This is a genomic window from Niastella sp. sgz303648, from assembly GCF_059587045.1.
This window is the reverse complement of record NZ_JCAPSW010000015.1, coordinates 1-57,671: the sequence shown is the minus strand read 5'-3', so window position 1 is coordinate 57,671 and position 57,671 is coordinate 1. Positions and strand designations below refer to the sequence as shown.

The 57,671-nt window shown below is 41.7% G+C and carries 55 protein-coding genes (1 of these 55 running past the window's edge); 33 read left to right on the top strand and 22 right to left on the bottom strand.

Going from position 1 to position 57,671, the window contains the following annotated elements; all coding sequences use genetic code 11:
* The 14 genes from AC59IL_RS30830 to AC59IL_RS30765 all read left to right on the top strand — a co-directional run.
* Nucleotides 1-106: the 3' portion of a T9SS type B sorting domain-containing protein gene (locus tag AC59IL_RS30830; RefSeq protein ID WP_496556098.1), read on the top strand. 1,850 nt of this gene lie to the left of the window's left edge; 106 of the gene's 1,956 nt are visible here — the last part of the coding sequence; its start codon lies off the left edge, out of view; the stop codon is at nucleotides 104-106.
* A 118-nt stretch (nucleotides 107-224) separates the two neighbouring features.
* A complete protein-coding gene (locus AC59IL_RS30825) occupies nucleotides 225-788 on the top strand; it encodes a collagen-like triple helix repeat-containing protein (RefSeq protein WP_496556097.1) in 564 nt (187 codons plus the stop codon).
* Between the two features lie 350 nt (nucleotides 789-1,138).
* Nucleotides 1,139-2,485 carry a TolC family protein gene (locus AC59IL_RS30820; RefSeq protein WP_496556096.1) on the top strand — a complete coding sequence of 449 codons (1,347 nt, stop codon included), beginning with the start codon at nucleotides 1,139-1,141 and terminating at the stop codon, nucleotides 2,483-2,485.
* 73 nt (nucleotides 2,486-2,558) lie between these two features.
* Nucleotides 2,559-3,800, top strand: coding sequence for an efflux RND transporter periplasmic adaptor subunit (locus tag AC59IL_RS30815; protein WP_496556095.1), 1,242 nt, complete (start codon nucleotides 2,559-2,561; stop codon nucleotides 3,798-3,800).
* A 147-nt stretch (nucleotides 3,801-3,947) separates the two neighbouring features.
* Nucleotides 3,948-4,688, top strand: a complete 741-nt coding sequence (locus AC59IL_RS30810) for an ABC transporter ATP-binding protein (RefSeq protein WP_496556094.1) — start codon at nucleotides 3,948-3,950, stop codon at nucleotides 4,686-4,688.
* A 178-nt stretch (nucleotides 4,689-4,866) separates the two neighbouring features.
* Nucleotides 4,867-6,093 carry an ABC transporter permease gene (locus tag AC59IL_RS30805; RefSeq protein WP_496556093.1) on the top strand — a complete coding sequence of 409 codons (1,227 nt, stop codon included), beginning with the start codon at nucleotides 4,867-4,869 and terminating at the stop codon, nucleotides 6,091-6,093.
* A 93-nt stretch (nucleotides 6,094-6,186) separates the two neighbouring features.
* Nucleotides 6,187-7,221 (top strand): sensor histidine kinase, encoded by a 1,035-nt coding sequence (locus AC59IL_RS30800; RefSeq protein ID WP_496556092.1) that lies wholly within the window; start codon nucleotides 6,187-6,189, stop codon nucleotides 7,219-7,221.
* Nucleotides 7,218-7,925 carry a LytR/AlgR family response regulator transcription factor gene (locus AC59IL_RS30795; RefSeq protein WP_496556091.1) on the top strand — a complete coding sequence of 236 codons (708 nt, stop codon included), beginning with the start codon at nucleotides 7,218-7,220 and terminating at the stop codon, nucleotides 7,923-7,925. The genes AC59IL_RS30800 and AC59IL_RS30795 overlap by 4 nt, the downstream gene beginning before the upstream one ends.
* Before the next feature lie 359 nt (nucleotides 7,926-8,284).
* Nucleotides 8,285-15,457: a T9SS outer membrane translocon Sov/SprA gene (sov, locus tag AC59IL_RS30790; RefSeq protein WP_496556090.1), complete on the top strand. Its 7,173-nt coding sequence runs from the start codon at nucleotides 8,285-8,287 to the stop codon at nucleotides 15,455-15,457.
* A gap of 525 nt (nucleotides 15,458-15,982) precedes the next feature.
* A complete protein-coding gene (locus AC59IL_RS30785; RefSeq protein ID WP_496556089.1) occupies nucleotides 15,983-16,219 on the top strand; it encodes a hypothetical protein in 237 nt (78 codons plus the stop codon).
* Between the two features lie 37 nt (nucleotides 16,220-16,256).
* On the top strand, nucleotides 16,257-17,282 hold the full coding sequence (locus AC59IL_RS30780) for a sensor histidine kinase (RefSeq protein WP_496556088.1): 1,026 nt from the start codon (nucleotides 16,257-16,259) through the stop codon (nucleotides 17,280-17,282).
* A gap of 91 nt (nucleotides 17,283-17,373) precedes the next feature.
* A complete protein-coding gene (locus tag AC59IL_RS30775; RefSeq protein WP_496556087.1) occupies nucleotides 17,374-18,138 on the top strand; it encodes a LytR/AlgR family response regulator transcription factor in 765 nt (254 codons plus the stop codon).
* A 427-nt stretch (nucleotides 18,139-18,565) separates the two neighbouring features.
* The gene (locus AC59IL_RS30770) at nucleotides 18,566-19,141 is read left to right on the top strand and encodes a hypothetical protein (protein WP_496556086.1); all 576 of its coding nucleotides are present in this window, start codon (nucleotides 18,566-18,568) and stop codon (nucleotides 19,139-19,141) included.
* Nucleotides 19,138-19,791, top strand: coding sequence for a hypothetical protein (locus AC59IL_RS30765; protein WP_496556085.1), 654 nt, complete (start codon nucleotides 19,138-19,140; stop codon nucleotides 19,789-19,791). Before AC59IL_RS30770 ends, AC59IL_RS30765 begins: the two co-directional genes overlap by 4 nt.
* A gap of 323 nt (nucleotides 19,792-20,114) precedes the next feature.
* Here AC59IL_RS30765 and AC59IL_RS30760 read toward each other — a convergent pair whose 3' ends face one another.
* The 3 genes from AC59IL_RS30760 to AC59IL_RS30750 all read right to left on the bottom strand — a co-directional run bounded on the left by AC59IL_RS30760 (nucleotide 20,115) and on the right by AC59IL_RS30750 (nucleotide 21,792).
* On the bottom strand, nucleotides 20,115-20,558 hold the full coding sequence (locus AC59IL_RS30760) for a response regulator (protein ID WP_496556084.1): 444 nt from the start codon (nucleotides 20,556-20,558) through the stop codon (nucleotides 20,115-20,117).
* Nucleotides 20,559-20,819: 261 nt separating this feature from the next.
* On the bottom strand, nucleotides 20,820-21,113 hold the full coding sequence (locus AC59IL_RS30755; protein WP_496556083.1) for a hypothetical protein: 294 nt from the start codon (nucleotides 21,111-21,113) through the stop codon (nucleotides 20,820-20,822).
* 250 nt (nucleotides 21,114-21,363) lie between these two features.
* The gene (locus AC59IL_RS30750; protein ID WP_496556082.1) at nucleotides 21,364-21,792 is read right to left on the bottom strand and encodes a hypothetical protein; all 429 of its coding nucleotides are present in this window, start codon (nucleotides 21,790-21,792) and stop codon (nucleotides 21,364-21,366) included.
* A 107-nt stretch (nucleotides 21,793-21,899) separates the two neighbouring features.
* Between AC59IL_RS30750 and AC59IL_RS30745 the strand changes: the two genes are divergently transcribed.
* From AC59IL_RS30745 to AC59IL_RS30730, 4 genes are all read left to right on the top strand, one after another.
* A complete protein-coding gene (locus AC59IL_RS30745) occupies nucleotides 21,900-22,895 on the top strand; it encodes a helix-turn-helix transcriptional regulator (RefSeq protein WP_496556081.1) in 996 nt (331 codons plus the stop codon).
* A 375-nt stretch (nucleotides 22,896-23,270) separates the two neighbouring features.
* Nucleotides 23,271-26,030, top strand: a complete 2,760-nt coding sequence (locus tag AC59IL_RS30740) for an RICIN domain-containing protein (RefSeq protein ID WP_496556080.1) — start codon at nucleotides 23,271-23,273, stop codon at nucleotides 26,028-26,030.
* 119 nt (nucleotides 26,031-26,149) lie between these two features.
* Nucleotides 26,150-26,491: a DUF488 domain-containing protein gene (locus AC59IL_RS30735; RefSeq protein ID WP_496556079.1), complete on the top strand. Its 342-nt coding sequence runs from the start codon at nucleotides 26,150-26,152 to the stop codon at nucleotides 26,489-26,491.
* A gap of 212 nt (nucleotides 26,492-26,703) precedes the next feature.
* A complete protein-coding gene (locus AC59IL_RS30730) occupies nucleotides 26,704-27,186 on the top strand; it encodes a hypothetical protein (RefSeq protein WP_496556078.1) in 483 nt (160 codons plus the stop codon).
* A 72-nt stretch (nucleotides 27,187-27,258) separates the two neighbouring features.
* Here the strand turns inward: AC59IL_RS30730 and AC59IL_RS30725 are convergent, their stop codons facing one another.
* The 10 genes from AC59IL_RS30725 to AC59IL_RS30680 form a co-directional block, all read right to left on the bottom strand.
* Nucleotides 27,259-28,173, bottom strand: a complete 915-nt coding sequence (locus AC59IL_RS30725) for a hypothetical protein (protein ID WP_496556077.1) — start codon at nucleotides 28,171-28,173, stop codon at nucleotides 27,259-27,261.
* Nucleotides 28,174-28,288: 115 nt separating this feature from the next.
* Nucleotides 28,289-28,861 carry a pentapeptide repeat-containing protein gene (locus tag AC59IL_RS30720; protein WP_496556076.1) on the bottom strand — a complete coding sequence of 191 codons (573 nt, stop codon included), beginning with the start codon at nucleotides 28,859-28,861 and terminating at the stop codon, nucleotides 28,289-28,291.
* A 9-nt stretch (nucleotides 28,862-28,870) separates the two neighbouring features.
* Nucleotides 28,871-30,106, bottom strand: a complete 1,236-nt coding sequence (locus AC59IL_RS30715) for an RNA polymerase sigma factor (RefSeq protein ID WP_496556075.1) — start codon at nucleotides 30,104-30,106, stop codon at nucleotides 28,871-28,873.
* Between the two features lie 58 nt (nucleotides 30,107-30,164).
* Complete coding sequence (locus AC59IL_RS30710; protein ID WP_496556074.1) at nucleotides 30,165-30,503, bottom strand: YciI family protein; 339 nt, start codon at nucleotides 30,501-30,503, stop codon at nucleotides 30,165-30,167.
* Between the two features lie 92 nt (nucleotides 30,504-30,595).
* A complete protein-coding gene (locus AC59IL_RS30705) occupies nucleotides 30,596-31,069 on the bottom strand; it encodes a carboxymuconolactone decarboxylase family protein (protein WP_496556073.1) in 474 nt (157 codons plus the stop codon).
* A 355-nt stretch (nucleotides 31,070-31,424) separates the two neighbouring features.
* Complete coding sequence (locus tag AC59IL_RS30700) at nucleotides 31,425-32,069, bottom strand: SanA/YdcF family protein (protein WP_496556072.1); 645 nt, start codon at nucleotides 32,067-32,069, stop codon at nucleotides 31,425-31,427.
* A 30-nt stretch (nucleotides 32,070-32,099) separates the two neighbouring features.
* Complete coding sequence (locus AC59IL_RS30695; protein WP_496556071.1) at nucleotides 32,100-32,708, bottom strand: hypothetical protein; 609 nt, start codon at nucleotides 32,706-32,708, stop codon at nucleotides 32,100-32,102.
* Nucleotides 32,709-32,906: 198 nt separating this feature from the next.
* On the bottom strand, nucleotides 32,907-33,944 hold the full coding sequence (dusB, locus tag AC59IL_RS30690) for a tRNA dihydrouridine synthase DusB (RefSeq protein WP_496556070.1): 1,038 nt from the start codon (nucleotides 33,942-33,944) through the stop codon (nucleotides 32,907-32,909).
* A 43-nt stretch (nucleotides 33,945-33,987) separates the two neighbouring features.
* A complete protein-coding gene (locus tag AC59IL_RS30685) occupies nucleotides 33,988-34,116 on the bottom strand; it encodes a hypothetical protein (protein ID WP_496556069.1) in 129 nt (42 codons plus the stop codon).
* Nucleotides 34,117-34,143: 27 nt separating this feature from the next.
* Complete coding sequence (locus AC59IL_RS30680; RefSeq protein ID WP_496556068.1) at nucleotides 34,144-35,064, bottom strand: TolB-like translocation protein; 921 nt, start codon at nucleotides 35,062-35,064, stop codon at nucleotides 34,144-34,146.
* A 110-nt stretch (nucleotides 35,065-35,174) separates the two neighbouring features.
* Between AC59IL_RS30680 and AC59IL_RS30675 the strand changes: the two genes are divergently transcribed.
* Complete coding sequence (locus AC59IL_RS30675) at nucleotides 35,175-36,410, top strand: hypothetical protein (RefSeq protein WP_496556067.1); 1,236 nt, start codon at nucleotides 35,175-35,177, stop codon at nucleotides 36,408-36,410.
* 15 nt (nucleotides 36,411-36,425) lie between these two features.
* Here the strand turns inward: AC59IL_RS30675 and AC59IL_RS30670 are convergent, their stop codons facing one another.
* Both AC59IL_RS30670 and AC59IL_RS30665 read right to left on the bottom strand, forming a co-directional pair.
* Nucleotides 36,426-37,037 (bottom strand): SMI1/KNR4 family protein, encoded by a 612-nt coding sequence (locus AC59IL_RS30670; protein ID WP_496556066.1) that lies wholly within the window; start codon nucleotides 37,035-37,037, stop codon nucleotides 36,426-36,428.
* Between the two features lie 208 nt (nucleotides 37,038-37,245).
* Nucleotides 37,246-37,743 carry a hypothetical protein gene (locus AC59IL_RS30665; protein WP_496556065.1) on the bottom strand — a complete coding sequence of 166 codons (498 nt, stop codon included), beginning with the start codon at nucleotides 37,741-37,743 and terminating at the stop codon, nucleotides 37,246-37,248.
* Between the two features lie 404 nt (nucleotides 37,744-38,147).
* Here AC59IL_RS30665 and AC59IL_RS30660 point away from each other — a divergent pair, with 404 nt between their 5' ends.
* Both AC59IL_RS30660 and AC59IL_RS30655 read left to right on the top strand, forming a co-directional pair.
* Nucleotides 38,148-39,293 (top strand): tetratricopeptide repeat protein, encoded by a 1,146-nt coding sequence (locus AC59IL_RS30660; RefSeq protein ID WP_496556064.1) that lies wholly within the window; start codon nucleotides 38,148-38,150, stop codon nucleotides 39,291-39,293.
* A gap of 259 nt (nucleotides 39,294-39,552) precedes the next feature.
* Nucleotides 39,553-41,097, top strand: a complete 1,545-nt coding sequence (locus AC59IL_RS30655; protein ID WP_496556063.1) for a BACON domain-containing protein — start codon at nucleotides 39,553-39,555, stop codon at nucleotides 41,095-41,097.
* 66 nt (nucleotides 41,098-41,163) lie between these two features.
* On the opposite strand, the gene AC59IL_RS30650 is transcribed toward AC59IL_RS30655, so the two are convergent.
* Entirely contained in the window at nucleotides 41,164-41,748 is a 585-nt protein-coding gene (locus tag AC59IL_RS30650) for a hypothetical protein (protein WP_496556062.1), read from the bottom strand.
* A gap of 256 nt (nucleotides 41,749-42,004) precedes the next feature.
* Here AC59IL_RS30650 and AC59IL_RS30645 point away from each other — a divergent pair, with 256 nt between their 5' ends.
* The gene (locus AC59IL_RS30645) at nucleotides 42,005-42,811 is read left to right on the top strand and encodes an FRG domain-containing protein (protein WP_496556061.1); all 807 of its coding nucleotides are present in this window, start codon (nucleotides 42,005-42,007) and stop codon (nucleotides 42,809-42,811) included.
* Nucleotides 42,812-42,857: 46 nt separating this feature from the next.
* On the top strand, nucleotides 42,858-43,970 hold the full coding sequence (locus AC59IL_RS30640; RefSeq protein WP_496556060.1) for a hypothetical protein: 1,113 nt from the start codon (nucleotides 42,858-42,860) through the stop codon (nucleotides 43,968-43,970).
* Between the two features lie 132 nt (nucleotides 43,971-44,102).
* On the opposite strand, the gene AC59IL_RS30635 is transcribed toward AC59IL_RS30640, so the two are convergent.
* Together AC59IL_RS30635 and AC59IL_RS30630 are read right to left on the bottom strand one after the other, a co-directional pair.
* Nucleotides 44,103-44,282 carry a DUF3606 domain-containing protein gene (locus tag AC59IL_RS30635; protein ID WP_496556059.1) on the bottom strand — a complete coding sequence of 60 codons (180 nt, stop codon included), beginning with the start codon at nucleotides 44,280-44,282 and terminating at the stop codon, nucleotides 44,103-44,105.
* A 560-nt stretch (nucleotides 44,283-44,842) separates the two neighbouring features.
* Nucleotides 44,843-45,499, bottom strand: coding sequence for a dihydrofolate reductase family protein (locus AC59IL_RS30630; protein ID WP_496556058.1), 657 nt, complete (start codon nucleotides 45,497-45,499; stop codon nucleotides 44,843-44,845).
* Nucleotides 45,500-45,763: 264 nt separating this feature from the next.
* Here AC59IL_RS30630 and AC59IL_RS30625 point away from each other — a divergent pair, with 264 nt between their 5' ends.
* Nucleotides 45,764-48,229, top strand: a complete 2,466-nt coding sequence (locus tag AC59IL_RS30625) for a TonB-dependent receptor domain-containing protein (protein WP_496556057.1) — start codon at nucleotides 45,764-45,766, stop codon at nucleotides 48,227-48,229.
* A 150-nt stretch (nucleotides 48,230-48,379) separates the two neighbouring features.
* On the opposite strand, the gene AC59IL_RS30620 is transcribed toward AC59IL_RS30625, so the two are convergent.
* A complete protein-coding gene (locus AC59IL_RS30620; protein WP_496556056.1) occupies nucleotides 48,380-49,372 on the bottom strand; it encodes a quinone oxidoreductase family protein in 993 nt (330 codons plus the stop codon).
* Nucleotides 49,373-49,497: 125 nt separating this feature from the next.
* Here AC59IL_RS30620 and AC59IL_RS30615 point away from each other — a divergent pair, with 125 nt between their 5' ends.
* From AC59IL_RS30615 to AC59IL_RS30600, 4 genes are all read left to right on the top strand, one after another.
* A complete protein-coding gene (locus AC59IL_RS30615) occupies nucleotides 49,498-49,869 on the top strand; it encodes a winged helix-turn-helix transcriptional regulator (RefSeq protein ID WP_496556055.1) in 372 nt (123 codons plus the stop codon).
* 519 nt (nucleotides 49,870-50,388) lie between these two features.
* The gene (locus AC59IL_RS30610) at nucleotides 50,389-50,580 is read left to right on the top strand and encodes a hypothetical protein (RefSeq protein WP_496556054.1); all 192 of its coding nucleotides are present in this window, start codon (nucleotides 50,389-50,391) and stop codon (nucleotides 50,578-50,580) included.
* Between the two features lie 824 nt (nucleotides 50,581-51,404).
* Nucleotides 51,405-52,202, top strand: coding sequence for an arginase family protein (locus tag AC59IL_RS30605; protein ID WP_496556053.1), 798 nt, complete (start codon nucleotides 51,405-51,407; stop codon nucleotides 52,200-52,202).
* A gap of 138 nt (nucleotides 52,203-52,340) precedes the next feature.
* Entirely contained in the window at nucleotides 52,341-52,727 is a 387-nt protein-coding gene (locus AC59IL_RS30600; protein WP_496556052.1) for a VOC family protein, read from the top strand.
* 176 nt (nucleotides 52,728-52,903) lie between these two features.
* Here the strand turns inward: AC59IL_RS30600 and AC59IL_RS30595 are convergent, their stop codons facing one another.
* Nucleotides 52,904-53,233 carry a winged helix-turn-helix transcriptional regulator gene (locus AC59IL_RS30595; protein ID WP_496556051.1) on the bottom strand — a complete coding sequence of 110 codons (330 nt, stop codon included), beginning with the start codon at nucleotides 53,231-53,233 and terminating at the stop codon, nucleotides 52,904-52,906.
* On the opposite strand from AC59IL_RS30595, the gene AC59IL_RS30590 reads away from it, so the two are divergent.
* From AC59IL_RS30590 to AC59IL_RS30570, 5 genes are all read left to right on the top strand, one after another.
* Entirely contained in the window at nucleotides 53,211-53,423 is a 213-nt protein-coding gene (locus AC59IL_RS30590; protein ID WP_496556050.1) for an aldo/keto reductase, read from the top strand. The genes AC59IL_RS30595 and AC59IL_RS30590 overlap by 23 nt on opposite strands.
* A gap of 212 nt (nucleotides 53,424-53,635) precedes the next feature.
* Nucleotides 53,636-54,013, top strand: coding sequence for an ArsR/SmtB family transcription factor (locus tag AC59IL_RS30585; protein WP_496556049.1), 378 nt, complete (start codon nucleotides 53,636-53,638; stop codon nucleotides 54,011-54,013).
* Nucleotides 54,014-54,017: 4 nt separating this feature from the next.
* Nucleotides 54,018-54,491, top strand: a complete 474-nt coding sequence (locus tag AC59IL_RS30580) for an SRPBCC domain-containing protein (RefSeq protein WP_496556048.1) — start codon at nucleotides 54,018-54,020, stop codon at nucleotides 54,489-54,491.
* A 4-nt stretch (nucleotides 54,492-54,495) separates the two neighbouring features.
* Nucleotides 54,496-55,038, top strand: coding sequence for a hypothetical protein (locus tag AC59IL_RS30575; RefSeq protein WP_496556047.1), 543 nt, complete (start codon nucleotides 54,496-54,498; stop codon nucleotides 55,036-55,038).
* A 34-nt stretch (nucleotides 55,039-55,072) separates the two neighbouring features.
* Nucleotides 55,073-55,693 carry a dihydrofolate reductase family protein gene (locus AC59IL_RS30570; protein WP_496556046.1) on the top strand — a complete coding sequence of 207 codons (621 nt, stop codon included), beginning with the start codon at nucleotides 55,073-55,075 and terminating at the stop codon, nucleotides 55,691-55,693.
* 668 nt (nucleotides 55,694-56,361) lie between these two features.
* Here AC59IL_RS30570 and AC59IL_RS30565 read toward each other — a convergent pair.
* Nucleotides 56,362-56,919, bottom strand: coding sequence for a hypothetical protein (locus AC59IL_RS30565; protein WP_496556045.1), 558 nt, complete (start codon nucleotides 56,917-56,919; stop codon nucleotides 56,362-56,364).
* Nucleotides 56,912-57,301 carry a hypothetical protein gene (locus AC59IL_RS30560; protein WP_496556044.1) on the bottom strand — a complete coding sequence of 130 codons (390 nt, stop codon included), beginning with the start codon at nucleotides 57,299-57,301 and terminating at the stop codon, nucleotides 56,912-56,914. Before AC59IL_RS30560 ends, AC59IL_RS30565 begins: the two co-directional genes overlap by 8 nt.
* Nucleotides 57,302-57,671 lie beyond the last annotated feature (370 nt).

The following is a 57,671-nucleotide window of genomic DNA, read 5'->3' as shown; positions in this document are numbered from 1 at the left end:
CAGGGGAAAACAGCAGCCAATGGGTGTATACTCCTACGTAATTCGATTAGTGCTTACAGATGGAACAGAGGTGCTGCGAAAAGGGGCTGTGAACTTAATACGATAGCTAAGAGAAAACGAGTCTGTGGATTAATCACCAAAATTAAAACGAGTAAAAAAAGAAAAAAGATAGCTCTTAGCGCAACTGCATATTTTTTAATTCAAAACAAATAAAAACCAAGAACATGAAACGCACACATCAATTTAGCCTGCACCATTTATTTTATTTTATGCTGGCTATTGCTTTATCGGTTACTGCCTGTAAAAAAGGCGATCCCGGCCCAAAGGGAGATACCGGCGCTACAGGCGCTACCGGTAATGCCGGCGCCAAAGGCGACAAAGGCGATCCCGGAACTGCAGATGTAAAGTATTCGCCCTGGCTCGATTTAACCTTTACAGCGGATACTACCAACGGCATCTTTTTCAATCTGATTAATGACACAAAGATCACTGAAGATATTTTGTCTAAGGGCGAAATAAAAGTGTATTGGAACTTTGGCACAACCGCTAATAAGCTTATTGTTCCGCTTCCTTTTTCAGGGGCATTCAGTATTCAATCCTTTTATTCTGCCGGGCAAATAGAACTGGATGCTTCGCAGAATGTTTCTACGTTTACTGATGCATCGAACAATAAACGGTTTCAATACCGCTACATAATTATTCCCGGTGGCACAGCCCTGCGTACCAGCACAAAAATTAACTGGAATAATTATGAAGAAGTGAAGGCATATCTGGGATTGAAAGATTAATAATTTGATGGTTCGTTTAAGAATTGCGTAACCGCACGGGCTTGTTTAAATAAGGCACAAAATACAAGGTACAAGGCACAAGGTCATGCGGTTTACACAGGCTATTTAAATATGAACGACTTGTGCCTTGTACCTTGAGCTTTATTGCTCCTGGTATGGGCAGTGCTTTTTCTCGTGCGTTACGTTTGGCCCCGCCGTATGGCGGGGTTTTTTGTTTTTAAAGCTTCGTCGCAAACTTTTGCCGGTTCGTCTCATCATGCCATTCCACGGCGCCCGCCATAGCTACTTTTGAGTACACATTCCCTTTAGGAAGATAGGAACATACAATCGGATAATTTGAATTTGAGTTTATGAAGAAGATACTATTAATATTAGCTATAGTAACAGGCGGGCTCATACCGGTGATTCAGGCACAGGACAGCACAAAGCAATTACCGCAAACCTGGACTTTGCAGGACTGCCTCGATTATGCAAAAAAGAACAATATACAAATCAACTCGCTGCAACTTTCGGTGGCGTCATCTGAACAGGACCTGTTGCAGGCAAAAGCAGCCGTGTTACCGAATGTATCAGGCTCCATTTCACAAAGCCTCGTGAACAGTAAAAACGCCAACCCGGTGGTGGGTGGTTTTCAAACGCAGGCCAGTGTTTCGGGTAGTTACGGACTTAATTCTTCCCTTACGCTTTATAATGGCGGCTACCTGAAAAATAACATCAAATCAAAAGACCTGAGCGTGCAAATAGCCGGTTTGAATGTGCAGGAAACGCAGAACGATATTAGTTTAAGTATTGCACAGGCCTGGTTAAATATTCTGCTGGCGAAGGAAAATATCGTGTCGTATGAAAACGTGCTGGCAACTTCAAAAGAACAGTTAAAACAAACGCAAACCCGTTTTAATGCCGGCAGCATATCGCGTAAAGAGCTGGTGCAGGTACAATCACAGGTGGCCGGTGATGAATATAACCTGGTTAATGCCGGCAATACGCTTCGCGGTAATACGCTTTCATTAAAACAATTGCTTCAGTTGCCTGTCGATTACGAATTGAACGTGGTTGCGCCTGACACCGTCGATGTACAGCAAACAACCCCTTCTTTATTGAACGGCCTCAATGATGCGCTCAATACAAGGCCCGAAGTAAAAAATAAAGAAGTGTCGGTACAACTGACGCAGGTTGAGCTGAATAAAGTAAAGGCCGGGGTAAAGCCCACCATTTCGTTGAGCGCCGGTTTATCATCGGGTTACTCAAACAACCAGGACTACAAATATTTTACGCAGATCAACAATAACTTTTATCAGTCGCTCGGGGTAACGGTAAGCATTCCTATTTACAGTCGCCGTACCAATAAAACAAGTATCGAAAAGTCGAAGATATCTATTGAGCAGGCAAACCTGTCGTTGATGCAAACAAAAACTACGCTGAGTCAACAGGTTGAGCAGGCATATATAAACTGGCAGAACGCCAAAGCTCAATATGCTGCTGCTGAAACGCAGCTCAATGCCAGCAGGGAAAGTTACGATATAACCAATGAGCAGTTGCGTTTGGGAGCAGTAAACATAGTGGAATGGCAACAGCAAAAAAGTACGTACGTACAGGCAATGCAGTCATTTATGCAGGCGAAGTATACCGCTATCCTGTATAACAAGGTATATGAGTTTTATACGGGAAAACCTTTGACAATTGGCAATAGGCAATAGGCAATTGACAATCATCGGGCCGTAACACGGCTTAAAAACACCTAAACCAGAAAAACGAACTAAACATACGCAGATGAAAAAGTACAGATGGATATTATGGATAGTTTCCGCTGCATTGGTAACAGCGGGCATATGGGCATGGAAATTCAGATCAGCCGCTACCGTGCTGGTGCTTCAAACAGAACATGCTGCTGTTGGCTCCATTGCCAGTACCGTAACCGCTACCGGTACCATACAACCGGTAGATACTGTTGCGGTAGGTACCCAGGTATCGGGCACAATTAAAACGGTATTTGCTGATTTTAATTCACCGGTGAAAAAAGGGCAATTGCTGGCGCAATTAGATAAATCGGTGCTGCAGGCACAGGTTGAGCAATACAACGCCAACCTATCGCAGGCCCAGGCAAATTATGTTTTTCAGAATAGCAATTATAATCGCCAGCAGGAGTTGTACAAGGCTGGTGCGGTGAGTAAGGCCGATCTCGAAAATGCCTTATATCTGTACAATAGCGCCCGTGGAAATGTGGCGAGCATAAAAGCGCAGCTGGCATCGGCAGAAAAGAATTTGTCGTATGCTGATATTTATTCGCCCATCAACGGAACCGTATTATCACGCAGTGTAAGTGAAGGGCAAACAGTGGCCGCCAGCTTAAACACGCCTACTTTATTCAGCATTGCAAAAGACCTGACGAAAATGCAGGTGCAGGCATCGGTCGACGAAGCCGATATTGGCAACGTTAAAAAAGGGCAGCGGGTGGTGTTTACGGTAGATGCATTTCCGGCCGATACATTCAGTGGAACGGTAAAAGAAATAAGATTGCGGCCCGGGGTATCATCTAACGTAGTTACATATACCACCATTATCGATGCGCCCAATGATGCGCTGAAATTAAAACCCGGCATGACAGCCAGCATTACTGTTTATACCAGGGAGGTAAATAATATTCTACTGGTATCTGCAAAAGCGGTTTCGTTTCAGCCCGATTCAACAGTGATGAAAAAATATGCTGTTGCCGGCGCTAATATGCCTGCACCGCCCGGCGCCGGTAATGTGCAACCTTCCAATGAAGGTAAACATGCAATGGTTTGGTTGAAAAAAGACAGTAGCCTGGTACCGGTGCCTGTGGCAACCGGTATAACAGACGAAACAAAAGTGCAGATACTATCCGGAATTGATGCGCGCGATGAAATTGTAACCGGTTATGAAATAGCCAATAAACAAAAAACAGAAAAGGCACAGGCATCATCCAGTCCGTTTATGCCGAAGCCGCCGGGAAATAACAAAAACAAAAACCAGGGCCCGCCGCCACAGTAATAGTTCGCGCGACGGCGCAAAAGTTAAGGTGCCGCTATTGTATAGATAACAATAATACGTTTTCGAATCACAGCGAGTTGAATAAACAAGGCATTCTGTGAAACGAATCAACAACCATCAAACAATCGAACCATAAAGCCATCAATAATGACAATTCTCAATATACAAAACCTCAAACGCGAATTTGTGATGGGCAGTGAAACAGTACGTGCTTTAAAAGGAATATCGTTTCAGGTGCAGGAGGGTGAGTTTGTAACCATCATGGGTAGCAGCGGTTCGGGTAAAACAACTTTATTGAACATATTGGGTTGCCTCGATAAGCCCGGTAACGGAACCTATTTGCTGGATGGAGTAGAAGTAAAAGCGCTTTCTCGTAATGATCTGGCCGGATTGCGCAATGAGAAGATCGGTTTTGTATTTCAATCCTATAACCTGCTCGCACGTACATCGGCGCTTGAAAATGTTGAGCTGCCGCTTTTGTATAACAATAAAATAAGTGCAGCTAAACGGCGCGAAAGGGCTATGCAGGCATTGCAGGCAGTAAAGCTGGGCGACAGGGCCGGTCATTTGCCCAACCAGCTCTCGGGCGGTCAGCAACAGCGTGTGGCTATTGCAAGGGCCCTGGTGAATGAACCGGTAATGATCCTGGCTGATGAAGCAACCGGTAACCTCGATACAAGAACATCCTACGAGATCATGTCGTTGCTGCAGGAACTGAACCGGCAGGGAAAAACAATTGTATTCGTTACTCACGAACCCGATATAGCGGCATTCAGCAGCAGAACCATCACCCTGAAAGACGGAAAGATCATAAAAGACACGAAGAATGATTATGTAAGATCAGCGAAGGAAGCGCTGGAAGCACTACCGGTGAAGGATGACTATTAGATGGTTGGATTGTTAGATTGATTGATGGTTGGAGTCGTTGAATTTCATTTCAGGCAAATGAATTTCATTGCCTGCGGAGTGTTAATAATAAATAAACGACCTCTGTTACTCAACGAAAACCATCAAACTATTAAACCATCAAGCCATCAACAGATGTAGGTAATTAAATGAAAAGATTATGAAAATATACAATCTCTTTCGCATTGCTCTAAGGGCTTTACAGCGTAATAAGCTGCGCGCTTTTTTGACAATGCTGGGAATTATTATAGGCGTTGCGTCGGTGATTACCATGGTGGCTATTGGCCAGGGATCAAAACAAAGCATACGCACCCAGTTGTCGGGTATGGGATCGAATATGATCAATATTCGCCCTTCGAGTAATGTAACAGTAGGAGGGGGCGCCCGCCTTGGCGCATCTGATCTGCAAACGCTCAGGATCGAAGATGTAAAGGCTATTAAAAGTAAAACACATTTTGTAACGGCCGTTTCACCGGCTGTTTCCTCAAGCGGACAGGTGATCAATGGTTCATTAAACTGGCCTACCACTATACAGGGCGTAAGTCCGGATTATTTAACCATTCGCGAATGGAAGCTGAAAGACGGCGTAACGTTTACCGAAACAGATGTGAATACCGCCGCCAAAGTTTGTTTGATTGGTCAAACCATTGTTGACGATGTATTTGCTTCCGGCGAAAACCCCATCGGCAAAGTGATACGGTTTAATAAAATTCCGTTTAAGGTGATTGGGGTGCTGGCCGAAAAGGGCGAAAATACTTTTGGACAGGATCAGGATGATATTATACTGGCCCCGTATACATCGGTACAAAAACGAATACTGGCTATTACGCATATTCAAACCATTTATGCTTCAGCCGTTAATGAGCAGAGTTCCGACACGGCTACCAGTGAAATATCTTCCATATTGCGTGCTGATCATAAGCTGAAAGCCGGTGAAGAAGATGATTTCAGTGTGCGTACACAGGCCGAACTGATCAATACCATCAGTTCAACCAGTGAATTGCTTACCGTATTGCTGGCGGCTATTGCAGGTATATCGTTGTTTGTAGGCGGTATTGGCATTATGAACATCATGTATGTATCGGTAACAGAACGTACACGCGAAATAGGATTACGTATGTCGATCGGTGCTCGTGGAAGAGATATCTTATTACAGTTTCTGGTAGAAGCTGTTTTAATAAGCGTAACCGGCGGACTTATTGGGGTAATGCTGGGTATTACTGCCGCCAAACTGGTTACGGTGTTTTTAGGATGGCCAACACTGATTTCAGAGTCGTCGGTTATGCTGGCATTTATGGTGTGCGCCGTTACCGGCGTATTCTTTGGTTATTATCCGGCACAAAAAGCATCGCGCCTCGACCCCATTGAAGCATTGCGATATGAGTAAACGTGAAACGGAAAACGTGAAACGGCAAACATGAAAAGTGAACCGGTAAAGCACATAAAAAAGTATTACGTTTGTTAAAGCAACATGCAAAGCATGAATAACACATCAAACATACCATGGCGAAAAATATTACTGCATACTGCTGTATGGCTCGTTTTGTTTTTGCTGCCTTATTTTTTGCGGTACGATCCCGATAGGCCGAACGATCCCGACGATAAAGGGTTTTTCTTTCTTAACACTATTACTAATTTATTTTGGGTGCCTTTGTATTATCTGAATGCCTATGTGTTCACACCCCGGTTTATTAACCGAAGGAATTATGGAATGTATGTATTGGTAGTATTAGGGTATTATGTATTTGTGTTGCTGGTGCATAGCTGGGCATTTGGTTTTTTGATCAGGTTTCACCATTTTAGGTTATTTGGTGGTGTTTGGTTTAACCTGTTTCCATTTGTGCTCACGTTGGCCGTGAGTATTGCCATAAAGCAGGCGCAGGACAGGGCGCAGAGCGAAAAATTGTTGCAGGAACGGCAGGAAGAAAATTTAAAAACCGAACTGTCTTTTTTACGCTCGCAGATCAGTCCGCATTTTATGTTCAATGTGTTGAATAATATGCTGGCGATGGCCCGTTTAAAAAGCGATCAGCTTGAACCTACCATTTTAAAACTGTCGTCGCTGATGCGGTATATATTGTATGAGTCAGACGAGGAGCAGGTGTTGCTGAAAAAAGAAATCGACTATCTGCAAAGTTATATCGATCTGCAACGCCAGCGCATTGGCAATAAAGTAGCGCTGAAAGTTCGCATGCAGGCAGGAGAAGAGGAATTTGCTATTGCACCCATGTTACTGATACCTTTTATTGAAAATGCTTTTAAGCATGGCCTGAGTGCTGTTGAAAATCCTGCCATTGAAATAGAACTGCATACAAGCGGCAATATGCTTTACTTCAGAGTGGCCAACCGGTTCAATAAGGGAGGTAATGAAATAAAGGATAAAACATCGGGTATAGGGTTGCAAAATGTAAAAAGACGATTAAACTTATTGTATGCCGAACGGCACAGTCTGTTAATTAATGATACAGATAACTGGTTTACTGTATCATTGCAATTAAATCTGCAGCACACATGATGAAATGTATAGCAATAGATGATGAGCCATTTGCCCTGCAATTATTAAAAGACTACATTAGCCAGGTGCCCTACCTGGAACTGGTAGCCCTGTGCGAAGATGTATTTGAAGCCAATAAGGTACTGCAGCAGCACGAAATTGACCTGGTATTTACTGATATACAAATGCCCCGGCTAACCGGTCTGCAATTTATACAAAGCCTTACCGAACGGCCCATGTTCATTTTAATTACCGCTTACGAAAAGTTTGCCCTTGAAGGGTTTAATCTGAACGTGGTGGATTATTTGCTGAAGCCGGTTGAGTTAAGCCGCTTTTTACTGGCTTGTAACAAGGCCTGGGAATTGTATCAGCTTCGACAGGTAAAAAAGAACAGCGGCGCGCCTGCACCTGGTTATTTTTTTGTAAACCTCGATTACCGGCAGGTAAAGGTGATGTATAAAGACATTATGTGGATTGAAGGCCTGAAGGATTATGTAAAAATCTACCTGTGTCCGCCCGCCAAACCTTTGTTGGTGCGCATGAGTATGAAGAGTGTTGAAGAAGAGCTGCCGGCAGCTCAGTTCATTCGAATCCATAAATCATATATTGTATCTGTCGATAGTATTACATCCGTCCGCAAAAGCAGTGTTTTCATCGATCAGCAGGAATTGCCGGTTGGTGAAACTTATCAAAGTGCTGTTGAGCAATTAACAAAGCGGAAATGAAAAATGTGTCTTTCAACCCGACGTTAAAACTTTTTTCTTCCTGCACAACAATTATCTAAAGTCTGCCAGTTAGATCGCTGTATCGATCAGGTATTCAATTGTATCGTTGATTCAATTAAATATTTTTTGAATGAAACTTCGCGGGTTACTGCCGTAAATAAATTCGAAAAATTTCTCCAACCATTTATAATACTCCTGCGTATCATAGTTATAGTGCAGTTGAAACCCTATGCCTGATATATGCGTATATATATCCGTGATATCGGTTTGTGCGAAAGAGATTCACCATTGACCATTCACTATTCACCAAAAACAAAGTGCTTATCGGAGAGCCCTCTACCTAACTAATCCAAAATCTTTTGATCCGTAGCATCATTGTGGTGATTACAGCAGCAGGCATAGTTGTGTGTTGGCCTGCTGCTTTTTGTAAAGCCGCTGACAATAATCCATTTCCTATTGCCGGGTGCCCATTGCCAACTGTACTACAGAAAGTGCAAATAAGCAGTGACACTACAAAACCAGCAGACTCACTGCGCTTTCATTTAAGCGACCGCCGGGGTGATTACCTCTCATCGCCTGAAAAAAATCCTTTTGATCTTAAACAGCCATCGAATATCAGGGATTCTATAGTGTATGATGCGAAGGAGAAAAAATATTACATCATTGAGAAAGTAGGCGACCGCTATTACCGCATTCCCACCTGGTACACTTTTGATGAATTCATGCGGTTGCAGGGGCAACAGCAGGAGCAGGATTATTTTCGCAGCCGTTCAAATGTAGGCAACCTGCTAAATAAAAAACTGGTACGTCCGCAGTTGTCGGTAACAGATAATCTGTTCAATCGCATTTTTGGCAATGGTAAGGTAACCCTGAACCTGCAGGGCAACGTTGATATATTAGCCGGTTACCAGGGGCAGAAAACCGAAAACCCCGCATTGCCCGAAAAGGCACGTAAAACCGGCGGGCCCGACTTTAACATGAATGCCGACCTCAATACCATGGCTTCTATTGGTAATACGCTGAAGCTGCCCATCAGCTATAATACCCAGGCGAATTTTGATTTTATGAATCAGATAAAGCTCGAATATACGGGCAGCAGCGAGTCGATTATAAAAAAGATAGAGGCAGGCAATATTTCATTTTCAACCCGCAGTACCCTGATACCCGGCGCCCAGTCGTTGTTTGGTTTAAAAACCAATCTGCAGTTTGGTAAGCTGTTTGTTACCGGTGTGCTGGCTTCGCAACGGTCGCAAACACAATCGATGAACATGCAGAGCGGAGCTACTACAAGTTCTTTTCAGTTCAAAGCATCTGACTATGATGAGAACCGGCATTTTTTACTGGCGCAATACTTTCGCAGCAATTATAACAAAGCCATGCGCAACCTGCCTGTTGTTAATTCATCGGTGCAAATATTACGCGCCGAAGTTTGGGTTACCAACAGAACAGGCGCTACTACCAATGCCCGCGAAATTGTAGGGCTTACCGATCTGGGCGAATCAAGCCCGGCGAACAGTAATGTGCATGGGCTAAGCGGTCCTTATCCGTTCAACGATGTCAATGATGAATATCGAAATGTTATAAACAACGGCAACAGCCGGCAATCGTCGCAGGTGGTGAATGTATTAACCACACTGGGATTAGCGCAATCGAAAGACTTTGAAAAAGTATATGCCCGCAAGCTCGATTCTACTTCTTATAAAATTTATCCGCGGCTTGGTTTTATTTCTTTGAATCAAACGCTGCAGGCGAATGATGTGCTGGCAGTGGCTTACCAGTATAGCTATAACGGACGAATTTACCAGGTGGGCGAATTTTCGCAGGATGTACCGCCCGATACCACACAGGGTGGTTATGCAGGGACTTCAAAAATATTATTTGTAAAACTGCTCAAGGCTACATCGCCGCATACCGATTTGCCTTTGTGGAATCTGATGATGAAGAATGTGTATTCAATTAAAATGCAGGGCGGCAGTTATATCTCCAATATACAGGCCGATGGATTTCGCCTGAATGTATTGTACGATGATCCCGGTAAAGGCAGCAAACGGTATTTGCCCGAAGGCGATAAAACCGGAGTGCCCCTGATCAGTGTGCTGAACCTCGACAAACTCAACAGCCAGAACGATCCGTCGCCCGATGGCATTTTTGATTATGTAGAAGGCTATACGATCAATTCCACAAGCGGCCTCGTGATATTTCCATTGCTCGAACCATTCGGTCATGATCTTGATTCGCTGGCATTTGCCAATACACCAACGCTGGCTAAAAATTATTTGTACAGCCAGTTGTATGATACCATCAAAGCGGTGGCTCAAACCTTTTCGAATGTTGACCGCTTTGTGATCAGTGGTTCTGCAAAAGGACAGGCCGGTTCGGATATATCGTTAAATGCGCTCAATGTGCCGCAGGGCTCGGTGAAAGTAACTGCCGGCGGACAAACGCTTACCGAAAATGTAGATTATGTAGTGGATTATACGCAGGGTTCGGTAAAGATCATTAATCAGGCCATTATCAATTCGGGTGTAGCAGTGAATGTGCAGTTTGAGAACAATGCTACGTCGGGATTGCAGCAAAAGGGATTGCTGGGACTTCGGCTCGATTACATGGCCAAACAGTCGGCCACAGAATCGCTCAGTATCGGCGCCACCATGGAACGCCTTACTGAACGTCCGTATTATACCAAAGTGAGTTATGGCGAAGATCCGTTGCGAAACACCATGTACGGGGCCGATGTAAGTTATACAGCGCAATCGCGTCAACTCACCCGGTGGCTTAACCGCCTTCCGTTTTATAATACAAATGAAATAAGCGCTATTTCGGCCTATGCCGAAACAGCCGTGTTGCAACCCGGCCATGCCAAACAAATAGGCAAAGGCGGCAGCGGTACTATTTATGTAGATGATTTTGAAGGTACGGCCAGTAACATCGATGTCCGGTATCCCATCACAAGCTGGGCGCTTGCTTCAACACCACAGGGAAACGGCCTGTTTCCCGAAGCGGCATTGGCCGATAACAGGGAGTACGGTTATAACCGGGCCAACCTCGCCTGGTATAATATTGAAGCTACCCTGCAAAGCAAATCATCTACCGAAAACCCGGTGCGCGGTTATGAGAATTTTAATGATCCCCGCATCATGTCGATTATAGAACAACAGTTGTATCCCACCAGGTCATCTGAGTACGGCCAGTCGCAACTGGTTACATTCGATCTGGCATTTTATCCATCCGAAAGAGGGCCATACAATTTCGATACACGACCCGGCAGTATAAACGAAAAAGGCCGGCTGCTCAATCCGCAAACGCGCTGGGGCGGTATCATGCGGTCGATAGATCAAAGCGATTTTGAAACAAGTAATATACAATATATCGAATTCTGGATGCAGGATCCTTTTATACTGAATCCAACAGGCAGTGGCGGACAATTGTATATCGATCTGGGAAATGTGTCGGAAGATATTTTAAAAGACCAGAAGCGGTTATACGAGAACGGTTTACCAACAGCAGGCACTGCCACAGCTACCGATACCTCGGTATGGGGCAAAGTACCGCTGAATGCCGTGCAGGTTACCAACGCATTCAGCAGCAATGCGGCCGACCGCCCTTACCAGGATGTTGGTTTTGATGGCCTGAACGACGACAGTGAACGCGTACAGTTCAAAACATATATCGATGACATAGCCTCCCGTTTTGGAACCGGGTCGGCGGCATATCAGCAGGCGAACAGCGATCCGTCGGCCGACAATTACCGGTACTTTCGCGATGCTACTTATGATGAATCGCAAACCGGAATACTCGGACGCTATAAACATATCAACGGCACGCAGGGCAATTCGTCGGTAGCAGCCAGCGGCGATAAATATGTAAGTGCTTTTACATTATATCCCGATCAGGAAGACCTCGACCGCGACAATTCATTAAATGAGCTGGAAGCATATTTTGAGTATAAGATCGATCTCAGGCCTGCTGCACTTACAACCGGCAGCAATTTTATCACCGATAAAAGAACATTTACACCAACCGGCGGTGTTACCCAAACCTGGTACCAGTTTCGGATACCGGTTACTAATTATGCGCAGGCCGTGGGAGGCATTGCCGATTTTAAATCTATCCGGTTTATGCGGTTGTTCCTTACCGGTTTTTCCGATTCGGTGGTATGCCGCTTTGCTTCATTCGACCTGGTGCGCAATGCATGGCGTACATTTAATTATAAACTCGATACAACCGGCGTGTATACAGCGTTGCCTTCTTCTTCATCTACTACGTATAATGTGACTGCCGTGAATATTGAAGAAAACAGTTCGCGCACGCCGGTGCCTTATGTGTTGCCGCCCGGTATTCAACGGCAGGAATCGCTCAGCAATAACAACGTAACTATTTTGCAAAACGAGCAGGCTATGAGTTTACAGGTATGTAGTCTTGCACCTGGTGATGCAAGAGGTGTATATAAAAATATATCGCTCGATTTGCGCCGCTATGGAAAGATAGATATGTTTATACATGTTGAAGGTGCCGGGTCTGATAATGCCATAAGCGACGGTCAGTTGTATGCGGTGATGCGGCTGGGCAGTGATTTCATCAATAATTTTTACGAAATAAAGATCCCGCTCAAAAAAACACATTGGGGCGCTACAGCTGATACCGATATCTGGCCATCTGTTAATGAGCTGCAATTACAATTACAGGACCTTGTACAGTTAAAGATCAACCGCAACAAGTTGGGTGCCTCTAATGTATACTATCAGGAAAAAGAAGCCAGTGGCCGTATTCTCGCCATCTTTGGCAATCCCGGTCTGGGCCAGATAGAAGCATTCTTCCTGGGTGTTCAAAATATCAGTGACCAGAATGCCTGCGCCGAATTGTGGTTCGATGAATTGCGTTTGTCGGATGTAGATGAAAAAGGAGGGTGGGCTGCTTTGGGAAAAGTAGATATAAAACTGGCTAGTCTTGGTACGGTTAGCCTGGCCGGCAGTTATAAAAGCGCCGGCTTTGGCAGCATCGATCAGCATATCAATGAACGATCGTTGAACAATAACATGCAGGCCGATGGTTCGACTAATCTTGAACTGGGAAAATTATTGCCGCGCAAAGCAGCACTATCTATTCCCATGTATGCCGGTATTTCAAAAACCGTTAGCACGCCGGAGTATGATCCGTTTGATACTGATATAAAGTTGAAACAAAAATTAAAAGGGGCCACGGCTGCCGAACGCGATTCTATATTGCAGCAGGCAGTAAACACCACACAGGTGCGTACGCTGAATTTTACCGGCGTTCGAAAAAATAATATCACCGGTAAAAAGCTGAAACCCTGGAGCATCGAGAACATTGATGCAAGTTATTCAGTTACCATAACCGATCACCGCGATTCAGTAACCGAAAATGATCAGGTGAAATATTATAAGGCCGGTTTGGGATACAACTGGGCAACAACCCCGAAGTTTTTTTCTCCCTTTAAAAAGTTCATAAGGTCAAAGTCGAACTGGTTGTTGTTACTGAAAGATTTCAATATTAATCTGCTGCCCACAACCGTTTCTTTCAATGCCGCTGTGAACCGGCAGGTGGGCATTTATCAGTCGCGCAATATCGGTGGCGGATTGAAAACCTATATTCCCGAATCGTACAATAAATATTTCAGATTGAGCAGAACCTATGCACTTCGCTGGGATCTTACAAAGGCGCTCTCCATTGATTTTTCGGCCCTGAACAATGGAGTAGTGGATGAAGACAGCGGACGCGTTGACAAAGCTTCAAAACAAAAGTCGTGGGACCGCTTATTAAAAGGAGGACGCAATACCCTGTATAATCACCAGCTCGCCGTTTCATACGCGTTTCCGGTTAGTAAGCTGCCATTGCTTAGCTGGACGAACGTACATGCCGATTATCGCGCTACCTATGGGTGGACGGCCGCCTCGCGCGCTGCCACCTCATTGGGTAATATGCTGCAAAACACTCAGCAAAAAAGTATAACCGCGCAACTCAACTTTAGCGACCTGTATAACCGTTCGGCTTTTTTGCATTCGGTTCAACAGGGCGGCAATGCAGCGCCGCCGGTACCTGCACCACCCGGTAAGGATTCAACAAAACGCAAAAAAACAAATTATGAATTGCCGGGTTTCGTAAAAGGGATCATAAACTTGATGCTCGGTCTTAAACAGGTAACTATTCAATATGCCGAAAACGGAACGAGCACTATTAATGGATATATGGATAGTACAAAAGTATTAGGTATGAACCTGCGCAGCATGCAGCCCGGCTGGCGCTATGTGTTGGGAGGGCAACCCAACGAAGCATTTATAAATGCGCTGGCGCAAAAAGGCTTGCTCTCGGGCGACAGTACCTTTAATTATCCCAATACACAAAACCTGAATCAACAATTAACCGTTACCGCCCAGGTACAACCGGTTCGCGATCTGAATATCGATATCACACTAACCAAATCATTTGGCAGGGAGTTTACCGAACTGATAAAAGATACATTGGGTAATGGCGAATTTTCGCATCTTAACCAGTCGACCACCGGTAGTTTCAGCATCAGTTTTATATCAGTAAAAACACTTTTTAAAAATACTTCCGGCAACAACACTTTTCAGCAGTTCGAAAACAACCGCATCATTATTTCGCAGCGAATGGGTAGCATAAATAAATATTCGGGTATTCAACAAAGTGATGGCTATTATAAAGGCTATGGAAAATATTCGCAGGATGTGCTGATCCCGGCTTTTATTGCTGCCTATACCGGCAAGGATGCATCGGATATAGCGCTCATCAGCAGTAGCAGCAGCAGTATGCGCAGCAATCCGTTTGCCGGTTACCTGCCAAAACCCAACTGGCGGCTGACATACAATGGACTTACCCGCATTCCGGGATTGGAGAAAATATTTAAAAGCTTTACGCTCACCAATGGTTATACCAGTACCTTAAGTGTGGGTAGTTTTAATTCTTCTTTACTATATAAAGATCCGCTTGGTATTAATTACCCGGGTTTTATTGATACGGCTACCGGCAATTTTGTGCCTTACTTTGCGGTGCCTACCATTACCATCAGCGAACAGTTCGTTCCGTTGTTTAGCACCGAAATGCAATTCGTAAATAATATTCAGGCGAATATTGAATACAGTAAAACACGGCAACTGAGTTTAAGTTTAACCGATTACCAGATGACCGAAAGCCGCACCACGCAATTTGCACTCGGGCTGGGATGGCGTAAACCCAATGTGGTATTGCCGTTTAATATTCATCTGGGCAAATCACCGGCCTCAGGCCAAAAAGGCAACGACCTTAATATGCATGTTGATGTAAGTTATGCCGATAACATAACCGTAAACCATTATCTCGACCGGGAAGATGCTATTATAACCGGCGGACAGCGGGTGATACGCATATCGCCATATGTAGATGTGGTATTGAGCAACCGTGTAAACCTGAAATTATATTATGACCGCCAGCGCACCGTTCCAAAAATTTCCACCTCAGTACCCATTACTACTACCAGCGCGGGTTTGCAGGTGAGAATTGTGCTGGCAAAATAAAGGCGCAAGGTACAAGGGCATAGCCCGGCGTCTTCAGACCCGGGTATTCATCCCATGTCATACCCGTATCAATCCCATAGCTGCGCCGTATATGACCCATGGCAATCCCATAGTATCAGTAAAAGATAAGTAAGGCAATAGTAAGAGAATAGTAAGGGAATAGTAAGAGAAAGTTAGTGGATCCGGTGCGGGAAAAAAGTTAAAAAGAGTGTTTTTGTTATGTGGTTTGCAGAATACATACTTACTGTTTAATACAAACGAATTTAAAATAAATATACGTTTACTATTTAATAAAACCTGCAATATTTATTATTTTATTTTGCCATAAGTTCTATTGATCCCTGGCGGTCCCAATCCCGCTCAGGGTGGCTATTGCATTTTATTTTCATTTGTAAAAAGCTGAAATACCCCATTTTTGTCTGCTTCGGTGTTTGATTTTTCCGCTTCGGTGCAAAAGGGCTTTTAAATAACAGCATCCTGTTGTCTTTTTGCGGCATTAAAGAGATTCATCAAAAACCAAAGCTCATGATAAAATATTTTAACAGGTTCGTGTTCGAATCGTTCAACGATCTATTATTTGAATGGATTGATTTTTTTATGCCGGGGTTTTTTTGTGATTTTTTCGAAGAATGGTTCGATAGTCCCGCAACCGGTAATTTAGCGGAGCTGCCTGTTGCGCAACCGTTTTATGCCGGTAGCAGAGGCGATGATTTGATAAGGATAAAGGATAGTAAATTGCTCTTTGAAATTAATCTGAATTAAATTGCAGCAGGCAATAGCATCCGGCCGTTCACACAGCATGACGATTTCACATAAATATTATCCCTACATATTTATATCCATTATTTGCGTAGTGGCTGCCGGTTTCGGATACATCATTATACCTACGCTGCCATGGTATATACATGTGTTTGGCACCCTCTGCCGTTTTGTATGTATCAGTGCCATCTGGCAGTTGATTGTGCTGGTAAACAAAAAACTGCAAAAGCGGTTTACACTTGAACGCCGGCCCGGCACCCAGATATTTTTGCAGGTGGTGGTTACGCTGATATTGCTCTCGCCGGTTTTTATTGTGTCTTACATGTGGTCGAAGCCCATTCTGTGGGCCATCAATACCAGGAACATGGTGGTATTTCTGGCCATTGTTTTTATTATTACTATTCTGATGATGACCTTTGGTTACTATACCTACGACCTGTTTGTAAAGTACAAAGCATCATCTGAAGAAAAATCGAAACTGGCCCTCGAAACCGCGCAGCTCGAAAAAGAAAAGTCCATGATGCGCTACCATCACCTTAAAAACCAGGTAAACCCACATTTTTTGTTTAATACCTTAACATCGCTCGATGGATTGATACAGGTGAACCCTGCGCTGGCATCGGATTTTATACGTCATTTATCGAAAGTGTACCGCTATGTGCTGGAGCATAAGGAAAATGAGGTGGTAAGTATGGAAACCGAGGTGAATTTTATACAGCACTATATTTCACTTTTGCAAATACGCTACAAAGAGGCGATTGATATTAAGCTGAATATTTCAGAAGCTGCCATGGAAAAAGGCATTGTTATGGTAACACTGCAGATGCTTATCGACAATGCCATCAAACACAACAGTATTCATGTTGCCCAACCCTTGCAGATTTGCATTACAGATGATGGAGACTGCCTGTGCATACAAAACAACAGGCAATTGCGTAAACAAATTGAAACATCCAATGGACATGGGTTACGGCAATTGAAAGAGCTGTATGCATTTCTAACCGAAAAACCGGTGCATGTGAAAGATACGGAAGGCCATTTTGAGGTTAGGTTACCGTTGTTGTGAAGCCGTGAATGGTGAATGGTCAATGGTCAATAGGCAATTGGCAATAGGCAATGGGCAATGAATTGAACGAATGCCAACTTGAATTATAGGTATGAATATTTTAATTATAGAGGACGAACCCTTAGTAGCCGTAAGTCTCGCTAAGCTGGTAAATGAGCTGGAGCCCGGCGCTGCATTGCAGGGACCGATCGTAAGTGTAAAAGAAGCAAAAGAGTGGTTGGCTATTCATCCTAAACCCGACCTGATTTTGGCCGATATTCAACTGGCCGACGGTATCAGTTTTGATATATTTTCCGACAGCAGTATAAATTGTCCGGTTATTTTTACTACCGCATATAATGAATATGCTATTCGCGCTTTTAAAGTGAACAGCATCGATTATTTATTAAAGCCTGTCGACAAAAAGGAGCTGCAAACCGCCCTGCATAAATTTCACCAGTTACAGTCAAAGTTCAGTAACGAAGGCTATGTGCAGCAAATGATGGAGTTGCTGGGTAATTTTAATCAAAGTAAAAAATATAAGGAACGGTTTGCCGTGCATATGGGTCGCTCTATAGCCCTGATACCACAACAGGAAGTAGCAGGTTTTGTAAAGGAAGAAGTCATTTACCTCGTTAATCTCGAGGGAAAGAAATTTATCACCGATTACCGCTCGCTCGATGAAATAGGGGAGTTGCTAAACCCAGCTGCCTTTTACCGCGCCAACCGCCAATGCATCATTCACCTGCCATACATTGAAAGTTTTCGTGCCGATGAAGTTGGCAAACTGATCGTAAAAATGAAAGGCATGAAAACCGATGATATCATTATCAGTAAAGACAAAGCCGCCGACTTTCGCAAATGGTTCGATAGCTGACTTAAAATATCTCATGCAAAGGCGTCCCGCCATGGCGGCACAAATGCATTTTCTTTGCGACCTTATTGATCGCGAAGCGATCACCTTTGCGGCTTTGGCCTCTGCGAGAAATAAAATTGCTTAATTAAGCGATATTGAATTGGCACTACGCAATTGACAATAGACAATAATCGTATAAAGTGTATGTAACGGTTACACTGCTTCCACTTACCAGCGGGAACTAAACAGCTGCTCAATAGCTTCCCTTTTTAAAGACTAATCTGTAAACAAACAGGTGTTTTTACTTATTGCTGCAATAACGTATTCGTATAGCATCTGCTAACGGTATCCTTCAGCGTTTTTAATTTATTGTAATTGAGCAGTTAACAGAATTATTGTTAACGAACAGGTTTGGCGGAGTAAATTTTTTGATCCGTAAAATATCCTTATGAGCAACCCGCTGTTTAAAAGAATTAATATTTTTCTGAAGGTTAGCGAAAAAACAATTGACGATTATTTTAATGCTAACGACCCGGCTCCCATTTACAAAAGGCAGCTCAGCCAGGAGTTTGAGGAATATATCATGAACTATGCCTCCAGCATCAAAAGATATACAGCAGTTACCTATAAACTAAATGTTGCAAAGGAATCTGACAATGAATTTGTAGAGCCGCTGGTACATGCCATTCGCCGCCATTTTTCATTAAAGAAGTCGATCAAAGAAGCTGAGTTCAAAAAGTTTAAAAAGCGCAACTGGATCTTACTGGTGGCGAGCCTGCTGATAGTTATGTTGTTCCAGGGCGTAATGCCGCTGGTGTTTCAGGTAGAACACCGCATTCACTCTGCCTTCAGCAATGCGCTGGATGTGTTTAGCTGGGTGATATTGTGGAAGCCCATCGAAAAACTGATCTTTTACTGGAATCCTTTTTTAAAGGAGATTTCCATTTTTGATAAACTGACCAATGCCCCCATTGTAATAGTTGCCGAAAGAAAGGAAATGAAGCCGGTAGAATATGCTGCATGAGTACGAGCCGTTATATAGCGCTGATTGTATGTTTATTCCTGTTTGGAACGGCGTTTTGCCAGAATGAAGTAAGTTTTGAACAATATCATTTTATAGGCAGTGCCCAGCAAAACACGTACATGCCTGTTATGCATTTTCGTAACAATAAGAACTGGTATGCCGAAGCGCGATATAATTATGAAGACCAGCAAACATTCTCCCTGTTTTTGGGAAAAGCCTTTACAGGCGATCAGGATCTTTCCTGGTCGCTCGTTCCGTTAATCGGTGGTTCGTTAGGGCGGTTCAATGGTTTGTCGACCGGCCTGAATATCGATCTTGCATATAATAAATTCTATTTCTCTGCCCAGTCGCAATATTCCGTGTCAACCGGCATGTACAAAAACCAGTTTTTATACAGCTGGTCCGAGGTAGGGTATCAAAGTCTTCGCTGGTTATATGCCGGCGTTTCACTACAGCATACCGTCGATCGCATCGAAGGCAATATACTCGACCCCGGTGTACTCGTTGGTTTTACGTTTAATAAATTCACTGTGCCTGTTTACTCTTTTGTTCCTTTTAATAAAGAACGCTATTTTATAGTGGGGCTCAATATTGAATTGAGTCATAAAAAACCATCCACCAAGAATTATCCCGTAGTGAAGGCTGAATAAAAGCTGGCATAGTAAAGAAAATTTCGCGCAAAGGCGCAAATTTGTTTGTTTGTGCCCGTCCGGACGACCCGGTCGGACGGGGTTTATGGTTTGAGGTTTGTGGTTGCTGCCGCGCTTTGGAGTTTCATTGTTAAGATCAAACACCTTAATTGTTTAACAGGATCAAAATTGCACGGCAAGATTCACCAAAAGAACCACAAACTACAAACCTCAAACTATAAACTGTTTTGAGCCTTAACGCCATAGCGGGAAATTAAAAACGCCCCTTTCAGGGGCGCTTACATAGCGGATAGTTGTGATGTTTATTTTAAGGGTTATACAAATTATATTCCCAAACCTGCTTTTACTTTTTTGAAGAAAGATACTTTGGTTTCTTTTTGTACCGGAACATATAGTTGTTCAACCTTTTTCATAATGGCCGGCATTTTTTCAGGGCTTAAAGATGATTTAACTATATAATCTACTGCACCGTGTTTAATAGCCTGGGAGGCCACTTCACTGTTCTCCTGCCCTGAGATCATATAAACCAGTATGTTGGGATTATAAGCCTTTATCTTTTTCAATACATCGATACCATTCATGCCTTCCATATTATAATCGAGGAAAACCACATCGGGTTGCTCTTTCAGGCTTTGCAAACATTCGTCACCGGCATTAAAGGGGGTTATGTTCGTGTATCCGAGATTACGAAGGAACTGTTCATACAGGGTAACGCAAAAAATATCATCATCTACAACGAATATCTTCAGATCAGGATATTGGGCCATGGTTGTGCAATTTAAGGTTAATAGTGCTGTTCGGTTACCGGTACATGCCGGTAATGTATTTACTAACGCGGTTCATTACAGCGCTATTGCAAAACAACTGACAGTAACAATAAAACTAATATTTGTATTGGCCCACCGGTAGGGGTTTCCTGTTACCGGCTTCCGGTCGCCGGCCCGTTGAACCGGGGACCGGTAACTGGTAACCAGTTACTGTTCCTTGTACCTTTGTTCCTTGTAACTTGTACCTTGTAACCTGTGCCTTTACTGAATAACAATCGGCTGCACATAGTGAAGATCGCCTACGCGAACAGCTACTTTGTAAACACCTCTTCCGACGTTATTAGGAAGAAGAATAGTATGTGTTGAGTGAAAGTCGGAATGATACAGAAAATGCTTAAATACCTGTTGCCCTGTTAGCGAATAAAGATGCACGCTGAACACACATTTTTCGATATTATACAGTTGCAGCCAGAATTTTTTTTGCGATACAAGGTTTGGGTAAACAGTTACACGCTGAGAGCGTTTTTTTCGTTCGGTTTGTGGCAAGGTGCTCATAGGAGTTGGATGTAGTTGTACCGCATGAAGTTAGTTCTTTTTTTAAACGGTTACAATAGTATTCATACGTGTTTACACCCTGTACCCGTACTGTCCACGTGTTTTTTTATGAAAGGCTAATAGCTATTAATAATTTCGGTTATACAATAAAGACATTTACTATACGCGCTGCCTTTTTTACTTCGGGGTGTTGTGGATTTGTGCAATGCCGCCTGCAGTAATTAACACGTACCGGCAGCTTTGTTTGTTATTAATTCGTAATACGTATCTGCGTTTCTGATACCTGCTTTTGTAGCAAATATGCTCTGAATGGTTCTATAAGTTCCTGCGGTCCTGCTAAATAAAAGGTAGCTTTTTTCCATGCCATCCAGCAGTTCGGGTGCATGTCTTCCATCCATTGAATAGCATTTTGTGCACGCTGCCCGGGCGAAGGAGGCACGCTTTCTATCAGTAATTTCAGGCTGTTCAGCACATGCTCGTTGTGCGGGTTTAATTCAACAACACCAAAGTATTCGTGGTTGTTTTGTAAGGCAATTTCTTTATATGCAGTGAATAACCCGATGGCCGATTCATCGCCGAAGAAGAAATGATGTGTAGCCTTTGAATTATAATATGAAAGCTTTTCTTTAACTAAGCTTCCTTCTATGGAACTGGTTAACCATTTAGATATTTGTAACATTATGTAGGTATTGTTTACAAACAGAAATTTTAACTTTACAAAAATAATTATGCCTGGCAGGGCCACTTTTACACTAACCGGATAATTATTTACACAAAACGGATTTTATGGCTGTTACTATGTACGACGAAAAGGGGCGTGAGTATATTGTTGGAGAAGTGTTTCCATTGAATGTATTGGAGCAGCCTCTTGTTACAGAAAGAAGGGATGTATACAGTTTTCCTTTTGGTGATGCAGAAATGGTGCAGATGGCCTTTTCCGGTATTTACATTGTATGGGGCGATATGCGTGTTTATGCAAACCGCACTATGAATTTTGATATTATTGGCGAGAAAGAACTCGTAGAAATGCATTTTACGCTCCAGGGCGATGGCCTGGTACTTAACGAGGTGTCGGGTAAAGAGTACCGGTTTAAAGCCAACGAGCATAATTTACACTATACGCCACTGTTTGTTGGCTCGGGCCAATACCGGGGCAACGAAATGTATAAATTTTTTGAAGTACATTTCACAACCCGCTTCTTTTTTGAACTGGCGAAAGAAAGCAGTCCCTTGCTGATGCAGTTTGCAGAGAGCATTCAAAATGGCAAAAACATGCACCTGAGCCATGATAACCTGCCAATTTCATTTGCCATGCACCAGTGTATTAACGATATCATGAATAACCGTTTTACCGGCGGTTTAAAGTTGTTATTCCTTCAATCGAAGTGTGTTGAATTACTGGCGCTGCAGGCGCAGATGTACGAAGATGCGGCAGGCAAATCGTCGCTTGTTTGTAAATCGGTTATCGATAAAGACCGCATACATTTTGCAAAAGATTACCTGCTGCAAAATGCCATACAGCCTCCATCTTTGACACAACTGGCTAAAATTGCCGGTATCAATGAGTTTAAGCTGAAACAGGGCTTTAAAGAAATTTTCAATAATACCGTATTCGGCTATCTGGCCGATTATAAACTAAACCAGGCGCGTGAATTACTGATCACCGGTAAGGCGCCTATAAAGGATATTGCCGATCAGTTAGGCTTTTCTTCGGTACAGCACTTTAATAATGCCTTTCGTAAAAAGTTTGGCCTTCCGCCGGGGAAAGCAAAGAAGGGCTAAGACAATCACATACCATTACGTGATTTCGGGATTTGGGGATTTAGAGATTTTGAGATTTGTTCCGGTGATACCGTTTAAGCGAGATCACAAAATCTCAAAATCAGCAATTGCTTAAGATATGTATTTCATAAAAACAAAAGCACCTCTTTCCTGCCGCATTGATAAAATTCCCCCCTCTTTTTGACCGATAAATCCCTCGTGCCTTTTACAAAGTGTGATATTTTTGGTTTGTTCTGCTACATTGTTATACTTTTTGGTCATCAGCTTGTGAGCATTATTCATAACCTAAAAACGATTGCTATGCTACTACACACTTCAAACCTGCTTTTATTGAGGCTACCTGAACAATTCTTTTTCCGTTAAAAAACCACCCATATGAAACAATACCGTTTACTATTAATATCAATGGTAATGATTTTACCTGCCATTGAAAATCCTGTCAACGCACAAACTTTTGTTCATCCCGGCGGATTGCATACCCAAACCGATCTTGACCGTATGAAAACCAAAGTCGCAGCCGGTGCACATCCCTGGATCGATGACTGGAACAAACTGATCACCGACTCAAAAGCACAAAATACATACAGTGCCGCTCCCCAGGCAAACATGGGCGTAAACCGCCAGCGGGCCGATGCCGATGCGCATGCCGCTTATCTGAATGCCCTGCGCTGGTATATTTTGGGCGATACCACCTTTGCTGCCTGCGCCGTTCGCAACCTCAACGGATGGAGCAACGCTGTAAACCAGGTTCCCAGTGGTACCGATATGCCGGGTTTGATTGGTATTGCTATTATGGATTTTGCGCTGGCGGGTGAATTGCTACGCATTTACCCGGGCTGGGCAGCCAGTGATTTCACCCGGTTTAAAACAATGATGAGCACCTACCTGTATCCTATCTGTGATGATTTTCTGGTACGCCATAACAACACCTGCGACAGCCATTATTTTGCCAATTGGGATGCCTGCAACGTTGGTGCCTTAATTGCTATGGGCGTATTGCTCGACGATACGGCCAAGTTCAATGAAGGTGTTACCTATTTTAAAACCGGCGCGGGCAATGGAAGTATTGCAAATGCGGTGAGTTATATTCATCCCAACGGAATGGGGCAATGGCAGGAAAGCGGCCGCGATCAGTCGCATGCCATGTTGGGTGTAGGTTTTCTGGCCTATGCCTGCCAGGTTGCCTATAACCAGGGCGTTGATTTATTTGGTTACAGCAGCAATCGCCTGCTGGCAGGGGCAGAATATACTGCCGCCTATAATTTGTGGAAATATGTTCCGTACAAACCTTACAGTAATTGCGACCCTTTAAACCTGTATTATCTCGCTACAAACGGGCATGGCCGATTTGATAATAAACCCATTTTTGAACTGTTGTATAATCATTATGTAATTCGTAAAGGGTTATCGGCCCCCAATGTAAAATCTGCAGCAGAATTGTTGCGGCCCGAAGGTGGTGATGCTGATCATTTGGGCTATGGTACCCTAACGTTCACGCTTGATGGTACTTCATCACCGTATCCGCCTGCCGCGATTGCTCCGGTTCCTACGGCATTAACTGCCACGGCCGGTATGCAGCGCGTATTTTTAAAATGGGCGTCGAGCGGCGTAACGGCACAGGGATATAATGTGCTGCGCGCTACAACAAGCGGCGGCCCGTATACTACGATTGCCAGCTGGACAGGCAATACGTATTGTGAGTACACCGATGAAAATGTTACAAGCGGAACCACCTATTACTATGTTGTAAATGCCATCAACCAGTCAGGCACAAGCGCCAATTCAACGCAGGTAAGTGCTGCACCGGTTACAACCGGTGCCTTGCCCACCGGCTGGGCACGGCAGGATATTGGTACCGTAAGCGCCACCGGTAGTGCCGGCTTTACCAATGTGGGCGACAGCACTTTTATCGTAAATGGTTCGGGAAGCAGTTTTGGCGGCACGGCAGATTCGTATAGCTATGCATATACTGCCGCTACCGGCGATGTAACCATTACAGCCCGTATTTATGATATTACCGGTACACTGCTGAAAACCGGATTAGTGATTCGGGAATCGTTAAATGCCAATGCAACCGCGCTTGCTGTAACAATCGGTGATGCAGGCTGGCGCTATGCAAAATTTGGGGTTAGGTCTTCTGCAGGCGCTTCAATGGGCTGGACAGAAGGAGACGAATTTACCTGGCTGCCTGTTTGGTTCAGATTGCAACGTTCGGGCAATACATTTACTGCATATCAATCATCCGACGGTGTGGCCTGGTTTGCCATAGGATCGGCCACCGTAACAATGGCTTCTAATTATTATGTAGGGCTGGCAGCCTGTTCAGGCAGCACATCAGGCGCAATAGACAGCACGCACTTTGATAATGTAAACCTGATAGCAGGTACACCGCAATCCATTCCCGATGGTAAATATAAGATCATTGCAAAGCACAGCGCCAAGGCACTGGATGTATATAATAACGGAACGGCCAACGGAACCAATGTGCAGCAGTGGTCGCTGAACGACTGCGCGTGCCAAAAGTGGACGGTAACAAATGTGGGCAATGGTAAATATTCCATTGTAGGTCTTTCAAGTGGTAAATACCTTGATGTGAGTGGTGTTTCAACAGCCGATGGCGCCAATATTCAGATATGGCAATCGACCGGCGGTGATAATCAACGGTATTACTTTACGCCAACAACAGATGGATATTACCGAATTACGCCGGTGTTCAGCGGAAAAGCGGTTGATGTTAATGGAGGATCTACCGCAGATGGCGCCAATGTGCAGCAGTGGACGTATACCGGAGGCGACAACCAGCAATGGCAACTGGTGCCGGTTACAGCTTCAACTTCATCAGGAACAAGAATGGCAACAGAACCGGCTGCCACTACACCGCTGCAGGACGATATTTCGAATGAATTGATCATATTTCCCAATCCAATGATAAGCCAATTAACAGTACGCCTCAGTAATGAATTCGTTAACGGGGCTACTGTTTCTGTAACAGACATTACCGGCCGTTTGATACGATCATTACCTGTAAAGGGCAAACAGTATTTGCTTACACTAAGCGGAATACCTGCCGGTATATACTTTATCAGAGTGAGTAACGGATCAAAAACAGTAACAAAGAAGTTTGTTAAAGAATAAGTAATATAATTAGTACATGTTCATGTAACACAGAGTAAAGTGACCCCGATTCTTCGGGGTCTTTTTTGTTTTACGCTCAAATATGTTGTATTTTTCATATAACGATTTAAGCCATTAACATGTCTGTTGCTGTAAAAAGAATATATGAACCGGTAGCTGCACAGGATGGTTACCGCATTCTGGTAGATCGGTTATGGCCGCGCGGTATTAAAAAAGAAGCGGCTAAGATTGATGTCTGGTTGAAAGAAGTAGCGCCCTCAACCCAGTTGCGAACCTGGTTTCATAAAGGCGAAGGCACATTTGCTGAATTTAAAAAGAAGTATCTGGCTGAATTAAAAGAAAACGCTGCCTTGGATGAGCTGAAGACTCTGGTAAAAGAACATAAAAAAGCAACCCTGCTGTACGCGGCCAAGGACGAAAAACAAAATCATGCATTGCTGCTGGCTGAAAAATTAAAGTAGCAATATTCTCCACAAGTAATACATAGTGAAGTTGTTATAACAATTACCCGCATGGTGCCGCGCATTTGTGCCATCATTGAGCAGGCACAAAGCTGATTATAATCCTGAAAATGTTTGATTTTCGTCACTGCATAAAAAACTAACAACTGGTAGCTTTGGAATGTGTAAATTAATAATTCACTTCAAAGTAGTTAACGATGAAAAATAAATTCATGACCACTGTATGTATAGGTTGTGTTTTAATGCTTGCTGCAACAAACCTTATAGCACAGGATAGTAATCCGGTGAAATCATTACCCACTGTTACAATTACCGCCACACATACAAAAGTGCCCGAAAAAGTTTGGCAAAGCTTTCAGAAATATTATGCAAATGCCGAAAATCCTGCATGGTACGAACTCAATAAGCGTTTTCTGGTAAAGTACATGACAGAAGATAAGTCGAACCAGGCTGTTTTCACCAAACACGGTCGTTTGGTATATAATATCAGTTATGGTTACGAAACCAATCTGCCCGATGGCATTAAAAAAATGATCCGCAGCAAATATTTTGATTACAATATTGCGCGGGCGGTTAAGGTAAGTCAGGACAACCGAACCATTTGGATGGTTAATGTTGAAGATGCCAAAAACATGATCCTTGTTCGGCTCGAAGATGATGAAATGGAAGAAGTTGAAAGATTCATCAAGTCGTAATACATTTTAATTTCCTCGTCACTTAAAAGTTGTATAAATGCAAGCCTTCAGAGGGTAATCTGGAGGCTTTTTTTATTGCTTCCTTTTCACCCGCCAAATCTGAATAAACGGAAAGCAATTTCCGGCGCAACATTCATCGGGTTTGTGCGGCGCATGGCCGCAGTCGCACCAGAATTTTTTATTGGCATATAATGCATAAGCATCCAGACCGCGAATGTTTCCGGTTTTAATAGTGTCGGGGCCGCTGGCCTGCATTACTTCCCATCCGTATTGACCGGGTACTTCCTGCAATTTTTCATTACTCATAAAACGCAGCGGATGTTTGTGCGTTTGATCGGCCCAGTATACTTTTAGTTGCGAAGGATTGCGGTGATCGAGGGTTAATACGGCTGCATGATAGCCATCGCATAGTGAAATTATAAACACACTGAAGCCGCGCTCTTTACCAACCCGGGCCAGCAAAGTGTTCCATAAACTTTTTTCGGGCATTACCGGCTGTAAACCGCGCGAAACAAGATCGCGTTTTGATATTAATGCCCATTCGCCTTTTCGTGTAGAAAGAAATCGTACAGAATCGTAGCTGCCTATATAATTGCTATCTTTTAATCGATGCACCAGGGCATTCACATCGTTGTTAAAGAAGTTGCCGTTTAAAATGTGGTTGCGACTGTACAAACTATCGGGGATAGATGATTCGCCAAAAAGCAGAATATCCATGGCCGCTCTTACCGTATTAATGCATTTATGTCGGTAGCCGGGTCTCCAGTTCGAATCTTTTGGTTGTTCCGGCAATGAGGCGTTGCTGATAAAAAACTCTTTCATTCTTTCTATTGCATCGTCTGTGAACAAGGTAGCCCGATGAATGGAATCTTTTTTTATTGACGTACTGCTTTTCTTATGGCGACCGGGCGGATCAACAGGCATAAATGCACACCACGAAAAAGCTGCCAACAGAAGGATGAACCACATACATGTATGCACTTTCATAAAAGGGGTTTTCTTTGTAGTCTTCAGAAATACAAAATGATTTGCAAAGATTCAATAAATAACGATTTGATTGTATACTTATTTTACAGGTGAATAACCTGCCGGTTGCGTTGCTTTATTTGATCACGATATCATATTTCGCCAGCAATCCGATAACGCCGGGTATAGTAAACTGCGCTTTTTTGATTCGGTTTATATCGGGGTCGATAGCATAATTAAAAGCGGTTCGAAAATCGGCTTTCTCCAGATTGGTGTTCTCGAATTTTGTTTTGGTCAGGTCGCAATGATCAAAAGCCGATTGGGTCAGGTCACTGTCGGTAAAATCAGCTTCCTGAATAGTGCAGTTGGCAAACTGTGTTTTTTTCAATATCCGTTTATAAAAGGAGCTGAAGTTCAGGGTGCAGTTGGTGAAGGCAACGGAGAATAAAAAATGATCGCAGTTTTCGAAATTAATGCCCAGCATTTTGCAATCGGTAAAAGTTATATCGTTGAGCGAGGTATTGCTCACTTTTATCATGCTCAGGTTACAACTTTTGAACCCGCATTCGGTAAACTTTATATGCGACAGGTCGCAGTTTGAAAAATCACAGTTTATAAAAGTGCAGACCTCATATTGGCCTTTTGTAAGACCTTTCGTTGTATAATCTATTCCTTCATATACCTGTTCTTCAAAATAGTTATTGCTCATGGAATTCTTTTATGCAAGGCTATCAATTTTTTCCTGAATATCCTGCTTTTCTGTTTGTGTTTTGGCTAAGGCGTAAGCTTTTTCAAAATTGAGTTTCGCTTTTTTGTTATCGGTGTTTTTGTACAGCTCGCCCAGCAGTATAAAATAAAAATGATTGTTGTCGAGCCTGAGTTTTTCTGCTTCTGTTACTGCGGCTTCTTTTCCTTTCGCTTTGTATAGGGCAAATACTCTGTTCAGGGCTACACCCGGAGAATAATTTATCAGCAGCAGTTGATCATACAACTGCAGAATGTTTTCCCATTTTTCAGGGGTGTCTTCTTTTATGCAGTGCCAGTAGGCAATACCGGCTTCGAGGTGATAGGAGCTTATTTCATTTCCCTGTGCAGAATTATTTAAAAAATGAATCCCCTGGTTAATTAGTGCTGTATCCCATAAAGAATCATCTTGTTGTTCGTATAAAACCAATGAGTTTTCGCTGTTTTCCCGGGCGCTGAACCGCGATGCGTGGAAGCACATCAATGCCAGCAACGCATTTGTTTTTGGCCGGTTGGTTGGTTCATATTCAGTAAGCATCAGGCCCAGGCGAATGGCTTCTACACAAAAATCTTTTCGCAGTATCTGGTTTTGCGTTTGTGAATAATAGCCCTCGCTGAAAAGCAGGTAAATGATGTGCAGTACATTGTCGAGCCGTTTTATCAGTTCATTTTCCGGCGGTACTTCCATCTTAACTGCTTCGGTACGTAATTTTTCTTTTGCTCTGAATAATCGTTTATTGATGGTTTCTTTATTGGTTAAAAAAGCTTCGGCAATTTCATCAATGCCAAAACCGCAAAGAATGCGCAATGCCAAACCTATTTGTGCTTCGCTGGCAATGGCTGGGTTACAGATGGCAAAAAGCATTTGCAGCTGGCTGTCTTTAATATTCTGCTGCGAAAAGTTTAATGCTTCCGGCTCGGCCTGCTTCTCGTGCCGGGCTGTTATTTCGGGTATTACTTTTTGTTCGAATATTTTATTCCGCCTGAAATGGTACAGTGTTTTTTGTTTGGCTACTGTATACAGCCAGGCAGTAGGGTTGGGTGGCACACCCTGCATACCCCAGGTTTCTGATGCTGTTAAAAATGTATCGCTTACTATGTCTTCGGCCAGTTCAATATGTTGCAGGCCATACAGGTTACTAATAACAGCAACCATTTTTGCAAACTCCTGTTGAAATAATTGCTTTAGCGATTCGTGTTGTTTTTCCATAGTCTATATAGCCATGCCACGGTTCCAAACCGTGGCATGGCTTGAGCATTGTATTGATTTATTGATATACAGGTCTGATCTCTACGCTGCCATCGGCATCCAGTGCGGGGCAACCATGTGCTAAGGTTGTTGCTTCTTCAATGCTTTCGGCGTTAATGATCATAAAGCTGCCAAGGCGTTCGCGAATTTCAACAAAGGGGCCGTCGGTTACCACGCCACCGGCACGAAGCACTTTACCTTCGGTTGCAAGACGGGTGCCGGTTGCTTTTAATTTTCCCTGTGCAGCGATGCTGCCAACCCAGTTCTGCCATTTTTGGGTAAGGTCCTGCATTTCTTTGGGCGAAACATTGCTGTAATCGTAGCTTGGCTGGCGGAATATTAACATAAATTCTTTCATATTAAATAAGTTTAAAGTTGATTAGTGATTTGTTTTTAGTGTGATAATGTCAAAGATATTCTGTTTATGAATATTACTGATTGCTGAAAATGCTATGCCGTAGCATATTGACCGGGTGTATAGGTGCCTACCATTTGAGGATTAGGGAAGGCGATGTTAACCCGGTTATAGCTGTTGATAGCAATAATGGCAAAGGTTAAATCAATCAATTCTTCTTCAGAAAAATGTGCGCAAACTTCTTCATAGGTTTTTTCATCAACGCCGGTGGGTGATAGTTTGGTAAGCGCTTCGGCATATGCCAGTGCAGCACGTTCGCGATCTGAGTAAAAAGGTGTTTCGCGAAAGGCTGGTAAAGCATAAAGGCGATGTTCGGCTTCGCCTTCGGCACGGGCGTCTTTTGAGTGCATATCAAGGCAAAATGCGCAGCCGTTGATTTGTGATACCCTGAAATAAATTAAGTGCAAAAGCGAGCGCTCAACAGGCGATTTTGATAAATAGGCGCCCAGGCTGTTCAAAGATTTCAATGCGCGTTGTCCTTTTTCGAATACATTGATTGTCTGTTTCATACTGTTTAATTTTTATTGGTGTTTGTTTGTTTGATACCTGAATAATGACTGAGTTTCGGGAGATTGGACAGCTGAAATAAAATTTTTTAGTTTTTTATTTCGGATGCCTCTACGCACCGGCATATCCAATCCTGCAGTACAGGCCGGGCATTTTTGCTGGTATTGTTTCCCTTGTTCATTGTTTTCTGTTTATTTGTTTATACCAGAATAATGACCGGGGTGGAAGGAATTGGACAGAGAAGGGGAAATTTTTTTTAGGAGCGGGGAAGGGCAGGGTTCCGGAAATAAAAAAAGACAAATAACGGGGAGTCATTTGTCTTTTCAGGCAACTGCCAGTTGATGTACTGTTCGAAAATTATGAAGGAATAATTATTTTATCGCCCAGATATTTAGGTTTTGTGCCGAATAAATAATCGGCGAATACTTTTACCCTCGCCAGCTTTTCCCTGAGTTGGGTTTTCAGCCCCTGTTTAACACCTACATCTTTTGCATTATAACCGATGGCCGTTATGCCCTCTTTCGATGCAATATAAATGGCCCGTTCGTTATGAAACTTTTGTGATATAACAGTTACCGAATCCTGTCCGAATATTTCCTTTAACCGTACCATCGAATCGAAGGTCCTGAATCCTGCATAATCAAGGTATATAACAGACGAGTCGACGCCGGCATTTATCAAATCTGATCGCATCGATTCAGGTTCGTTGTATTCTTTTCGTCCGTTGTCGCCGCTGATGATGAGGTACTTTATTTTTTTCTCTTTGATGAGTGTTGCTGCAGCCTGAATGCGGTAATCGTAATAGGGGTTGATGTATCCATGCCTTCCTGACCGGGTTGTACCCAGCAGCAGACCTACCTTGTTATAAGGAATGCTCTTTGCATCGTTATACAGTTTATTACCGGCCGAATCAGTCACGGCCTTATTGCATAACCAGGTGGTAAGTAATACCGCAGCAATAATTACGGTCAGTGAAATGAAGAACATTTTTCTTTTGCGCATAAGGGGCGTATTATTAAGTATCAACAGTAATTAATTCTTTAAAAGGGTGTTTGCTTTGTCAATCGCTGCATCCTGTTGTTTCGAAATATCAGCCAAAGGCTTAGTGGATGGCAGATGGTCTTTCTGGTATTGAGCAATTACAGGTAATGTTTTGGTGATTATTAAAGCAGTATGCAGATCGTTCAGGGTTAGTTTCTTTTTTTCGATCGATTTAATAATGTCATTGTGTGGTGAAACGATTGAATTATAGTTTGCCAGGTTATTGGCTATAATGGTTTTCATTTTTTCACGCAACAATGAATCTTTAATTGAATTTGCATGTGTGTTGACCGAATTATAATACGATTGATTTTGTTTATCGTATTGGTTAAATAATTCCATTGAGTCGAACCGGTTATTTCCCAGGTCATTGATTGTTTTTTCAAGCTGTTTCAGTTCAGGTGTTTTATCAACGAGCTCTTTGTATAAACTTTCTGCCAGATCGTCTTCATAACTGAATCTTGTCTTTATTTCAACTAAAGACTTATCCGCCTGCAATGCTTTAGGCGTTTCAGGAACCTGCTTGTTTTGTTTGGGTGGGTGGCTACAGGAAAAGCATGTCAGATAAATAAATGTTAAAAAGAATAGGGGCGTTTTCATAAATGATAAGTATAAGAAGATTGCTGGTTAATCATTTTTAAGACTTATGATATTAGTATGGCGGATCATTAAAAATTACAGTACGTAGCACCTGTTTTACAAAAAAAGCCTTCAGATCACACGACCTGGAGGCTTTATATTACCGGTACAATGTACAATTTTAGAGAGATTATTTCAAAAGGGCGGGGGCGGCGCCGCTTACAGCGGACAGTTTTCATGATAATTCACCAGTTCAATAGGCGTTCTTTCCATTTCATATCCTTCGTATTTGCTAACAATTTCATCGAGCACCGCATTAATTGCTTCAGGTTCCTTCAACGTTACCAGTTGGCTACGGTATTCCTTAATACCGGGAAGGCCTTTCAGGTAATTCAAATAATTTTTGCGCATGCTATAAATGCCGGCTACCGGGCCTTTCCATTGAACGGATTTGCTCAGATGTTGCTTACACACCTGTACCCGTTCGGCCACGGTGGGGGCAGGCAATTGTTCGCCCGTTTGCAGATAATGGCGAATTTCTCTGAATATCCAGGGATAGCCGATAGCCGCACGGCCGATCATAATGCCATCAACGCCATATCGATTTTTATATTCAAGTGCTTTTTGCGGGCTGTTGATATCGCCGTTGCCAAAAACCGGGATGTGTATGCGCGGATTGTTTTTGACTTTGGCAATGAGGGTCCAGTCGGCTTCACCTTTGTATAACTGGCAGCGGGTGCGGCCATGGATGGTCAAAGCTTTTACGCCTACATCCTGCAGGCGTTCCGCCACTTCCTCAATGTTTTTGGTGGCGTCATCCCAGCCCAGTCGTGTTTTTACGGTAACCGGCAGGCTGGTCGACTTAACGCATGCTTCGGTGAGCCGCACCATCAACGGAACATCTTTCAACACGCCCGAACCGGCGCCCCGGGCCACAATACCTTTTACCGGGCAGCCGAAATTGATGTCGAGCAGTTCGGGTTGCGTAACATCAACGATTTTTGCGGCCATAGCCATACGGTCTTCGTCGCCCCCGAATAGTTGGATGCCAACCGGTCTTTCTTCACTAAAAATATCCAGTTTTCTGCGGCATCTGATTGCATCGCGAACGAGTCCTTCACTGGAAATGAACTCAGTATACATCAGGTCGGCCCCATTGGCCTTACAAACCACCCGAAACGGCGGATCGCTCACATCCTCCATAGGAGCGAGCAGCAGGGGAAAATCAGGAAGCGATATATTACCGATTTGCAGCATTTGCGGATGCAAAAATGAGGGAAAACGGGGAGTGATAGCACTTTTAAATAGAAAATAAAGGAAAATTTCTGGCGGCAAGCGTATACAGCAGGTATTGAAGATGGTAATTGATTTCGCGCATGGCTTCGGCCAGAAGAATGGCTGTTTGCATGCAGGAAGCTACTGCCCGCATACAAACAGGCCAATAAGTTATAACTATTTAATGCTGCAATTTCAACGTATTCAGCAAGGAGTCAAACCTTACCCAATAAATATTACAGTCCTGCTCATTCGTACCCCTGGTATAAAACAGGTATTTACCATCTGGTGAAACATATTGGCCGAAACGATGCGCAGGGCCGTCGTTTATTTTCGGTCCTAAGCTTCGGGGTGATGACCAGGCGCCATTAGCTTGTTTAAAACTTATCCAAAGCTCACATTCATAAGTGGGCGTTTCTTTTGCTGAGATAATGATGTATGATTCATCCGGCGCAATAAAAAAATCACCATCAAAGCCGGGGGTATTGATGACTGTGCCGAGGCTGTTGATAGTTGTATCCTTACCGGCGATGGTCATTTTACAAAAATCATAAGTACTCCAATCGGGTTTGCTGCCCTTGGTACCATTGCTGCCCACATAAAATATACCGCTGTTTGCCTCCTGAAAATTGTATAGTCCGTAATTTTTCTGCAGCCAAAACCGCGGCTTCGACCAACCCTGATCTGTTCTGTTCAATACCCATACCTGTCCGCCACTGCCGCCGAGGTACAATTTTGTTTCATCAGGTGAAAATGCGGGATTGGTGATATTTTCGGCTATTACTTTTGGTTTCAGCCATCTTTTTCCGTCGAACCTGATTTCTTTAGTGCCTGACCCATTACGATCAAACCAATGTTGGGCAAAGGAGTAGTAAAAGGATTTGCCATCTTTTGAAAAAGCTACCTTCCCAAGTACTATCCCCGAATCACCAAGCATACCGGGAGCAAAAATCTTTGGGGTATCGCCTGGTGGTATTTGTGCCAGGTAAGCATTATTACAATTCAGGAAACTTTCCTGAGCATAGGAACTTATTATAAAGTTAATAGATAAGATAAAGACAAAGCAGGACTTTACTACTTTCAATTGAGTGAACTTTTCCATTTTGTTTAATGTTGAGTGAGGCCCCAAAGTTGAAAAACACTTTAAATACTGTAAATTCATCGTTTGTTCAAGGCTGTTCAAGTTGGTTCAAGCAAAAAATCTGATTATTAATGTCGAATGAGGCGTTCTATATCGAAAAATGCCGCAGGCTGATTGAAGAAAAACTGGCCTGGGGAAACAGCGAAACATGGCAAAGCGCGGACTTCGAAAATTTAAGCGATCAAATTTTTGAAGAAACAGGTTCGATGATCAGTAGTAGTACCCTGAAAAGAATATGGGGAAAAGTGCAGTACAACAGTAAGCCCAATGTGGCTACCCTTAATGTATTGGCCCGGTTTATAGAATTCCAAAACTGGAGGGCCTTTACTTCCGACTGTTCTCAGATCGTTACCGAAGATGTAAAAGAAACAACTACAAGCCCTGGTTTAAAATTTTCTGTCAGGTGGCTGCTGGCAGGTACAGCGGTACTTCTTTTAAGCATTGTTATTCTTTCTTTATTTAAAAAAACTGACAATCATATAAAAATTGGTAAGGTATCCTTTTCAGGCAGGCCGGTTACATTGGGGGTGCCGAATACAGTCATTTTTCAATATGATGCAACAGATTCAGAAGCTGATTCCGTATTTATTCAGCAAAGCTGGGATGCAAGGTTGCGGTTTAAAGTTGATAAAAAAATGCATGAATATACCAGCACCTATTATGTGCCTGGTTATTATAAAGCCAAATTAGTATTGAACGACTCGATAGTTAAGGAACAGGATATTTATATTGAAACAAACGGATGGATCGGACTTATTGAAACCAAACCAATACCAGTTTATTTGCCAAAATCTGTTTATGAAAATGGTCATCAATTGGGGATTACTGAAAAGGTATTAACAGATCAAAAGATAGATTTCAGAAAAGAACCACCCAAATTTACGCTTACAAAGGTTGATAAAAACATTAACCTGCCAGGTGAAAGTTTTTCATTAGATACGGAGTTGCAGAATACATTTACCGATAATAGTAAGGGAATTTGCAGGGAAACACATATTGCTGTTTTAGGAACCGAAGGACTCATTGACATTCCACTTTGTAAAAGTGGTTGTGTAGGGAATATCGGTATCATGTTAGGCATGAAATATATTAATGGTAAAACGGTTGATTTGTCAGGATTGGGGATTGATTTTGAAAAGCCGGTAAAAGTGCATTGCGAAACCAGGGATGGTCGAATTAAGATATTGGTAAATGAAAAAACGGGGTATGAAAGCGCGTTCAACCAGCATATCGGCCGCATTGTTGGTTTCAGGGTCACATTTATGGGTACGGGTTTAGTGAATAGTTTTGATTGCAGGAAATTATAATTATGACCTAAAATGTTATGAGTTTATATTTCTACTAATTATGCGGTTATTATTTATCCAGTCATCGAGGTGTGAATTAAATTCATTAAACATTTCAAGGAAGTTGTGTGTGTAGAGCTTCCTCTTATTATAGCCGTCTTCATGAGTAAACATAACTACCGGATAGTCGTACGAATCGCTTTTTTTATTTGCATCAAAACATAGTACACCAATATCCATAATTTGTGCAAAGGGCAGGTAATTTCTTTCTATTAGGTTTGGGTATTTTTCGTCTATCGTTTCTTTGAATTTCGATGCTAATGCTCCGGGAAGATTGCCGAAGAAGCTTATACAATCAGCTCCAATTTGTAATTCTACAAAATGTCGTTGCTGTAGAAAAAACTTAAAGGAATCAGGGAGTTTATGTTTGAAAAGTGTTTCAAGTTCGCCTATCTCTTTTTCTGTAACAGTACTTTGTATAGGAGTCCAGTAAGCATAATCGGCATCGGCATCAGCTTTCCTGTTTGGATTTATCATAACCGGAGGTATCAGCTCCGTAATAAAATTGTTGCCTCCGATTTCTTCCATAAAATCAAAGTATTTGTCTGTTACCTGTTTTATCAGGCTAAAATCCTGTGATGTGATCATAATAATTTAGTTGAATCTATCTAAAATGACAGTGCTATAATTTGTTGTTGCAAATCTTTTCCGGTAATATCGATTGCCGGTATTTGTGAAAATACCACCACCGAACACATTATAAAAACTAATATTATAAAAGCTTTCATTCGCTATCCTTAAATTAAGAAAAATTGCTGAAATTCTGATATGGCAGTTAGTCAGTAAACTCAGGAAGCTATGAAATATGAACGGCAGGTTTTTTTTCAGGATATATTTTCCCTTTGTAATATAAATATGATAAAAAAATATTCAATGCGGTTGCCAGTAAACCTAAATAGAACAAATAGCCGCCACCTTTCTGAAATATTTTTTTGTCGATCAACATCTCTTTTCCTTTTTCAACCTGTACTACGTTGGTATTTATTGATTCGCGACTGCCTGCAGGTAAATAATATGCAGTGATGGTGTCGCCTGAAATAAATTTAACAAGCAGGTCTTTATAATTCCGGGACATTCGATATGCCCCCAATTTATTAACCCCTTCGTTGTTTTTTAATGTAAAATAAAAGTTCCGGTTTTGTATCCCTCTATCAATTATAACACCTTCAGTTCTTTTAATTTTATTTAAATCAACATGTTGTCTTTTATAACCGCTATATGCCAGTAAAATAAAAGCATAGGACAAGAGGAACCAGAGGATAGACTTCAAAGTTCGGTTGTTAATTTTTTTCATACAGCCAGGTTTAAGCCTTGAGGATGGGGTTAGGTAATAGTTAAACTCATGTGTATACGAATATACGATAACGGTGGTGGATTAAAAAGAAAGGAGGTTTGAAGAAACTATACAGAAACTATACAGAAACTATAATTATGCAGGGTAGGGGCGGGGGATCTAACCCTGATAAGTTTTGGTATTTTTGGGTATACGCGAAGACACCGGTTTGCCCGTGGCAGGCCTTGTAGTTGCAGCAACACTATTGCTGCAAAGGAAACGAGTTCAGCAGTTTTGAAGTTGCCGGCTGCCTGGTTGCAAAAAAAATAATAAAAATTTATGGAATAAGAAGATTCAATAATCTCATTGAAATTGATTCACCACGCCCCGGTGTGGTGAATGTTTTTTCATTTACCTATTTAGCTATGAGAAAATCGTTGTTTTTTACTTTTACTCTTTTATTTCAACTATGTAAATTAAGTGCCCAACCTCCCCGTGTTGATAAAAATACGTTGATGGACTTTTTTCAAAATATGCAATATGAGGAAGCTATCAACTATTTGCTCGATGCTGAAAAGACGGACAGCTTAAATCTGCAAATACTTGGTTACTTAGGTTATGCTTATCAGATGAATGATGATTTGCCAAATGCCGGCAAATATTATCAAAAGATGCTGACTATAGATTCAAATAATATATCCGCAAATCAATATTTTGCCAATATATACAGTAATGCCGACCCCGAAACAGCGCGTATATACGTGTATCGATTGATCAGCAACAATCCCCAAAGAGCAGTTTATTACAGGAAGATGGGAGACCTTTTCCGGAGAAAAAATCAAAAAGATTCTGCCTTTATTTATTATGATCATGCATTCCGGTTATCTCCTAACGATAATAAAAACGGAGCAGCTCTGGCAGATCTTTTAATTGACCAGAAAAATTATCAGAGGGCAGATAGTATAATTGATGAAGGTCTTGTCAAAGATTCTTTAAGCGTTCCATTTTTGAAATTGCGGGTGCGATCATCATACGAAGTTAACCAGTATAATCAGGTATTAATTCCTGGCGAAAGATTAATGCGTTTGGGTGAAGGTTCGTTAAGTACGCTTACACAGGTAGTTTTGTCATACTACAACTTAAAACTTTATAAGGATTGCATCAGGGTTTGTGATTTTATGGCTGTTAAAGGCATTGCAGGAGAAAGTATTTATTACTATGCCGCAAAATCGCAAGCCAAACTGCGTGAATTTGATAAAAGCAATGAACTACTACAGACTTGTTTGGGAATGGCCATTTCAAAAACTGCTGAATTTTATTACTACGCGCTTGGAGATAACTATGAAGAAATGAAAAAATTTAAAATGGCAATTACGCAGTATGATACAGCTTTCTATCTTTTTAAAAATCCGTTGATGCTGTATAATTGCGGACGCATCTTCGAAAGCAATTTAAAAAATGCCGGCGCTGCTAAAAAGTATTATAGTAAATACCTGACCCTTGCAAAGCCACAATCAGGTGATGAGAAAAAGGCGTACGAGTATATTAGAAAAAAATATCATAAAAAATAGCCGGAAAATGGCGGCGTTTTCTATCTTATCCTGATACTTTGATTCACAATATTCTGTTAATTCCCGCCGGATTTTCAGCAGCTGGCACCCGTACGTACCAACGGTTTTGAGCAACTGAAACACAGTGATGTATAACTGCTGCGAAGCCAGATTACTCATCGTAATAAGTATGCGACAGGATAGGTTAAGGGGCTTAAGTAATCCAAAAAATATTTAACTTACTATCACATACGTTAACCAACTCCTTAACTGCCCGGCAATGAAAAAGTCCCTTTTATTATTTGGCTTATTGTTAGCCTTATTCACGTCCTGTCAAAAAGATATCAACGAAGTTTTATCAGGTCCCCATTTAGAAACAGATAGTACCAGTTTAACGCTCCCGCCAACTGCAGGCGCAATAGATTCGTTCCGGATCAAGGCAAGTATAGAATGGCAAATCACTGTATTGCCTGCCACGGCAGATTGGCTTACCACCAACATAACTACCGGCAACGGCAACAGCAAAGTATTGGTGACTGTTACCAAAAACAATACCAGCGATACAATACAAAAAGCAACTATCATAATCAGTGCGGTGAATAACACGAGTGTAAAGCCGGTAACTATTTCCGTTTACCAAAATAAATCCAACATGAAAGCCCGCAATGCATATGGGGGCACTGATAACGACGAGCTCTATTGGGCAGTTGCCACTGCCGACGGAGGAATAATAGCGGTTGGTGAATCAACCAGCACCGACGGCGATGTAAGCGGTAACAAAGGACAGGAGGATGCCTGGATTATAAAAATAGATGCCAAAGGAGAAAAGGTTTGGCAGAAAACACTGGGAGGTACCGGCCGTGACGCGGCAACATATATTACTCCAACAAGCGATGGTAATTACCTGATAGCAGCAGCGGGTAGCTCAGATGGCGATTTTGCCGGAATTTCCGGTACCATGCTCGTGAAGATAGATGGTAACGGCAATATCCTTTCGAAAAAGGATATGCCTTTAAGCATTGCCGGTATCGTTCCGGTAACAGGAGGAGGGTATGTTATGGGAGGCACTGTAAACAATGATTACGCTTTAGCCAAAACCGATGCAAATTTTAATGTGTTGTGGGTAAAAACATACGGAGGAACCGGCCAGGATTGGGCAGTTTCCATAGTGGAAGCCTCAGATAATAATGGATATGTTCTTGCCGGTTATTCAGACAGTAACGACGGTAATATAACCGGTAATAAAGGATATGGCGACTATTGGGTGATAAAGGTTGATCAAAGTGGTAGTTTGGTATGGCAGAAAAGTTATGGTGGATCCTGGTATGAATATGCCACGAGTATGGCAAGAACTCAGGACGGTGGATATGTGATCGCCGGAGCCACTGAAAGCAGTGATGGTGATGTTGTAAACAAGTATGCAAACAATGGGTACTCTAATGATGCGGATGATGGCTGGCTGATAAAAATTGATGCCAATGGCAATAAGGTTTGGACGAAAACCCTGGGCGGCACCTGGGGGGATAATTTCAACTGCATAACGCCTGCACAGGGTGGTGGATTTCTGCTATTAGGTTCTACCAGGAGCAATGACGGAAATATCACAGATTTAAGTGGTGTAAGTGACTTCTGGGCAGTGAAACTGGGCGAAAACGGAGATCTGCAGTGGTCAAAAACACCGGGAGGAAGTGACGAGGAATACGGTTATTATATATTGGAATCTTCAATAGGAAATTATGTAGCGATAGGTAATACATTCAGTAATGACGGTGATGTTGTTGGCCTGCATGGCTATGGAGATGGATGGATTTATAAGTTCAAATAGTAAAAGATACGTGGAAGGCACTCAAGGCAAAATAATTAAAAGCAGGCACCATTGACAGAAGAGTGGTTACCGGTTGACAGTCCTTTTAGGAAAAATTAATCCATAATCATCAACGTTATCACCCCCTAATGGAATTATTATTAAGGCAACAACTTGAAAATTACTATGGTCAATCAATAAATCGCCTGAGTTAAGTAGTCTTAGTCTTGTAGTCATTGTTCCATAACCATTTAATATGAGATAAGATTTGATCCTTTTTCGTTTAATTAGTAAGGCTCCATCTTCAATTTTATATTTGACGGTTTTTGAATCAATCAACGTATCGTGTTTGAAAACACTAACCTGGATTTGTTGCTTGTTAACTGGTTTTAAAGAAATGCTATAATTTTTTATGTTGTAAAAGTCACCCCACCAATATTTTTTGAATAAAAGAGACAGGTCTAAAGTAGCTTTATTTGAGTCCCGGGGAATCAATTCGTATTCGCCGGCTAATTGAGATATGTTGTCTTTTGTGAGTAATATTTGATTGTCTACAGGTTTCGCTTGTTTTAGTCCGGAGCATGAAACCAAAAACAAACTAATTAATAAAACTATTCTCATGTTTTCTGCTTGTAAGTAAGGATTACGAATTGCTGCGGGTGCGTGATTCATTTTTCAGGTTAATATTAGGTCAAATTCTTTTCCAAATCAAATAAGTTACTGGAGATGCTCCATTTCGATTTCTGCAGGTTATCTGTTTCTTGTTAAACCTAAAAGAAAACCGTTAAAACACGGTTTTTTAAATGAGGAATTGATATCAACTTTAAGTAAAGGTTTCGATTCTTTTAAAAATTAAATCAGTTTGACAAGGGACCTGCAGAGAACAGAGGTTCCTTTCCTGATTGTAAGACAATTTTATAAGAAGTCTATGAAAAAAAGATCTGAATATACAGATGCCTGGTTCCATTTTATGGAAGAACTGGAAAGCTCAAAAATGAGTTTAGGCTTTCAAAAAAATGAAGAATGCTTTTTTCGGGGCCATAATCAGGAAAGTCACAAACTGATACCCGGATTATTTAGAGGTATAAATGAAAATATTAGCATTATACCTGATAATATATGGGAGGCTGAATATTCTGTATTCTATGAATTCAGGGCAAGAGCAAAAGAAGTTCACCAGGGAAATCTTACCGATTGGGATATTTTGTTTTATATGCAACACCATAAGTGTAAAACACGGCTTCTTGATTGGACAGAAAACTTCGGTGTGGCATTATACTTTGCATTACAGGGTAACAGGGATAAATACTTTTCTCCTGTAATCTGGATGATGAATCCCTATAAGTTGAATAGTGTATGCAATGATAGCAGGGATTTATATAGTCCGGAATTTTTAGATGTTTGGGATGATGATGAAGAAGAGTATTTAAGTTACAGCGATATTATTACCCAGGATCGCTGGTTCTGGTGGGATAAACCCGTGGCTTTATATCCAATAAGACGGGTAGACAGATTAACTACGCAGGGAGGTTATTTTACTATTCATGGAAACGATATCAGGCCACTTGAAAAAATAATTCCTGCCAACTCAAATATTTTGAAGAAAGTTGTGCTTCCCAAAGAAGCAATAGCAGATGCAGAGGATTTTTTAGAAATGGCAGGTATTAACGACTTTACTATGTTCCCCGACCTTGATGGCCTTGCCAGTTATTTAAACAGGAAATATTTCCATTGATTTATCTGGGTATGCATTCAACGCATACGAACAAAAAACTGCAGCTATGTTAAGTACAACAGAAGACGGTAAGAAAACTGCAACTAACAAAACCATTACAGATAGTGATGGTAATGAAATTTCTTCGGCCGGAAAATTTTGGAGTGGCTTCTTTCTTGTGCTGCTTACTTTTTTTTGTGTATTATACCTGATAGCTCATTGGCCCGACAGGTTACCTGCTTCGAAAGAAAGTATAAAACCCCTCTATACCTTTGAGTGGTTTCAGGTTAAGCTGGTGGATAGCATTATTGATCCGGGAAAAATGAACCAGGTTAATGATGAACTAATAGCCCCAAAAACAGATATCATTACCGATTCCGGTAAGCAGAAAGTGAGCACGCCTGCAAAAGCAAATGGTGCTGACTCATTGAATCAGCAAAAAAATATAGCTTCAGTAACTGTTTTAAAAAAGAACAACCTGCAAACAGGCGGCACAGAAAACAAACTCACTTCTTCGAAGTTTATTTCAGGCCCCGAAAACAAATTAGTGCATTTAAATACACTATTATTGATATTGGTTGCTGTTGGGGGATTTTTAGGCAATATGATTTACATTTCATCATCCTTTACCACTTTTATTGGCAATGGACGGTTTAAAAAAAGCTGGATATTATGGTATATTGTTAAACCTTTTACTGCATCAGCATTAGCAATTGCCATTTATTTTGTGTTCCGTGGCGGCTTTCTCAATATGAGTGATGACAGCACTAATATTAACCTTTATGGCCTTATGACAATTTCTATTTTAGCAGGATTGTTTACAGATCGAACTACACTTAAACTAAAAGAAGTTTTTGATGTTCTGTTACAACCTAAGGAAGAGAGGAACGACCCAATCATTAATACCGGTGCCCAAATTTTGAAGGTTGAGGCTCCGATTTTAGTTCCTGGTAAATCCAGCACTATTACAATCAATGGAAAAAATCTTGATAAAAAGCCCGTTATCATTAAAATTGACAGCAAAGAAATTACGAATGTTAATAAGCAACCCTCAGCATTAACATTTGAATATACGCCCGCATTGGGCTTGCAAGCCGGGAATACATTGAAATTAGAGATCACTGATGATAAAGGCGTGTCATTATATCCCGCAACAGACCTTAAAATCGGAAAAGATTAGACAGGGTAGAACTCTCTTCCCACATGTTATACTTCAGACTACTTCGTTCTCAAACTCTTTACCGGGTTTGCAACCGATGCCTGGATCCGATTTGATAATGACTGTGGTCGATGACGAATCACCTGTAAATAACTATTTTTTATTGAGGTACTTTTTTACATCTTTTACCATTGGGCCTGCCTGTTCAACTGCATTTCTCAACTCTTCCGGAGTTAAGTTGAGTTCTTTGGTCCAGTATTGCACCTCATAGTCTTCCTGAATATTTATTCGGGCGGCATCACGCGGCCCTTTTGTTGTTTTATCGTCTGGCATATGTTATCGTTTTTGATAACCACTAAAAAAATCATTCCATGCCATGAAAATGCAAAAAGCCCGGGCGTCCCCGGGCTTGTAAGACTAATAACGTATCAATAAAGATACTTTTAATCTTTTGTAATAGAGCTTAAATAGCAAGCGTCTCATAACCATTGTAGGTTAACCACGTTTTCCAATAGGGAGGTCGTGGAGTCTCACCCCTGACACAATTTATATGTGCAGTTTTTTTAAAAACCCAATAGTCGTCACCATTGGGTTTAACGATTCGTTATTTTTTATACTTGGTTAAAGCCTGATTTAGTAGCGTCAGATCTTTTGATACGAACCGTTGAGACCTATTTCAGGTTATGAGTCTGACATATTAAACGGGAGTAGCAGCCTTGTATTATTAACTGCCTGGATTCTTGATTATTTTCAATTTATTGTATGTCTTTTATAATCAATATCGCCCAGGACTGAAGTACGTACGCGATAAATCGCCGTTACCAGCAAATAAAGCTTATAAATTGTGTTTTATATACGCCATTAGGGCTCCGCCCTCCGCTGATCCCCGGCGTTTACTCCCGACTCCATTTCTCCCGGCGGGCCAACTCAGCTTCACTCACTTTATCCGGTACAAACGAACCCAACTTCACATCACCGCCCGGCACATAACTCGCCATAATCACACCCGTTGTTGACACTACCGACTCCGTCAATTTCCATTCCTGAGCGGGTGTCCCTTCTTCAAACAATTTTTTCCCTTTACCGAGTGTAATCGGATATATCCAGGTATGCAATACATCCACGAGATGATTCGAGAATAAGGTTTGCAGCAAACGGCTGCTGCCCCAGATAAAAAGGTCAGGGCCGTCTTGTTTCTTTAATTTTTTCAACTCATTCACTACATCTTTGTTGATCAGGATGGAATTTTTCCACGACAGATCAATAGGCGTTGTAGCCACTACATATTTATTGATACGGTTGAACGTTTCAGCGATCGCGTCATTTTGATAAGGCCAGTGCGCTGCAAATATTTCATATGTACGACGGCCGAGCAACAGGTCATGCGGGGTTGACATTATTTTTTGCAAAGTTTTATCCATCAGCTCATCCCCATAAGGAAAAGACCAGCCTCCCCATTTGAATCCATTTGAACGATCTTCTTCCTGTCCGCCCGGAGCCTGTAATACGCCATCCATTGTCAAAAAGGTGGCAACAATAATTTTTCGCATAATATTTTTATTTGGTTGATGACACAAAGCTATAAAGACCGGTTAACTCAAACAGGGTGTGATTGTGACTATTGTAAAGGTGCATTGCGACACCTGCATGCATTCAACAAACCTCCCTTTTTACTCAATAAAGGCCTTTTGGGGCGATTGTTTAGTCTTTCGACCATCGGGTTGAATAAATTTTTTGACCGGGACAATCCTGCATTCTTTTGTGAAAAAATATGAAAAGGCTTCAGCAGAAGCCAACCAATAGGGAGGCTTTAAATGACAACACTTTTCAAAAAATGGCTATTGATCACCGTTGTATCGATGGGCGCCGTTCATACCCCGTTCGCACAGAATAAAGGCAGACTGGCGGGTAGGATCAATGACGAGCAAAACCGGCCCCTTGCATCGACGACCGTGACTTTGGTTGACCTATATGGCATCGTTGCTTCAAAAATCACCTCAACGGATTCATCCGGCAGGTTTTCCATAGAAAAGATTCCCTACGGCCTGTTTACGTGTAGAATCACCCACTTCGGTTACCAGCCCATCACCAGAGATAGTATTGCTTTCACCCCCACAAGCGGCGCCATCAACCTCGGCGACTTTACCATGGCACCGTCGGGCAGGATACTGACCGAAGTCACGGTTTCCGCCAGGTCACCGGCCATTCGTAACAACCCTGATAAAAAAGTCTTCGCCGTTAACCAAAGTCTCGTCAGCCTTGGCGGATCGGCTGCCGATCTGCTGCAAAATATCCCTACCCTGCAGGTAGATGCGAGTGGCAATGTGAGCTTGCGGGGAGCGACCGACCTGATAGTGCTCGTAGACGGCAAGCGTTCCGTTATCGGTGGGGGAACGGTCGCCCAGGTGCTGCAATCCATTCCGGCCAGTTCAATCGACCGGGTTGAGATCATCACCAACCCTTCGGCTAAATATGACGCCGAAGGGCAAGCTATTATCAATATTGTGTTGAAGAAGAATAATGCTGCCGGATTTAATGGCTCCGTAGCGGTAACCGGGGGTACAAGGGATAACTATAACGCGGCTACGTCGATAAGCTACCAAAACAGCAGGATCAATTGGTACGGCAACTATAGCTACCAGCACCGGAATACTTACAGCACCGGATTCCAGAATATGACCTACCTGCTTTCTCCCGGCCCCGTTTATTACTCCGATGAAACCTTCCCATCCACCACCATTGCCGATCTCCATTCGGCTAAGGCCGGGTTGGATTATACTTTGTCTGCCAGAGATGAACTCAGTGTATCAGGCGCCTGCAATGCTTCTTCCACTGTACGCAACGAGTGGTTGACGGTCAACAACCTGACGGCCGGCAATTTGCCGGCGCAGCTCAGTACCCGTTACAATGGTACTACGGGTAATGGAAACAGTTACGAGCTGACGATCGATTACACCCATACATTCAGCCAACCGCAAAGGAAGCTGGCCTTCGATTTTGACTATTCGCATGGCTTCACCAATAATCTGCAGCTATACAACACCTATATCTACAACATCGATGGAAATGCCGCAGATTCCACTGCCCTGTTGAAGGATAGTAAGGTGGCACGCAGCAGGAACTACAATATTCAGCTGGATTATACCACGCCTGTAGGCAAAACCGGAAAGTTGGAGACAGGTTATCGCAGCCAGATCGGCGTCACTGACAACCAGCAATGGGATTACAATCTTGACCAAACGATAGGTGAGTATGATCCGGATTACAGCCTGATCAATTTTTTCAGGAGCACGAGTCAGGTTCACGCCGCCTATATTACCTTCCGGCAGCAAATAAAGACGTTCGCCTTTCAATTGGGCATAAGAGGCGAACTCGGCAGGTTCAACGCCCATCTTCAAAGTTTCGACCCGTACGGCCAGTTGGTCGTGCAACCGATAATGGTAAATACCCGGGGGCTATATCCCAGCCTGGTGCTAACAAAACGGCTGGATGCCGGCCGGCAGATCCAGCTGAGTTATTCCCGGCGGGTACTCAGGCCCACCCCGCGCCAGCTCAATCCTTTCCTCGATGTTTCGGACCCTGTGAATTATGACGCCGGAAATCCCCGGCTATTGCCGGAGAGCATTCATTCGGTAGAACTTACCTATACCCATACCTGGCCCACCGCCTCGCTGACCTCCGGCGCATACTTCACCCAGGTGAACAATGTTATTAAAAGGTTACAGAGTACACCGGTGAATGACGTGACCATGACCATCTTTCAAAATCTGAAACGGGCCATCAATATGGGGCTTGAGTTCAACGGCAATTTTCAGCCGGTGAAAGCATGGGGCTTCAACGTCAACATCAATGTGTTCGAACGGATCAATGCCGGGAATCCGGCATATGGCATCAGCGCCACCCGGGGAGTGAGCTGGAATGTAAACCTTACCAATAACCTTACGCTGACCCATAACCTGACCCTTCAGGTCAGGGCTGACTATAAAGCTGCCGAGGTGATCATCCAGGACAGATACCACCCCGCTTATGGTTTTGACGCGGGCGCCAAATATGATCTCTGGCATAAAAAGGCGAGCCTTTCGCTGAATGGCCGCGATATCTTCAATACCCGCAGACCGGGCTTTTTAAGGGAAAGCGACGCGCTGCTCCTTGATTGGCAACGTATCACTTATAGCGCCAGGGGCAGTCTGACGTTCACTTACCGCTTTGGCAAAAGCGCATTCCGCCAGGGCGGGGCAACACGCCAGGAGCAACAGTACATAGGTATCGAAAACAGATGATGAACGCAGCGTGTTGAGTCAAATATTCCGGGTCTTTTTAAAAATAGGTATGACGCCACGGATGATTGCAAAAAGTCTATTTAAACTTCCTGTCGGATGAATTTCAGATTGGGTTAAACCGCATAATTTTAGGCTCTATAAAATGGCTGCTCAGCGAAGAGCAGGTTTCAGAATGATACTGCCTGTTGTTTTCCGTGATTCCATATCTGCATGAGCTGCAACCACCTGTGTTAATGAATAAATGGATGACTGTTCTGGTTCAAATATGCCATTCCTTAACAAATTGAATATTTCGGGCATACCCTTTCCGCTTTTATCCTGATAAAGCGGGTAGTCATTGAGCGCTTCATGTGCAAATTTGATTTTTCTTTGCGTCAGCAGGTCTTCGTCTATATCAGGCATGCCGGAAGGCCATCCATATAATACGGCACTTCCGCCATCTTTAACTACTGTTAACGATTTCTCAAAAGTAGCCTTGCCGGTGCCGTCGTACACGACGTCAACACCTTTGCCCCCGGTGTACTGGTTAACGGCTCCAATTAACTCTTCAGACCCCAGATCAATAACCTGATGGAAGCCACGTTGTAAGGCTAAGTCCTTTTTAGCTGCACTTCCAACAGTTCCGATGACCGAAGCTCCCAACGCCCTTACCCATTGGCTCAGTAGAGTTCCCACCCCGCCTGTCATGGCATGAATCAAAACAACCTCGCCGGGTTTAACCTTATGGCTTTGCTTAATCAGCATGTGAGCGGTAAGACCTTTTATCATGACAGCAGCAGCCTGTTCAAAGGATATATCCTCCGGTAGTTTAAATATTTCATTGGTATTGATGATTCTCCTTTCGGCATAGGCCCCGGCCGATGCGTAATAGGCTACGCGGTCGCCTATCGTGAAATCTTTGACGCCTGTTCCAACCTCTTCAATGATACCTGAAGCTTCGAAACCGATGGGCGCAGGATATTGGCTCATCGGAAAAGTTCCATTTCTGAAAAATATATCCAAAAAGTTTACCCCTATGGCTTTTTGGTTAATCAGAACTTCATCAGGACCTGGCTGCTGAAGCGTTATGTTTTGATATTTCAATACGTGTGGTGGTCCCGGTTGTTCGATAAGAACGATACCGCTTTGTTTACTGTTGTTCATTGAATTAACCTTGTTTGTAGTTACTAATCTATATCAGGTGCAAAGCTAATCAGCGCTGTCCTGTAATAATGGTGACTTCCTCACAGGGAAGTAGTTCCCTGAAAGAAAGTATTTAAATTTGTAGAATGGTTGACAAACTAAAAAATGGAAAAATATCAGATGACTGTAAACGCCACTTTAAAGCGATAAATGACACGTTGTACATTTTGAATGGTAAATGGAGAGTGATGATCGTAGCTTGTTTGGCATCAGGTAAAAAACGTTATCTTGAACTTCAGCGCATAGTTGAAGGTATAGGACCCAAAATGCTTTCAAAAGAACTGAACAAGCTGGAATTAAACGGCCTGATCACCAGGTCTGCACAGGAAACGAAGCCGGTTACGGTTGAGTATGAACTTACTGAGTATGCCCGGTCACTTAAACCGCTCGCAGATGAAATGGCTGCCTGGGGTAAACAGCACCGGGAGAAAGTCATTAAAGAAATGACTGCAAAGTAGCCCTCTCTGAAATTACCCTGTTTGGTAGAATTTAACGGATCATGTTGAAATGTTGGGGGAATCAAAGCGGTTATTCTCCGTTATAACTATGAAGGTTTTCTTTATAAGTTCATACCCGGCTATTATAAATTAAATTTCTTTCTTCATAATCACTTTTCACCCGACCATAATTACATTTTCCCGGCGCTAAGTTAAAAACGATGCGTTATAGATTTTTTTTCGTGACGTTAGGTGAAAAATGGTGAGCTATAGTTGCTTTTTTTCGGCGATAAGTGAAAAACGATGCATTATTGAGTTTTATCATGGCGATAAGGTGAAAAACGTTGAGTGATAACTACTTTTTTCCTGATTATAAGTTAAAAAGGGTGCGTTGTAGGTACTTTTTCCCTGAATGTAGGTTATGAACAATTAATCCTGGATTTTTTCTCGTAGAAATAAGGTTAATAACTGTGATCATTAATTACTTTTTGTCACGATTTAGATTAAATACGATGAAATGTAATTTTTTTTCCCGTGATTTTGAAAATTACTGAGCATTTTAAGTTAATTCTCAATAAAAAAAAATCTACGGTCGCTGACAAAGTAACTATCACCGGAAGAAAAGAGTTATCAAGCCGGAACATGAAATCTAAAACGGCAAAAGAAGTAACTAACGCTGGAAAAAATGTTGCTATCGATGGGGGGAAAGTAATTATCGTGCAGGGACTTTAAAGCTATAGCCGGAAAAACTAACTATAGATGCAAAAAAGTATCTAAAATTGGAAAATGATGCTATTACAGGAGAAAAGTACTTAATTACCTGCGAACAAAGCATACAATCCGCATCCATAAAGTGCAGTAAACCCAGGTATGTCTAAAAAGCAAAAATTCTGCAAATCGTTGATTTTGCAGGATTTATTCTGCAAATCGTTGATTTTGCAGGATTTATTACTTTAAGTTTATCTCAACTAACCGAGGCTGGCGGGCTGTAGGTTACAACTTTCGAACCGATTTGTTTCGGACCTTAATAAAATTGTAGATTTTTATAATGAGTACTTGATAAGTATTCAAATGGTAACATAAAAAAGACATATGGGTTGGTGATGGGGATTGTGTTCGAACAAAAGGTTATAAGTCTGTTGGATGATCTAACGCTAACCTGGGGCGTATTTGCGATACACTATAATGACCGCGCTTTTTGCTATGTGGTTTTAAAATAATAGCCTGGAAAAATTGCTTTCTGTTAAAAGTAGCGTATAATAGCAGAAGTATAATGTTAGTAGCTAATTAATCACGACATGAAGAAAATACTAATAGCAATAATTTCTATGCTGACACTTTATTAGTGTCGACAATCAAATACTGAGGACGGTAAAATTATTGAACAGACTAAATACAAAGAAAGGTGTGAAACTAAGTGACTAAAAAATAATGAGTATTTGCTAAAGATTCAAACATCACCGTGAAAAAAAACATTTCAAATACTTTGTTGGCAATTTTAGTTGGCGTATTAAACGACATTCAACGAATAAATAAATCTCTAAATAATATAATTTGTGATTTTCATTAATCCACAGTGGCAAGGTTCAGGTTTCACAGATGATTTGAAATTGGGTGCAGAGACTTTCATTTCATATTTCAAGGATAGTGACACCAAAATTATCCCACTTTCAACGAAAGGTTTAACAACAATCGCCAACATTAAATGCTTTGAACCAATACTTGAGCAGACAAAGCTTTTCAAAGAAATAATTATTAACAGTAAACTTGATAAAATATCAACTATTGGTGGCGACTGTGGAATTGAGATCATGCCTATTTCCTATCTAAACAAGATTTACCAGGAAGATATTTGTATCATTTATATAGATGCACACGCAGATTTGAATACACCAGAAAGCTCCCCAAGCAAGGCATTTCACGGAATGCCACTACGAATACTTCTGGGAGAGGGAAACGAAGAATTTATTGGCTTACTGTTTTCAAGACTGACCCCGGAACAAATATGTTATGTTGGATTGAGGGACTTAGACGAGCCTGAAAGCAAATATATCATACAGCATAATATTACAACAATTACAGATTGTCAATTTGAATACGTTCAAAATCAAATTAAGAATTTCAAAAATGTTTACATTCATCTTGACTTAGACGTTTTAAATAAATCCGAATATGAGTTTTCAATGTTTCCGACAAACAATGGTTCTTCAGTGTCTGACGTTGCTGAACTTATAAGAAAAATAAAAGCAAATTATAATGTCGTTGGGTTTTGTATTACAGAATCAACAGCTACAACTTTAGAACAGTTGAACACAATAAAACCGATCATAGACCAAATTAAACTTCCAGGTTAATGACCAACTCATAACGATTACGAGTAATGCGTAATGAAACAATTTGCTTACAGAATACGCAAGAGTTTTCCGAGCTTTAGCAGCAACATCTGTTCTGCGTTAACTATATAGACACTCAACAAAAAACCATATAAAAAAATGACAACATACAAACCAGACAGTTACAATTCACTTTCGCCATACCTGATAGTTGACAATGCACAAAAATTGGTTGACTTATTGACGGTAATTTTTGACGCGAAAACTTTAAGACGGTTTGACCACGAAAACGGAAAAATTGCCCATATTGAACTGAAATTGGACGACACAGTTATTATGATAAGTGATGCCACCGAAAACTACGGAGCAAACAAAACGATGTTACACATGTATGTGCCTGACGTTTTTAAGACATTTGATAAAGCCATCGAAAACGGTTGTGAAATAATAGAAAAACCAATTAAAAAACAAGGCGACCCTGACACAAGAGGCTCATTCTATGATTTTGCAGGAAACTATTGGGCAGTAAGCACACAAACAAATTAACAATGAAAAACAAATAGTAAACTTTAACTATGCCGACTTTGAGGTAGTAAAGAATATTGCTTTAGTCTTTCCGGATACTGAAGGTGGTCCTTCGTGTGAAATATTTTCTTCTGTCGGGGTAAACAAAGGCTTTCCATCAAAGTTGGGCATGATGCTCAAAACGATTAACAGCTTGTTTATTTTTCGATGATCTTCTTCCTGTGGTTCTTGCCCCAATAAACCATCTGCTCCATAATAGGGAACAAAGTTTTACTGTAATCTGTTAGCGTATATCCTACCAACACAGGAGTGTTATCATAAACTTTTCTGGTAAGAAGCTTGTTCATTTCCAATAATCTCAGTTCGGAAGTTAATATCGTATTCGTTATCGGTGGAACATAACGTTGGATCTCCTTAAAACGCTTGCATCCTCTCTTTATCGCAATCAATATGGGCAATTTCCATTTCCCATTGATCACATACAAGGAGTCCTGCAGATAGTTAATGATGGCAGAAATTGCCTCCATGCACAATGCCACCATAGCGCAGGTGGCCTTAAACTGGTTATTGAACAGTCATCCTAAACTGATCTACATCCCTGGGGCAAAGAACTTAAAACAGGCGAGTGATAACCTGGCTTCCCAGCAATGGAAGATGAGCGATGATGAGTTCCAACAAATCAGTACGCTTGAAAGCAAGCTTTGGCAAACCTATTGATACGCTCAGGTATCTTCCTGTAGAATCTTCATCATGATTTCATGCATGGATCCTTGTAGTCGGCAATCAACAGTGCATAGAAAATGGCAATTAAGGATGTAGTATGATATGGTGGGATACGTGCATAATTTTAAAAGGGAACAGGTGCATGCGGTTAAAGCAGCAATTTCGCTTGCGGAATAAGGATAATTTTTCTTGCCTTGTAAAAAAAATTGCGCAAGTTAAAACTTGCGCATATATTTGCAAGAAATGACTTGCGCATTATGGCACCAACAAGAGACATCTTTCAGGCAATAGCGGATCCGACTCGTCGGCAAATTATAGGAATGCTGGCTCGGAAATCACTCAATGTCAATGCTATTGCCAAGGAGTTCGATATTACCAGACAAGCAGTTTCATTGCATGTACAATTCCTTAACGATTGTGGTCTTATTGTGATCAAACAACAAGGCAGGGAAAGATATTGCGAAGCCAAACTCGAAAGATTAAAGGAAGTAACAGACTGGGTAGATCAATATCGAAACTATTGGGACAATAAATTTGACTCATTGCAAAATTATCTGGCTAAAATTCAAAACAAGAAAAAATAGAGAGGTGGAGAAATACAACACATTCAAACAGGAAGGGAACATTCTTATACATACGAGAATTCTCGATGCTCCAAGGGATTTGGTTTGGGAAGTATGGACCACCCCGGAGCATATAAAAGAATGGTGGGGGCCAGATGGTTTTTCGCTGACTATAAAATCAATGAATGTAGAACCTGGCAAAACCTGGGATTCTATTATGCATGGTTGGGGACAGGATTTTGATAGCAAAGTTGAGTATTTGGAAGTAAAAAAACCTTCCCTTTTATCTTATAAACATTTTGGGGAAAGCGAAGATTATGACTTTACAGTTTCAGTTTCATTTGAAGAGGCTGAAGGGAAAACATTGCTGACAATGAAGTCAGTATTTAAGTCAAAAGAAATTATTGAAGACTTGAACAGACGGTTAAATGTCATTGAAGCTGGAAGGCAAAATTTAAATCGACTTGAAAACTATCTTAAAATATCGGTTAAAAAATAAAAACATGAAAAAAGTAATATTAGTAACGGGAATTGCTTTTGCATTGCTCTCCTTTACAGGAATTAAAGGGGGCGAAAAAGCTACTGAAATAACAGGAAACAGCGTTATTCCTAAAGAGAAAAGGGAACTTTTGAAAAAAATTGTCGGACGCTGGATAACACAAACAAATGTCTATGCACGGAATGGCAAGCCAGCTTCAAAAGTAATTGGCAGTGATATTTGGCAATGGTCGCCGGATGGAAATTTTACTCTTCATATGGCCTATGGTATTCATGATAAGACTGGTTTCGGTGCAATGGAAATTACTGGTTACAACCCAAAAACAGGTGACTTTGATAGTTACAATTTTAATCCGGATGGTAGTTTTGAGATGTTTACCCTTACCATTAATAGCAATACCTGGATATGGACCGGTAAAGAAGTGAAGACAACGGGTGTGATGGCTGAGGATGGTAAAACGCTAACAGTAAAACACGAAATTACAGAGAATGGTAAACCTTATGAAGAATTTATGGAGACTGTTTTAAGGAAAGGCTCTGATTATTAAATAATTCAAGACTAAATATTAAACTGCAAACAAAATGAGCAAAATTATCTTTGACAGCGGAATATCACTTGATGGCTTTTTCGCAGGCGATAACAGGAGTCCAAGCAACCCAATGGGCGGTGTTGCAGGAGAAATTCACAAATGGATGTTCAAACAAAAAGCATTTTGGAAAAACGTCAATATGGAAGGCGGTGAAGAGTATGGTGCAGACAGTAAGTTAATTGACGATGTCTTTGCAAGAACAGGCGCTTACATTATGGGAAAGCGAATGTTTGAAGAAGGCGAAGTTCATTGGAAAGAAGATCTTTACAAAGCGGATGTTTATGTCCTGACACACGAAAAACGCGAGCCCTGGGTGCAAAAAGGAACAACGACCTTCTATTTCATCAATGACGGAATTGAAAGTGCATTGGAAAAAGCAAGGAAATCAGCCAAAGGGAAGGATATAAGAATACAAGGTGGTGCAAATACTATTCAACAATTTCTCAATGCTGGGCTTATAGACGAATTTTTCATTCATATTGCTCCTGTTTTTTTAGGAAGTGGTATCCGGCTGTTTGATGGCATTGACAAAAATAAATATGATATTCAGATTGTAGAAGTAATACCTTCAGAACTAACAACACATATAAGATATAAACTGACGAAGAAATAAAAACAGGAGTCCAAAAAAATGCCCCCAAATGTGTCTAATATTTTGGGGGCATTTCAGTTATGGCGAGTTTTTTTTGAGGACTCGACTGACCCTTGGCTGCTTTAGAAATGAAGGGGATTCGATTTTGTCGCCCGCCTTAAAAAAATGGAAATTAACAGGAAGGGATTCGAACCGGATAAAGGCTGGCTTACAATGTTTTACATTTCCCTCCCAATATGGAAATATATTTTGAATAAAAAACCCGCTGATTTCCAGCGGGTTTGAGAAAAGGAAAATTTCAGCGGGCACAAGGTTACAACTTTCGAACGTTTTTATCAGTGATTTAAAAAGAATTATGGATTTTATGGAGTATTATCAAGTATATTAACAAAAGAAATGAATGATCAAGCCTCATTGACAGCAATACCTTTGGGCGTAGAAATTTTAATTTTTGCCATTGAATGTCTGTTAGCTGACACACAACATTGACGGCTTGCTGCTGTGCTGGTATGTATTTTATAATGTCCAGCCCGGAAGCCGATTGAAAAACTGAAGATGAAGATAACAACAAATGCTAAATAGAAATTCCTCAGCCCGATATTAGCTGATAATAGTACAAAAGCCGTTTATTATTCCGTCAGCCAGCATAGCGGTAAACCGAATGTTAGCGGTATAGCAATCGGTTTCTCTCAATTGATTTTGTCTTTAGTTACGACTTTCGACTTATTTTTTATTGCCGGTTTCCTTTCGTCTTTAACAACAATTTTAAAACCCAAGCAATCAGCTTCAGTTACATTATAATGATCGTTAGTCACATTGGCAATATCAAAATAGAAACGGAATTCGTCACCACGATTGAAGTTTTTAATTATGTAACTACACTCATTGGGTTTTTTGTTTTTGGGCTTGATGTCGTTTTTACCTGTTTTGCAAAAGCTGTCCTGCTTTATAATTTTTGCATCCGCGTCAAACTCAAATATTATCCTGAATGAAGCAATGTCCTTTCCTGTAGTGTTTTTAAGTCTAAACTCTTTTGTATAAATATTTTTATGTTGTTCTCCTGTTTCGGTCAGAACTGGGATTCTGGTAATAACATCGTCATCAACATAGCAGCAATGCATTTCCTTAATTCGGTTAGTATACCTGTTATAAGTGATTGTCAAACCAGCACCGCCAATGCCACCAAGCAAATAAGGATAGTTTTTCGCTATAAATTGAAGTATTTGTTCCATCATAGGTTTATTCATAATTTATGATGTACCTCCCGTTCTGGATGTGATATGTCCCAAATCGTGCTTTGATGCTGTTTTGTCTACATAGCAATTCTGCAAGCGCTTTGGAACCAAAAGGGACTAATAAATAAAATGTTCCGCCTAATTGAGAGAAGGTCCTCCATTGAGGAACTTCGGTATTGTTTACGCTGTCAGCGGTTTCGACTTCAATCGTGAATTTAACAGTGTTGTCGCCAGCAGGTGTAATTATGATATCAGGATATTGCCCATTAATGTTAGTGTTTTTCTGCTGATTTGGATTTGTATAAACTCTATGGTTTATCTTGTCTAAATTGTTGTAAGCCGCTTGTATCACACTGTCGTGCTCATTTTGGCTAATATAATTTCTGAGTGCCATTTTTACTGTTATTTCGTTAAAGACTCTTTGTGTTTGTGAGGATACGCTTACTGCTAACGTTGTGCGAATTACCCGAAATTACAGGTTATTTGTAAAATATTGAATTACAAGGAATACCTATTGCGTTTATTGTATCCGGATATTGCGCCAATACAACATGTTCGATATTTATTGCTTTCGTTGACATGCCGGATGAAGCAAAGGATTTTATAAAATGTGGAAATGGGCTTATAATATGCAAACCATTGGTGCATTTCGAACATACAAGCTATTGGAAATAAATGGCTTGCGCTAAGAAGTCATATTTAGCCGCCAAACCTTCAAGCTAAAAAGATTGTATGTTTTCTATGTAAAAAGCTTCTGTAGAATT

Bases quoted from the DNA above. Each gene is read 5' to 3' on its own strand.
- AC59IL_RS30825 (WP_496556097.1), top strand. From the start codon at position 225: ATGAAACGCACACATCAATTTAGCCTGCACCATTTATTTTATTTTATG.
- AC59IL_RS30820 (WP_496556096.1), top strand. From the start codon at position 1,139: ATGAAGAAGATACTATTAATATTAGCTATAGTAACAGGCGGGCTCATA.
- AC59IL_RS30815 (WP_496556095.1), top strand. From the start codon at position 2,559: ATGAAAAAGTACAGATGGATATTATGGATAGTTTCCGCTGCATTGGTA.
- AC59IL_RS30810 (WP_496556094.1), top strand. From the start codon at position 3,948: ATGACAATTCTCAATATACAAAACCTCAAACGCGAATTTGTGATGGGC.
- AC59IL_RS30805 (WP_496556093.1), top strand. From the start codon at position 4,867: ATGAAAATATACAATCTCTTTCGCATTGCTCTAAGGGCTTTACAGCGT.
- AC59IL_RS30800 (WP_496556092.1), top strand. From the start codon at position 6,187: ATGAATAACACATCAAACATACCATGGCGAAAAATATTACTGCATACT.
- AC59IL_RS30795 (WP_496556091.1), top strand. From the start codon at position 7,218: ATGATGAAATGTATAGCAATAGATGATGAGCCATTTGCCCTGCAATTA.
- AC59IL_RS30785 (WP_496556089.1), top strand. From the start codon at position 15,983: ATGATAAAATATTTTAACAGGTTCGTGTTCGAATCGTTCAACGATCTA.
- AC59IL_RS30780 (WP_496556088.1), top strand. From the start codon at position 16,257: ATGACGATTTCACATAAATATTATCCCTACATATTTATATCCATTATT.
- AC59IL_RS30775 (WP_496556087.1), top strand. From the start codon at position 17,374: ATGAATATTTTAATTATAGAGGACGAACCCTTAGTAGCCGTAAGTCTC.
- AC59IL_RS30770 (WP_496556086.1), top strand. From the start codon at position 18,566: ATGAGCAACCCGCTGTTTAAAAGAATTAATATTTTTCTGAAGGTTAGC.
- AC59IL_RS30765 (WP_496556085.1), top strand. From the start codon at position 19,138: ATGAGTACGAGCCGTTATATAGCGCTGATTGTATGTTTATTCCTGTTT.
- AC59IL_RS30760 (WP_496556084.1), bottom strand. From the start codon at position 20,558: ATGGCCCAATATCCTGATCTGAAGATATTCGTTGTAGATGATGATATT.
- AC59IL_RS30755 (WP_496556083.1), bottom strand. From the start codon at position 21,113: ATGAGCACCTTGCCACAAACCGAACGAAAAAAACGCTCTCAGCGTGTA.
- AC59IL_RS30750 (WP_496556082.1), bottom strand. From the start codon at position 21,792: ATGTTACAAATATCTAAATGGTTAACCAGTTCCATAGAAGGAAGCTTA.
- AC59IL_RS30745 (WP_496556081.1), top strand. From the start codon at position 21,900: ATGGCTGTTACTATGTACGACGAAAAGGGGCGTGAGTATATTGTTGGA.
- AC59IL_RS30740 (WP_496556080.1), top strand. From the start codon at position 23,271: ATGAAACAATACCGTTTACTATTAATATCAATGGTAATGATTTTACCT.
- AC59IL_RS30735 (WP_496556079.1), top strand. From the start codon at position 26,150: ATGTCTGTTGCTGTAAAAAGAATATATGAACCGGTAGCTGCACAGGAT.
- AC59IL_RS30730 (WP_496556078.1), top strand. From the start codon at position 26,704: ATGACCACTGTATGTATAGGTTGTGTTTTAATGCTTGCTGCAACAAAC.
- AC59IL_RS30725 (WP_496556077.1), bottom strand. From the start codon at position 28,173: ATGAAAGTGCATACATGTATGTGGTTCATCCTTCTGTTGGCAGCTTTT.
- AC59IL_RS30720 (WP_496556076.1), bottom strand. From the start codon at position 28,861: ATGAGCAATAACTATTTTGAAGAACAGGTATATGAAGGAATAGATTAT.
- AC59IL_RS30715 (WP_496556075.1), bottom strand. From the start codon at position 30,106: ATGGAAAAACAACACGAATCGCTAAAGCAATTATTTCAACAGGAGTTT.
- AC59IL_RS30710 (WP_496556074.1), bottom strand. From the start codon at position 30,503: ATGAAAGAATTTATGTTAATATTCCGCCAGCCAAGCTACGATTACAGC.
- AC59IL_RS30705 (WP_496556073.1), bottom strand. From the start codon at position 31,069: ATGAAACAGACAATCAATGTATTCGAAAAAGGACAACGCGCATTGAAA.
- AC59IL_RS30700 (WP_496556072.1), bottom strand. From the start codon at position 32,069: ATGCGCAAAAGAAAAATGTTCTTCATTTCACTGACCGTAATTATTGCT.
- AC59IL_RS30695 (WP_496556071.1), bottom strand. From the start codon at position 32,708: ATGAAAACGCCCCTATTCTTTTTAACATTTATTTATCTGACATGCTTT.
- dusB (WP_496556070.1), bottom strand. From the start codon at position 33,944: ATGCTGCAAATCGGTAATATATCGCTTCCTGATTTTCCCCTGCTGCTC.
- AC59IL_RS30685 (WP_496556069.1), bottom strand. From the start codon at position 34,116: ATGCGGGCAGTAGCTTCCTGCATGCAAACAGCCATTCTTCTGGCCGAA.
- AC59IL_RS30680 (WP_496556068.1), bottom strand. From the start codon at position 35,064: ATGGAAAAGTTCACTCAATTGAAAGTAGTAAAGTCCTGCTTTGTCTTT.
- AC59IL_RS30675 (WP_496556067.1), top strand. From the start codon at position 35,175: ATGTCGAATGAGGCGTTCTATATCGAAAAATGCCGCAGGCTGATTGAA.
- AC59IL_RS30670 (WP_496556066.1), bottom strand. From the start codon at position 37,037: ATGATCACATCACAGGATTTTAGCCTGATAAAACAGGTAACAGACAAA.
- AC59IL_RS30665 (WP_496556065.1), bottom strand. From the start codon at position 37,743: ATGAAAAAAATTAACAACCGAACTTTGAAGTCTATCCTCTGGTTCCTC.
- AC59IL_RS30660 (WP_496556064.1), top strand. From the start codon at position 38,148: ATGAGAAAATCGTTGTTTTTTACTTTTACTCTTTTATTTCAACTATGT.
- AC59IL_RS30655 (WP_496556063.1), top strand. From the start codon at position 39,553: ATGAAAAAGTCCCTTTTATTATTTGGCTTATTGTTAGCCTTATTCACG.
- AC59IL_RS30650 (WP_496556062.1), bottom strand. From the start codon at position 41,748: ATGAATCACGCACCCGCAGCAATTCGTAATCCTTACTTACAAGCAGAA.
- AC59IL_RS30645 (WP_496556061.1), top strand. From the start codon at position 42,005: ATGAAAAAAAGATCTGAATATACAGATGCCTGGTTCCATTTTATGGAA.
- AC59IL_RS30640 (WP_496556060.1), top strand. From the start codon at position 42,858: ATGTTAAGTACAACAGAAGACGGTAAGAAAACTGCAACTAACAAAACC.
- AC59IL_RS30635 (WP_496556059.1), bottom strand. From the start codon at position 44,282: ATGCCAGACGATAAAACAACAAAAGGGCCGCGTGATGCCGCCCGAATA.
- AC59IL_RS30630 (WP_496556058.1), bottom strand. From the start codon at position 45,499: ATGCGAAAAATTATTGTTGCCACCTTTTTGACAATGGATGGCGTATTA.
- AC59IL_RS30625 (WP_496556057.1), top strand. From the start codon at position 45,764: ATGACAACACTTTTCAAAAAATGGCTATTGATCACCGTTGTATCGATG.
- AC59IL_RS30620 (WP_496556056.1), bottom strand. From the start codon at position 49,372: ATGAACAACAGTAAACAAAGCGGTATCGTTCTTATCGAACAACCGGGA.
- AC59IL_RS30615 (WP_496556055.1), top strand. From the start codon at position 49,498: ATGGTTGACAAACTAAAAAATGGAAAAATATCAGATGACTGTAAACGC.
- AC59IL_RS30600 (WP_496556052.1), top strand. From the start codon at position 52,341: ATGACAACATACAAACCAGACAGTTACAATTCACTTTCGCCATACCTG.
- AC59IL_RS30590 (WP_496556050.1), top strand. From the start codon at position 53,211: ATGATGGCAGAAATTGCCTCCATGCACAATGCCACCATAGCGCAGGTG.
- AC59IL_RS30595 (WP_496556051.1), bottom strand. From the start codon at position 53,233: ATGGAGGCAATTTCTGCCATCATTAACTATCTGCAGGACTCCTTGTAT.
- AC59IL_RS30575 (WP_496556047.1), top strand. From the start codon at position 54,496: ATGAAAAAAGTAATATTAGTAACGGGAATTGCTTTTGCATTGCTCTCC.
- AC59IL_RS30570 (WP_496556046.1), top strand. From the start codon at position 55,073: ATGAGCAAAATTATCTTTGACAGCGGAATATCACTTGATGGCTTTTTC.
- AC59IL_RS30565 (WP_496556045.1), bottom strand. From the start codon at position 56,919: ATGAATAAACCTATGATGGAACAAATACTTCAATTTATAGCGAAAAAC.
- AC59IL_RS30560 (WP_496556044.1), bottom strand. From the start codon at position 57,301: ATGGCACTCAGAAATTATATTAGCCAAAATGAGCACGACAGTGTGATA.